Source organism: Rothia sp. 88186D007BW, from assembly GCF_053544215.1.
The window spans coordinates 1-57,671 of the sequence record NZ_JBPPTR010000011.1 but is presented as its reverse complement, the minus strand read 5'-3'; the positions used below and the strand labels follow the sequence as shown (position 1 = coordinate 57,671).

51 protein-coding genes and 1 tRNA gene (1 of these 52 running past the window's edge) are annotated in these 57,671 nt (G+C 56.8%); 13 read left to right on the top strand and 39 right to left on the bottom strand.

Annotation, left to right across the window (positions count from 1 at the left end):
- Positions 1-1,548, top strand: the 3' portion of a protein-coding gene (locus tag ACEE09_RS07565) for an AMP-dependent synthetase/ligase (RefSeq protein WP_449083500.1). It extends 555 nt beyond the left edge of the window; only the last 1,548 of its 2,103 coding nucleotides appear in the window; its start codon lies beyond the left edge, outside the window; it ends in the stop codon at positions 1,546-1,548.
- A gap of 93 nt (positions 1,549-1,641) precedes the next feature.
- Positions 1,642-2,283, top strand: coding sequence for an NINE protein (locus ACEE09_RS07560; RefSeq protein WP_449083498.1), 642 nt, complete (start codon positions 1,642-1,644; stop codon positions 2,281-2,283).
- 95 nt (positions 2,284-2,378) lie between these two features.
- Here ACEE09_RS07560 and ACEE09_RS07555 read toward each other — a convergent pair whose 3' ends face one another.
- The 3 genes from ACEE09_RS07555 to ACEE09_RS07545 form a co-directional block, all read right to left on the bottom strand.
- Entirely contained in the window at positions 2,379-3,785 is a 1,407-nt protein-coding gene (locus tag ACEE09_RS07555) for a mycothione reductase (RefSeq protein WP_449083496.1), read from the bottom strand.
- 33 nt (positions 3,786-3,818) lie between these two features.
- Positions 3,819-4,025: a hypothetical protein gene (locus tag ACEE09_RS07550; RefSeq protein WP_449083494.1), complete on the bottom strand. Its 207-nt coding sequence runs from the start codon at positions 4,023-4,025 to the stop codon at positions 3,819-3,821.
- Between the two features lie 188 nt (positions 4,026-4,213).
- Positions 4,214-7,663, bottom strand: a complete 3,450-nt coding sequence (locus ACEE09_RS07545; RefSeq protein ID WP_449083492.1) for a pyruvate carboxylase — start codon at positions 7,661-7,663, stop codon at positions 4,214-4,216.
- Positions 7,664-7,954: 291 nt separating this feature from the next.
- On the opposite strand from ACEE09_RS07545, the gene ACEE09_RS07540 reads away from it, so the two are divergent.
- Complete coding sequence (locus tag ACEE09_RS07540; RefSeq protein ID WP_449083491.1) at positions 7,955-8,788, top strand: ParA family protein; 834 nt, start codon at positions 7,955-7,957, stop codon at positions 8,786-8,788.
- 79 nt (positions 8,789-8,867) lie between these two features.
- On the opposite strand, the gene ACEE09_RS07535 is transcribed toward ACEE09_RS07540, so the two are convergent.
- The 5 genes from ACEE09_RS07535 to ACEE09_RS07515 all read right to left on the bottom strand — a co-directional run bounded on the left by ACEE09_RS07535 (position 8,868) and on the right by ACEE09_RS07515 (position 15,118).
- Positions 8,868-9,461, bottom strand: coding sequence for a MerR family transcriptional regulator (locus tag ACEE09_RS07535; RefSeq protein ID WP_449083563.1), 594 nt, complete (start codon positions 9,459-9,461; stop codon positions 8,868-8,870).
- A 227-nt stretch (positions 9,462-9,688) separates the two neighbouring features.
- Positions 9,689-10,444: a transcriptional regulator FtsR gene (gene ftsR / locus ACEE09_RS07530; protein ID WP_449083490.1), complete on the bottom strand. Its 756-nt coding sequence runs from the start codon at positions 10,442-10,444 to the stop codon at positions 9,689-9,691.
- Between the two features lie 5 nt (positions 10,445-10,449).
- The gene (locus ACEE09_RS07525; RefSeq protein WP_449083488.1) at positions 10,450-10,887 is read right to left on the bottom strand and encodes an FHA domain-containing protein; all 438 of its coding nucleotides are present in this window, start codon (positions 10,885-10,887) and stop codon (positions 10,450-10,452) included.
- 254 nt (positions 10,888-11,141) lie between these two features.
- Positions 11,142-11,528 carry a glycine cleavage system protein GcvH gene (gene gcvH, locus ACEE09_RS07520; protein ID WP_449083486.1) on the bottom strand — a complete coding sequence of 129 codons (387 nt, stop codon included), beginning with the start codon at positions 11,526-11,528 and terminating at the stop codon, positions 11,142-11,144.
- 104 nt (positions 11,529-11,632) lie between these two features.
- A complete protein-coding gene (locus ACEE09_RS07515; RefSeq protein ID WP_449083484.1) occupies positions 11,633-15,118 on the bottom strand; it encodes a bifunctional proline dehydrogenase/L-glutamate gamma-semialdehyde dehydrogenase in 3,486 nt (1,161 codons plus the stop codon).
- A gap of 177 nt (positions 15,119-15,295) precedes the next feature.
- Here ACEE09_RS07515 and ACEE09_RS07510 point away from each other — a divergent pair, with 177 nt between their 5' ends.
- The 4 genes from ACEE09_RS07510 (at position 15,296) to ACEE09_RS07495 (ending at position 19,167) form a co-directional block, all read left to right on the top strand.
- On the top strand, positions 15,296-15,961 hold the full coding sequence (locus ACEE09_RS07510; protein WP_449083482.1) for a LysR family transcriptional regulator: 666 nt from the start codon (positions 15,296-15,298) through the stop codon (positions 15,959-15,961).
- Between the two features lie 8 nt (positions 15,962-15,969).
- Positions 15,970-16,200: a hypothetical protein gene (locus ACEE09_RS07505; protein WP_449083480.1), complete on the top strand. Its 231-nt coding sequence runs from the start codon at positions 15,970-15,972 to the stop codon at positions 16,198-16,200.
- A 103-nt stretch (positions 16,201-16,303) separates the two neighbouring features.
- Positions 16,304-18,073, top strand: coding sequence for an AAA family ATPase (locus tag ACEE09_RS07500; protein ID WP_449083478.1), 1,770 nt, complete (start codon positions 16,304-16,306; stop codon positions 18,071-18,073).
- 11 nt (positions 18,074-18,084) lie between these two features.
- Positions 18,085-19,167 (top strand): HNH endonuclease, encoded by a 1,083-nt coding sequence (locus ACEE09_RS07495; RefSeq protein ID WP_449083476.1) that lies wholly within the window; start codon positions 18,085-18,087, stop codon positions 19,165-19,167.
- A gap of 403 nt (positions 19,168-19,570) precedes the next feature.
- Here the strand turns inward: ACEE09_RS07495 and ACEE09_RS07490 are convergent, their stop codons facing one another.
- A complete protein-coding gene (locus tag ACEE09_RS07490; RefSeq protein ID WP_449083474.1) occupies positions 19,571-20,515 on the bottom strand; it encodes a sugar-binding transcriptional regulator in 945 nt (314 codons plus the stop codon).
- Positions 20,516-20,624: 109 nt separating this feature from the next.
- On the opposite strand from ACEE09_RS07490, the gene ACEE09_RS07485 reads away from it, so the two are divergent.
- From ACEE09_RS07485 to ACEE09_RS07470, 4 genes are all read left to right on the top strand, one after another.
- Entirely contained in the window at positions 20,625-22,388 is a 1,764-nt protein-coding gene (locus ACEE09_RS07485; protein ID WP_449083472.1) for an FAD-dependent oxidoreductase, read from the top strand.
- Between the two features lie 92 nt (positions 22,389-22,480).
- Positions 22,481-23,278, top strand: coding sequence for an MIP/aquaporin family protein (locus tag ACEE09_RS07480; protein WP_449083471.1), 798 nt, complete (start codon positions 22,481-22,483; stop codon positions 23,276-23,278).
- A gap of 89 nt (positions 23,279-23,367) precedes the next feature.
- Complete coding sequence (glpK, locus tag ACEE09_RS07475) at positions 23,368-24,921, top strand: glycerol kinase GlpK (protein ID WP_449083469.1); 1,554 nt, start codon at positions 23,368-23,370, stop codon at positions 24,919-24,921.
- Between the two features lie 2 nt (positions 24,922-24,923).
- Positions 24,924-25,436, top strand: coding sequence for a methylated-DNA--[protein]-cysteine S-methyltransferase (locus tag ACEE09_RS07470; protein WP_449083467.1), 513 nt, complete (start codon positions 24,924-24,926; stop codon positions 25,434-25,436).
- 8 nt (positions 25,437-25,444) lie between these two features.
- On the opposite strand, the gene ACEE09_RS07465 is transcribed toward ACEE09_RS07470, so the two are convergent.
- From ACEE09_RS07465 to ACEE09_RS07415, 11 genes are all read right to left on the bottom strand, one after another.
- Positions 25,445-26,203, bottom strand: a complete 759-nt coding sequence (locus tag ACEE09_RS07465) for a heme ABC transporter ATP-binding protein (RefSeq protein WP_449083465.1) — start codon at positions 26,201-26,203, stop codon at positions 25,445-25,447.
- The gene (locus ACEE09_RS07460) at positions 26,200-27,207 is read right to left on the bottom strand and encodes an ABC transporter substrate-binding protein (protein ID WP_449083464.1); all 1,008 of its coding nucleotides are present in this window, start codon (positions 27,205-27,207) and stop codon (positions 26,200-26,202) included. The genes ACEE09_RS07465 and ACEE09_RS07460 overlap by 4 nt, the downstream gene beginning before the upstream one ends.
- A gap of 46 nt (positions 27,208-27,253) precedes the next feature.
- The gene (locus ACEE09_RS07455; RefSeq protein ID WP_449083463.1) at positions 27,254-28,381 is read right to left on the bottom strand and encodes a FecCD family ABC transporter permease; all 1,128 of its coding nucleotides are present in this window, start codon (positions 28,379-28,381) and stop codon (positions 27,254-27,256) included.
- The gene (locus tag ACEE09_RS07450; RefSeq protein WP_449083462.1) at positions 28,382-29,296 is read right to left on the bottom strand and encodes an urea transporter; all 915 of its coding nucleotides are present in this window, start codon (positions 29,294-29,296) and stop codon (positions 28,382-28,384) included.
- Between the two features lie 12 nt (positions 29,297-29,308).
- Positions 29,309-30,229 (bottom strand): urease accessory protein UreD, encoded by a 921-nt coding sequence (locus ACEE09_RS07445; protein ID WP_449083460.1) that lies wholly within the window; start codon positions 30,227-30,229, stop codon positions 29,309-29,311.
- 34 nt (positions 30,230-30,263) lie between these two features.
- Positions 30,264-30,881, bottom strand: coding sequence for an urease accessory protein UreG (ureG, locus tag ACEE09_RS07440; protein ID WP_449083458.1), 618 nt, complete (start codon positions 30,879-30,881; stop codon positions 30,264-30,266).
- A 33-nt stretch (positions 30,882-30,914) separates the two neighbouring features.
- Positions 30,915-31,580 (bottom strand): urease accessory protein UreF, encoded by a 666-nt coding sequence (locus tag ACEE09_RS07435; RefSeq protein WP_449083561.1) that lies wholly within the window; start codon positions 31,578-31,580, stop codon positions 30,915-30,917.
- A gap of 24 nt (positions 31,581-31,604) precedes the next feature.
- On the bottom strand, positions 31,605-32,096 hold the full coding sequence (gene ureE, locus ACEE09_RS07430; protein WP_449083456.1) for an urease accessory protein UreE: 492 nt from the start codon (positions 32,094-32,096) through the stop codon (positions 31,605-31,607).
- Positions 32,097-32,123: 27 nt separating this feature from the next.
- Entirely contained in the window at positions 32,124-33,839 is a 1,716-nt protein-coding gene (gene ureC / locus ACEE09_RS07425; protein WP_449083455.1) for an urease subunit alpha, read from the bottom strand.
- An 84-nt stretch (positions 33,840-33,923) separates the two neighbouring features.
- On the bottom strand, positions 33,924-34,298 hold the full coding sequence (locus ACEE09_RS07420; RefSeq protein ID WP_449083454.1) for an urease subunit beta: 375 nt from the start codon (positions 34,296-34,298) through the stop codon (positions 33,924-33,926).
- Between the two features lie 14 nt (positions 34,299-34,312).
- Positions 34,313-34,615 carry an urease subunit gamma gene (locus ACEE09_RS07415; protein WP_449083452.1) on the bottom strand — a complete coding sequence of 101 codons (303 nt, stop codon included), beginning with the start codon at positions 34,613-34,615 and terminating at the stop codon, positions 34,313-34,315.
- A gap of 166 nt (positions 34,616-34,781) precedes the next feature.
- On the opposite strand from ACEE09_RS07415, the gene ACEE09_RS07410 reads away from it, so the two are divergent.
- Both ACEE09_RS07410 and ACEE09_RS07405 read left to right on the top strand, forming a co-directional pair.
- Positions 34,782-35,996 carry an Mbeg1-like protein gene (locus ACEE09_RS07410; RefSeq protein ID WP_449083451.1) on the top strand — a complete coding sequence of 405 codons (1,215 nt, stop codon included), beginning with the start codon at positions 34,782-34,784 and terminating at the stop codon, positions 35,994-35,996.
- Positions 35,997-36,125: 129 nt separating this feature from the next.
- A complete protein-coding gene (locus tag ACEE09_RS07405; protein WP_449083450.1) occupies positions 36,126-37,049 on the top strand; it encodes a hypothetical protein in 924 nt (307 codons plus the stop codon).
- A gap of 105 nt (positions 37,050-37,154) precedes the next feature.
- On the opposite strand, the gene ACEE09_RS07400 is transcribed toward ACEE09_RS07405, so the two are convergent.
- The 19 genes from ACEE09_RS07400 to ACEE09_RS07310 form a co-directional block, all read right to left on the bottom strand.
- Positions 37,155-38,810: an L-lactate permease gene (locus tag ACEE09_RS07400; RefSeq protein ID WP_449083449.1), complete on the bottom strand. Its 1,656-nt coding sequence runs from the start codon at positions 38,808-38,810 to the stop codon at positions 37,155-37,157.
- A 417-nt stretch (positions 38,811-39,227) separates the two neighbouring features.
- A complete protein-coding gene (locus ACEE09_RS07395; protein WP_449083447.1) occupies positions 39,228-39,689 on the bottom strand; it encodes a hypothetical protein in 462 nt (153 codons plus the stop codon).
- 301 nt (positions 39,690-39,990) lie between these two features.
- Positions 39,991-40,064 (bottom strand) — tRNA-Pro (locus ACEE09_RS07390).
- A 137-nt stretch (positions 40,065-40,201) separates the two neighbouring features.
- Positions 40,202-41,779, bottom strand: a complete 1,578-nt coding sequence (gene der / locus ACEE09_RS07385; protein WP_449083446.1) for a ribosome biogenesis GTPase Der — start codon at positions 41,777-41,779, stop codon at positions 40,202-40,204.
- A gap of 95 nt (positions 41,780-41,874) precedes the next feature.
- Entirely contained in the window at positions 41,875-42,546 is a 672-nt protein-coding gene (gene cmk / locus ACEE09_RS07380) for a (d)CMP kinase (RefSeq protein ID WP_449083444.1), read from the bottom strand.
- Positions 42,547-42,557: 11 nt separating this feature from the next.
- The gene (locus ACEE09_RS07375) at positions 42,558-43,712 is read right to left on the bottom strand and encodes a prephenate dehydrogenase (RefSeq protein ID WP_449083442.1); all 1,155 of its coding nucleotides are present in this window, start codon (positions 43,710-43,712) and stop codon (positions 42,558-42,560) included.
- On the bottom strand, positions 43,712-44,791 hold the full coding sequence (locus ACEE09_RS07370; protein WP_449083440.1) for a pseudouridine synthase: 1,080 nt from the start codon (positions 44,789-44,791) through the stop codon (positions 43,712-43,714). The genes ACEE09_RS07375 and ACEE09_RS07370 overlap by 1 nt, the downstream gene beginning before the upstream one ends.
- An 88-nt stretch (positions 44,792-44,879) precedes the next feature.
- Positions 44,880-45,623, bottom strand: a complete 744-nt coding sequence (gene scpB / locus ACEE09_RS07365) for an SMC-Scp complex subunit ScpB (protein WP_449083438.1) — start codon at positions 45,621-45,623, stop codon at positions 44,880-44,882.
- Complete coding sequence (locus ACEE09_RS07360; protein ID WP_449083560.1) at positions 45,620-46,459, bottom strand: segregation and condensation protein A; 840 nt, start codon at positions 46,457-46,459, stop codon at positions 45,620-45,622. Before ACEE09_RS07360 ends, scpB begins: the two co-directional genes overlap by 4 nt.
- A gap of 157 nt (positions 46,460-46,616) precedes the next feature.
- Positions 46,617-47,477, bottom strand: a complete 861-nt coding sequence (locus ACEE09_RS07355; protein WP_449083436.1) for a ParA family protein — start codon at positions 47,475-47,477, stop codon at positions 46,617-46,619.
- Between the two features lie 84 nt (positions 47,478-47,561).
- The gene (locus tag ACEE09_RS07350) at positions 47,562-48,533 is read right to left on the bottom strand and encodes a site-specific tyrosine recombinase XerD (protein WP_449083434.1); all 972 of its coding nucleotides are present in this window, start codon (positions 48,531-48,533) and stop codon (positions 47,562-47,564) included.
- Position 48,534: 1 nt separating this feature from the next.
- Complete coding sequence (locus tag ACEE09_RS07345; RefSeq protein ID WP_449083432.1) at positions 48,535-49,278, bottom strand: NUDIX domain-containing protein; 744 nt, start codon at positions 49,276-49,278, stop codon at positions 48,535-48,537.
- Positions 49,279-49,292: 14 nt separating this feature from the next.
- Positions 49,293-50,975 (bottom strand): CTP synthase, encoded by a 1,683-nt coding sequence (locus ACEE09_RS07340; RefSeq protein ID WP_449083431.1) that lies wholly within the window; start codon positions 50,973-50,975, stop codon positions 49,293-49,295.
- A 103-nt stretch (positions 50,976-51,078) separates the two neighbouring features.
- On the bottom strand, positions 51,079-52,785 hold the full coding sequence (gene recN, locus ACEE09_RS07335) for a DNA repair protein RecN (RefSeq protein WP_449083429.1): 1,707 nt from the start codon (positions 52,783-52,785) through the stop codon (positions 51,079-51,081).
- 15 nt (positions 52,786-52,800) lie between these two features.
- Positions 52,801-53,805, bottom strand: a complete 1,005-nt coding sequence (locus tag ACEE09_RS07330) for an NAD kinase (RefSeq protein ID WP_449083427.1) — start codon at positions 53,803-53,805, stop codon at positions 52,801-52,803.
- Between the two features lie 81 nt (positions 53,806-53,886).
- Positions 53,887-54,657, bottom strand: a complete 771-nt coding sequence (locus ACEE09_RS07325; protein WP_449083425.1) for a TlyA family RNA methyltransferase — start codon at positions 54,655-54,657, stop codon at positions 53,887-53,889.
- Positions 54,658-54,686: 29 nt separating this feature from the next.
- A complete protein-coding gene (locus tag ACEE09_RS07320) occupies positions 54,687-54,887 on the bottom strand; it encodes a hypothetical protein (RefSeq protein ID WP_449083423.1) in 201 nt (66 codons plus the stop codon).
- Positions 54,880-55,869, bottom strand: coding sequence for an HAD-IIA family hydrolase (locus ACEE09_RS07315; RefSeq protein ID WP_449083421.1), 990 nt, complete (start codon positions 55,867-55,869; stop codon positions 54,880-54,882). Before ACEE09_RS07315 ends, ACEE09_RS07320 begins: the two co-directional genes overlap by 8 nt.
- On the bottom strand, positions 55,869-57,296 hold the full coding sequence (locus ACEE09_RS07310; RefSeq protein ID WP_449083419.1) for a hypothetical protein: 1,428 nt from the start codon (positions 57,294-57,296) through the stop codon (positions 55,869-55,871). The genes ACEE09_RS07315 and ACEE09_RS07310 overlap by 1 nt, the downstream gene beginning before the upstream one ends.
- Positions 57,297-57,671: the final 375 nt, after the last annotated feature.

Here is a 57,671-nt window from a genome sequence, read left to right as displayed (position 1 = left end):
ACGGTGGCCACCATCGTCTACACTTCCGGCACCACCGGTCGCCCCAAGGCCTGCCCCATTACCCACGGTAACTTCGTGCGCCTGTCCGCCAATGCCAAGCTGACCATTCCTGAAATTGCCAACGAAACCAACTCAACCCTGCTCTTTCTTCCCCTGGCCCATGTGCTAGGGCGCCTGGTTCAGGTGCTGGCTTTTGATGCTGGCCTGACGGTGGGGCATGCCCCGGACATCAAGAACCTCTCCACCGACTTAGCTTCTTTCCAGCCCACCATGCTCCTGGTGGTGCCCCGTGTCTTTGAAAAGGTCTACGAGGGAGCTATCAAGAAGGCCGAGAAGGGCGGTAAGGTCAACGCTAAGCTCTTCCACCGTTCGGTAGATGTTGCTATTAAATGGTCCCAGGCTAAAATCGCTGGCACCATGACTCCTACCCTCACCCTCCAGCACAAGTTCTACGACAAACTGGTCTACTCCAAGCTCCGCAAGGCCATGGGTGGCAAGGTGCGGTTTGCGGTATCTGGTGGCGGGCGCCTGGCCCCGCACTACGGCCACTTCTACCATGCGGTAGGCATCCAGGTTGTTGAAGGCTACGGCCTGACCGAAACCACCGCTCCCCTTGCTGTGGGGCGCATCCGCAACTTCGACATCGGTAACGTAGGCACCCTCATCCCCGGTGGTTCAGCCCGTATCACTCAGGACGGCGAACTAGAGTTCAAGGGCGTCGGCCTGATCTCTGGCTACCTGGATAACCCCGAAGAGAACGCGGCAGCTTTCACCGAGGACGGCTGGTTCCGCACCGGCGATCTGGCCCGCATTGATAATGAGGGCAAAATCTACATCACCGGCCGCAAGAAAGAAATCATTGTGACTGCTGGCGGTAAGAACGTCATGCCGGTCCCTGCCGAAGACCGTCTGCGTCAGTCTCCCTTTGTCTCCCAGGCCATGCTCGTAGGCGATGAAAAGCCCTTCATCTCAGCGCTCATTACCCTGGACCCGGACGTCCTGCCCGATGAGCTAGAGCGTATCGGTCTGCCCCGCACTCTTTCCCTCAAAGAGGCCTCTACCAATCCCCGCGTGCGCGAGGCTATCCAGAAGTTCATTGATGACGCTAACGCCCTGGTCTCTAAGGCTGAGTCTATCCGCGAGTTCCGTATTCTCGATAAGGACTTCACCGAGGCTGAAGGGCACCTCACCCCCTCCATGAAGGTACGCCGTAAGCAGGTGCTAGCTGACTTCAACTCTTACATTGAAGATATCTACAACCGCACCAAGACCACCATGGCTGAGACCGCTGAGCGAGTACAGGAGCTTCGCGCAGAACAGACCGAGAAGTGGGACCAGTTCAAGGCTGTCCAGGCTGAGAAGATTCAAGAGTTCACCGAGACCCAGGGGCAGAAGCTCCACGAGCTGGCAGAGAAGATTCAGCAGGTCGCGCCCCTCCCCGGCCACAAGGGTAAGGACGCTGCTACCGGCTCTAGCTCCGATGAGCAGGTTGAAAAGGCCGCCAGTGACTGGGTTGATGTCAGAGAGACCGAGGACGACACCAAGTAAGAATGTACCAGCCTTTTCCCACATTTCTCTTAAGATATGACTAGTTAGGAGCTTTCTCCTAACCCCACACATGCACCTGAAAAGAGAGAACCCTTGTCTGAGAACCTATCCCCTACCCCAGCATTCAAGAACAAAGATGCGCAAGCCAGCTCACCTGCCCAGGGTACTGCAAGCGTAGATGAAACCGCCAACGATACTCTAGCTACTCTCAACTCACCGGCAGAGCAGCCAGCAAACACCGTAGAAGAAACAAGGCCCTCTGCTGAGCAGCCAACAACGGAGCTCGTTAGCTCTTTCTCAGCAGAGAATCACCCCGACCAGGGCTACCAGCAGCCCCAGTTTGACCAGGGCGCACCCCAGCAGCCCCAATTTGCCCAGGGCTACCAGCAGCCTCAGTTCGCACAGGGTGTACCGCAGCAGCAGGGCATGCCCACTGTTAACGTCAATATGGTTGCCCCACCCATGATTGTTGCTGCAAAATCAACTGCTGTAGCTTACCTGCTCTGGTTCTTCCTCGGCGGCTTGGGTGCCCACAAGTTCTACCTTAAGCAGTCAGGGATGGGGGCAGCCTACCTTGTGACCTGGCTTCTTGGCCTTGCAACCGCCGTCATTATTATTGGCTGGTTCCTCCTGGGTATTGTATTTATTCTGCTCATCGTTGATGCCTTCCTCATTCCTGGCCAGGTACGAGATGTCAACAGCCAGATGGCCCGATCTGCTTACCGTCAGTATTAAGAGATTATCTCCTGCAAAAAGGGGCCTTCCTCACTTCAGCGAGGAAGGCCCCTTTTTTCTACGCTATCACCTAGAGACCAGCAGGAAAGAGACAGTTAATCCAGGTCAAGGCCCAGCAGGGCATTCTCGACTACCTCGGTCAGAGCCGGGTGAATCCAATACTGGCCACGGGCCATATCACCAGCTGAAAGCCCAAAACTCATAGCCTGAATCAGAGGCTGAATCAGGTTAGGGGAATCCTCACCAATGAGATGAGCCCCCAGCAGCTCACCGGTATCTTTACGGGCAATGAGCTTGCAGACACCTTCGCTATCGCCCATAGCCCAGCCGTAAGCTACATCGCCAAACTTCTGCTCCTTGACCGTTACCTCATAGCCTTCAGCCTCAGCCTGCTCCCTCGCCTGGGTTTCAGTCAAGCCAACCGCAGCGATAGGCGGGTGAGTGAAAACTGCCGCGGGCACATAACGGTGATCAGTAGCCCGCAACTGCTCAGGGTGCACAATGTTCCACTGAACAGTGCGCATCTCAGCATTGGCCACATGCTTGAGCTGGTAGGGTGAACTCACATCACCCAAAGCCCAGACGCCCTTAACCGGCTGACCACCAGAGAGCACCCGCTGATAGTCATCCACCTGTATTAGGCCCCGCTCATCCACATCAAAGTAGGTGGCAGCCTCAAGGGTGTCGGAATTAGGGGTGCGACCGGTCGCCACTAAAACCAGATCTGCTGGCACCTTCACCTGCTCACCGGCGTCCTCAAACACCACAGTCACCGTACCATCGTCAGCAGGCTCAATGGACTTCAAACCGTGGTTAATACGTAAATCCCACTGACGGGCAGCCTCACGGGTAAAAATCTCGGCAATAGTATCATCGTGGCTACGCAAGAGACGGTCTGAACGGACCGCCTGAGTGACCTGGGAACCTAGACCAGAGAAAACATGGGCAAATTCGCTAGCAATAAAACCGCCACCAATGACCACCACACGCTCAGGCAGCTCATCAATGCGCATCACCGTATCAGAGGTGTGCACCTGGGGCAGGTCAATACCGGGTACCTCTGGTAAGGTCACACGGGAACCAGCAGCCAGAACCAGCTGGTCGGCAGTTAGCTCAATACCCGATACGGTCACCAGGCTATGAGTTCCAGTGAGCTTAGCGTACTCCTGGTAAACATCCACCGCCTCTAAAGACTTGCGCCACTCTAAACCACCCTCGCTGATGGAGTCGATACGGCCGAAGATTCGGTCGCGAATCTGCCGCCAGGCGGTGTGTTGGTGCTCAAGTTCGACCCCTAGGCTGGCAGCCTCCTTGGCCCGGGCAACAACAGAGGCCGGGTAGACGTACATCTTGGTAGGAATACAGCCCACGTTAAGGCAGGTACCGCCAAAGCGGCCGCCGTCAATCAGGGCAATTTTCTTGCCCTCGTAGTCCTCGTTGGGTAAGGAGTTACCGGACCCGGATCCGATAATAATGAGGTCGTAGTGGCGGGGTGAGCTCATGGGGCTTACCTTTCGTCTATGGGTCAGTCTGTCTTAACGGTGCGCAGGTGCCTGTACTGTAGGCTCTGCCTTAGCGCGGAAGTTTTTCTGCATCTGGCGAAAAACCAGCAGGTTACCGACCACGATATGTAAGAAGCCAAGAGCCATCACATAGATGTTCCAGCCACCTTGCGGGGCCAGCACGCCCAGCAGCAAGAGAATCGCGCCAAAACCAATGATTAACAGGTGAGTTACGTTCATGCTTCCTAGCCTACAGGTAGGGACCAGATTCCTCCCGTAGTCCTTGTAGCCCACACCTACAATCGTCATTTTTCTGGTCCCTTCACCTCTCTATTGAGTCTATTAAGATAAAAAGAGAGGCGGACGCCCGCCCCAGCTTCTATAAGCCGGGTGCGAGCGTCCGCCCCTTGTCTAGCCCTGATAGAGGGTTACTTGACGTTGACCACAATCAGTAGGTCACCACCAGCTACCTGAGCAACATCGTTGTAAACGATGCGCTCAACAGTACCTGAGACGGTTGAGGTGATGGAGGCTTCCATCTTCATAGCCTCAATGGTGGCCACCTGGTCACCTGCTGAAATCTCATCACCAGGCTTGACGGAGATAGAGACGCCACCAGCGAAGGGCGCTGCAATGTGACCGGGGTTAGAAGCGTCTGCCTTCTCAGCTTCCTTGACATTGGACTCTACAGAGTTGTCACGAACCTTCACGGTACGCGACTGGCCGTTGAGGGTGCAGATAACCTCACGCATACCCTTTTCGTCCGGCTCAGAGATAGCCTTCAAGGTAGCAATGAGACGAACACCCTTACCCAGGGAAATCACGTGCTCACGCTTGAGGACCATACCGTAGAGGAAGTCACGGGTGTGCAGGATGGAGAGGTCACCGTACTCCTCGCAAGCCTTCTCGAAGTCGCGGGTGGGGCCAGCGAAGAGGAGGCGGTTCAGTGCGGAGCGACGGGTTGCTGAGTCGCTGTTGAGCTCCTTCAGATCCTCGTCTGACAGGTCGTTGACGCTGGGCTTAGCAAGCTTGCGACCTTCCAGTGCACGAGTACGGAAAGGCTCAGGCCAGCCAGCAGGCGGGGTGCCAAGCTCACCGTTGAGGAAGCCAATAACGGAGTCAGGAATATCGAAGTTCTGGGGATCCTTCTCGAAGTCCTCAGGTGAAACACCCATACCGACCAGCTGCAGGGCCAGGTCGCCAACCACCTTAGATGAGGGGGTTACCTTGACGATGTGGCCGAGCATACGGTCAGCGGCTGCGTACATGTCTTCGATGTCTTCAAAGCGCTCACCCAGGCCCAGGGCAGTTGCCTGAGCACGCAGGTTGGAGAGCTGACCGCCAGGAATCTCGTGTGAGTAGACGCGACCGGTCGGTGAAGAAAGACCCATCTCAAAGGGCTTGTAGATGCTACGGACGGCCTCCCAGTAGGGTTCCATTGCGCAAGCAGCTTCCAGTGAGATAGAAGGTGCACGGTCAGTGTACTGCAGGGCACCAACAAGAGCTGAGAATGAAGGCTGTGAGGTGGTACCTGCCATGGAAGCAGAAGCCACGTCAACAACGTCCACGCCAGCTTCAACAGCAGCGAGCAAGGTACCGACCTGGCCGCCTGCGGTGTCGTGGGTGTGCAGGTGCACCGGCAGATCGAATCGCTCGCGCAGGGCGGTGATCAGACGGCGTGCAGCCTCAGGACGCAGCAGACCAGCCATGTCCTTAATAGCCAGGATGTGGGCACCGGCCTCTACCACCTGGTCAGCCAGGTTCAGGTAGTAATCCAGGGTGTAGGTCTGCTCGTTGGGGTCTAGCATGTCGCCGGTGTAGCAGATAGCTACTTCAGCAACAGCTGTACCGGTGGCACAAACAGCCTTAATAGCCGGGGTCATCTGGGAAACGTCGTTGAGGGAGTCGAAGATACGGAAGATATCAACGCCGGTTTCAGCAGCTTCCTTCACGAATGCATCGGTAACCTCGGTGGGGTACGGGGTGTAGCCCACGGTGTTACGGCCGCGCAGAAGCATCTGGATAGGCAGGTTGGGCATGGCTGCACGCAGGTGAGCCAGGCGCTCCCAGGGGTCTTCGCTCAAGAAGCGGAGGGCAACGTCGTAGGTTGCACCACCCCATGCCTCAACAGAGAAAAGCTCGGGGGTAACGTAAGCTACTGCCGGTGCTGCCGCGAGCAGGTCGCGGGTACGCACACGGGTTGCCAGCAGTGACTGGTGGGCGTCACGGAAGGTGGTATCGGTAATCAATACTTCCTTGGTGTCGCGTACAGCCTTGGCAAAACCTTCAGGGCCTAGCTCCAGTAGGCGCTGACGCCAGCCTGAGGGGAATTCGTGATCTGAAGGGTCAAAGGGTGAGCGGAAGGGCTCTTCGGTCTTATCGCCAGGGAAGTGCGGCAGCTTGGTGCGGGGGTCGATACCCTCGATGCGCTCACCGTTAGGCTTGTTCACGGTGACGTTAGCCAGGTACTGCAGGGCCTTGGTGCCGCGGTCTGCACCGGGCTTCTTGGTCAGCAGTTCGGGGTGCTCATCGATGAAGGGGGTTGAGACGTCACCGGCGCGGAAGGTCGGGTCCTCAAGAACAGCCTTGACGAAGGGGATGTTGGTGGCAACACCGCGAATACGGAATTCAGCCAGTGCACGGGAGGCACGCTGTACGGCGTCCTCGAAGGTGCGGCCGCGGCAGGTGAGCTTGACCAGCATGGAGTCAAAGTGAGGTGAAATCTGTGCACCGCTGTAGACGGTACCGCCATCTAGACGGATGCCTGAACCACCGGCTGAACGGTAGTAGGTAACCTTTCCAACGTCGGGGCGGAAGCCGTTTGCAGGATCCTCAGTGGTGATACGGGACTGCAGAGCGAAGCCGCGTACACGCAGCTCGTCCTGGCGGATGCCTAGGTCCTCTAGGGTCTCACCGGCAGCAATGCGCATCTGTGCCTGTACCAGGTCAATATCGGTGACTTCTTCAGTCACGGTGTGCTCAACCTGGATACGGGGGTTCATTTCGATGAAGACGTGCTGACCTGCGCGCTCACCGGCGGTGTCGACCAAGAATTCGACGGTACCGGCGTTAACGTAGCCCAGTTCCTTAGCGAACTTGACTGCGTCGCGGAAGAGAGCCTGACGGATCTCTTCGTCGAGGTTGGGGGCAGGAGCAATTTCGACGACCTTCTGGTGACGACGCTGCAAGGAGCAGTCACGCTCGAAGAGGTGCACAATGTTGCCTTCATTGTCGGCCAGAATCTGGACCTCAATGTGGCGGGGGCGCAGTACAGCCTGCTCCAGGAATACGGTGGGGTCACCGAAAGCGGTGTCGGCCTCACGCATTGCAGCTTCCATAGCTGAACGTAGGTCTTCGCGCTTTTCGACGCGGCGCATACCGCGGCCACCACCACCGGCGACAGCCTTGACAAAGATGGGGAAGCCAATTTCTTCGGCTTCAGCAAGGAGCTTATCGACATCCGCACTGGGTTCGGTGGACTTGAGCACCGGGATACCTGCACGGCGGGCAGCCTTAAGAGCCTCAACCTTGTTGCCGGCTAGGTCCAGAACCTCCGGCGGGGGGCCGATGAAGGTGATGCCAGCGTCCGCAGCGGCGCGGGCTAGGCCGGAGTTCTCCGAGAGGAAGCCGTAGCCCGGGTAGATAGCATCGGCGCCGGCATCTTTGGCGACGCGAATGATTTCCTCAACATCGAGGTAGGCGCGGACGGGATGGCCCTCTTCACCAATCGGGTAGGCCTCATCAGCCTGCTGACGGTGAATGGAGTGGCGGTCTTCGTAGGGGAAGACACCAACGGTCTTAGCACCGAGCTCGTAGGCCGCGCGGTAGGCGCGGATTGCGATTTCGCCGCGGTTAGCGACCAGAATCTTTGAAAACATTTTCTTCCGTTCTGCCCCACCCAACACTTGAGGGTGCGATGAGGCTAAGCCACAATTCGTGTGTGAACACATCATAATATATCTTTAGATGCCCTCACGCGCTTGGTTTTGCTTCATTTTTTCTAGTGGGGTCGTAATGAAAAGATTTTATTGTGAGCATCATCACAAATACTTGGGTTGGTAAGTGTGAGCTTGCCCGACTTTTCCCACCACCAAGAGCTAGGCACCCACCCTCTTCGGTAGCATAGAAAGTCAGTGTGTACCCACAAAATTCGAGAGGCTTCCCTAGCAATGAGCAGCGTGGTAAGTATTAGCAGCCTAAAGGGCGGCGTCGGCAAAACATCAGTCGTACTCGGGCTAGCATCAGCAGCTCAAGCCAGCGGCCTACGAACCCTCATCATCGACCTAGACCCTCACGGAGATGCCTCCACCGGCCTAGGTGTGACCCCCACCGAAGGCACCGACATGGGCACACTCCTCCTGGCACCATCTGACTACTCCCTAGCAGAGGAAATCGTCCCCGCCTCCTGGGCCACCCTAGGCAGCCTAGGCAACGCCTCACGCACCGGCCTGGACGCTGGCACCTGGGTAGGGCGCGCATCCGCCCGCCTCACAGCCCTAGAAGGCCTCGATTCAGCCACCCTACTCCCCCGCCTCTCAGAGCTCCTTGAACCCGTACAGGAAAGCTTCGACCTCATTCTCATCGACTGCCCGCCCATTCTGGGCCGACTCACCGAAATGGCCTGGGCAGCCTCTGGCCGCGTCCTTTCCGTTGCAGAACCCTCGCTCTTCTCCGTTGCTGGCTCCGAACGCACCCTACGCGCCATTGCCCGCTTTGAAGCTAACACCCAGTACGCCGTCGAATCAGCCTCCGTCGTCATCAACAAGGTGCGCCCAGGGGACCCCGAACACGACTACCGCATCGAAGAAATGAAAGTGCTCTTCGGCGATCTCGTCGCAGACACCATGCTGCCGGAAACCCACCTGCTACAACAGATTCAAGGCTCAGCCTACCCTGTGCACTACTGGCCCGAAGAAGAAGCCCAAGACCTTGCCCACCTCTTCTCCACCCTCTTAGCGGGACTCCTAGAATCAGTTGACCAGGAAGCAGCAGACAACAACTAAAAACCCCACACACCTCGACCTGCACACAAGAAACCCCCGCCCTCGCATCCTGCGAAGGCGGGGTACATTCTATAGCTCTTTAGGCGCCAGCCTTACGGGCTCGGCGGGCTGAAAGCTCATCATGAACCTCAGCCTCTTGCTGCACCTCCTGGGCAGTATTCTCGCCGGGCAGCTCGCTCAAAGACACCTCAAGTTCACGCCAAACCCGGCCGATAGCGATACCAAAGACACCCTGACCGGCCTGCACCAAATCAATCACCTCAGAGGCCGAAGTGCACTCATAGACCGAGGCACCATCAGACATGAGGGTAATACCAGCCAAATCTTCAACACCACGAGAACGCAGGTGATTAACCGATGTACGAATCTGCTGCAAAGAAACACCAGTATCGAGCAGGCTCTTGACAATCTTGAGCACTAGAACATCGCGAAAAGAATAAAGACGCTGAGACCCAGAACCCTTGGCAGAGCGGACGGTCGGCTCCACCAGGTGCGTGCGCGCCCAGTAGTCCAACTGGCGGTAGGTAATCCCCGCAGCCTTACAAGCGGTAGGGCCGCGGTAGCCCAGGTTCTCATCAACCAGAGAAACCGGGTCATCAAACAATACGCCCTGCTCACCCACCGGAGAGGTGCGGGGCATGACATCTTCAATACCCAGCAGGGGCTGATCCATGGGGGCAGGTACGCCTCGAAGCGCAGCGGGGGCGCTAGGGTCACCGTTATGCTGTGTCACGGTTTGAGGTTCCTTCCCTTGAACTGATCATGGACTCTCTTATCCTACCCGCCCAACACCCCTTTTGCCGGTTAATCGGCAGGCAGGAGCACCGGCGTTTTAACATGGCTCTAGTCATTAAGACAGGGCACATTCACCCAGCGCCCCTCACCTGAAAGCACACAGAGCTAGTCGAAACTCGGCATGCTACCAGCGACCAGGGCCATATGTAGACGCAACAAAAGCTGGGCGATATCACCGGCAAGCTCTGCAGCGCGCGCCTGGGACTCATCATCCTTACGCAAAGCCAAGGGGCCCACCGCAGTTTCTACCAGATCAACTTCACGGTCAGCAGCAGCACGGAAAGCCCGCAAATGGCGGGGGTGCAGGCCGTGGGCAGTGAGCTGGTTACTCACCTTCGTGACAGCCACATCGTACTGGTCATAGGCTTCTTTATTCTCAGCCAGTAAGCCGTAATTCATCAGCTCACGCAGCAGGGGCATATCCACCCCAGCCTCCTGGCCCAACTCACGCAAAGTATAGGTGCGTGCCTGCTCTACAGGCGATGCTGGGCGGGCACTGCCCAGCTCATCAGCACCCGGCCGCGCGGACGCGTCCGCACCACTACCCTGCTCACTGGCAAGTTCGGCACCGGGGGCAGGGGCCACCCCCGCATCAATATCAGCTAGACGCTGACGAATCACCTTCAGCGGCAGGTACTGGTCCCGTTGTAGCTGCAACACAAAGCGCAGACGCTCAATATCTTCTTCCGAATACTTACGGTAACCAGTATTGGTACGCTGCGGGCTCACCAGACCTTTATCTTCAAGAAAGCGAATTTTTGAGGCACTAATACCCTCAAATTCGCCCTCCAAGGCGCTGAGCACCTGGCCGATGGTCTTATTCTTTACCCCAGCAGTTTCAGCAGAGGGAGCCTGAGCCATAGCTGCTACCCCTGGCCCTGGTAGAAGGCAAAATGGAATTTGCCAATGTAAATCTCATCGCCATTACGCAGGTAGGCCTCATCAACGCGGTCCTTATTCACGTAGGTGCCGTTGAGGGAATCAGCGTCGGTGAGGATAAAGCTTCCAGCATTGGGAATGAAGAGGGCGTGGCGGCGGGAGACGGTCACGTCATCCAGGTAAATGTCTGAGTCAGCGCTACGGCCTGCGATGATGGGCAAATCTGCCCCATTTTCATCAGTTCTGGGGCTCAGCAGGAAGCGGGCGCCCTTGAACTGGCCTTCTAGCCCAATGAGGACGGCAGAACCGGCGGGCAGGGTTGCCAACAGGTCACGTTCTTCGGCAGTGGGGTTATGGGACTGAGATACGCCCAGGGCTGCCATGGCGATAGTAGTTGTGGGTGGGTGGGCTTCGTGCTGGGCCATAGAGTCTCGTCCTTCTGTCCTTGGGCGGCTGGGTTCTCGCCCTGGTGTATGTGTGATGTGTAGAGTAACAGTTCAAGGTCACGAAATGGTAAACAGTGAACCGTTCGTTTAATCTTAGCCACTCACCCTCTATTCTGCCCGGTTCCTACCGTGTTCTCCCACCAATTTCTCCTGTTTTTACCCAAAGCTAAAGGGCTGTCTTTTTGGGTAAAAAGACAGCCCTGAGCATCTAGCAGCTCTGACGTTACCGGGGTTTAGGCAATTTCTGCCTCGTAGTCAGCTGCTGACAGTAGACCCTCAAGATCTGCGGTATCGCTGGGGCGAACTTCAATCAGCCAGCCCGCACCGTAGGGGTCAGAGTTCACAATTTCAGGGGAATTCTCTAGGTCTTCATTGACGGCAACAATCTCACCAGCAAGAGGGGCAAAGAGGTCTGAGACGCTCTTGGTGGATTCAATTTCGCCGAAGGTGGTCTCTGCGGCGATAGTTTCACCGACCTCAGGCAAATCAACGTAGACGACATCGCCCAGTTCGTTTTGTGCATGGTCGGTGACACCGATACGGACGGTGCCATCAGCAGTGAGCTCGCCGACCCACTCGTGTTCTTTGGTGTACTTGAGTTCTGCAGGAACATTGCTCATCGGAGGTGTCCTTTTCTCTTATGGGACTTGTGGGGCAGTGCCATCGAGGCGCGTGAAACTCGACGAGAGAGCACCAACGAGGGAGAAGGGCTCTTACCTAATAATTATATGACACCCTCAGAGAACCTGTAAGGGTTACCAAACCGGTGGGCAGTGATAGAAACAGCCTGTTCACGTAGGAAAGGTAGCATTTCAATGCGACCTGCTTCGGTCACAGGCTGGAAGTAGACCGCAATATCGGGGCGACCATCAAGCGCCTCATAAACGCTAGCGGCATCATTACCGATGTAACGTATGCGGGCACCTTCCAGTGCGGTCCCCTCAAGCTGCTGGGAGGGGGTCTTGGCGATTTTGGCCAGCGATGCCCGGTAGGCGGCGTCGCTCTGTTCAAGCAGGGTGATGCCTGCCCCGCGTAGGGCACCGGCGATAGCTACCGGCATGCTCTGGCCTGTGGAGAACTCAATACTTGCACCGGCTGCCACCCCTGCAAGGAGTACGCGCAGGGCCCGGTTACGGTCACCATTCTCGTCCAGGCGTACCTGAACAGTGATGGGTAGGTAGCGCAGGATGTTGCGTTCAACGCCCAGCTGGCTGGGGTCATGCCCCACACCAAACTCGGTGGCCCAGGCCTCAGCGTCGGAGCTTGCCGCGCGGGCCAGCATATCGAGAGAGCCATCATGAGCGGCGGTGGGTTCGCCCAGGGCAGCAAGAATGGAGCGGACGCCCGCCTGTGAGGGGGCGGTGGTGGCGGTGGATTCTGCGGTCTCCCAGTCAGAAAGGGCGACCAGGTAGTTAGGCCCACCAGCCTTAGCACCAGAACCCACAGTTGATTTCTTCCAGCCACCAAAGGGCTGGCGCTGCACGATAGCGCCGGTGATGCCACGGTTGATATAAAGGTTACCGGCCTGAACCTTAGAGAGCCAGAGTTCCAGCTCCCCGGCGTCCAGAGAATGCAGACCAGCCGTTAGACCGTAGTCGGTGGCGTTCTGCAGCTCGATAGCTTCCTCCAAACTGGCCGCCTTCATAACACCCAGAATGGGGCCAAAGTATTCGGTCAGGTGGTATTCACTGCCGGGTTTGACGCCTGCCCGCACGCCGGGCGACCAGAGCCGACCAGTCTCATCCAGCTGCTCGGGTTTGATAACCCAGGTTTCACTCTCGCCCAGGGTAGTCAGACCGCGCTTGAGTTTGCCCTCTGGCTCCTCAATCAGAGGGCCCATCTCAGATTCGATATCATGAGGGTAGGCAACGTGCAGGGACTTTACGGCATCAACCAGCTGGTTGTAGAAGCGCTTAGACTCCCCTACTGAACCCACCAAAATCACGGTGGAAGCCGCTGAGCATTTCTGGCCTGCATGGCCGAAAGCCGAAGAGACGACGTCCTTGACCGCCAAGTCGAGATCAGCGTTAGGGGTGACGATAATAGAGTTCTTACCTGAGGTCTCGCCGAAGAGGGGCAAATCTTTCCGCCAGGATCGGAAGAGCTCAGCGGTCTCGTAGCCACCAGTCAGAATCAGGCGGTCAACGACCGGGTGGGCAATGAACTGCCGACCAGCCTCGCGGTCCGTGACCTTAACCAGGCGCAAAACCTCACGGGGAACACCTGCGCCCCAGAGTATCTCAGCAAGCAAGGCACCAGTACGGGCAGTATTGGAGGCAGGTTTGAAGATGACGGCTGAACCTGCCGCCAGGGCAGCAATAACACCACCGACAGGAATTGCAGTCGGAAAATTCCAGGGAGGAATCACCAGAGTAAGCTTAACCGGCTGGTGGCGGGCACCGTCTACCGAATCCAGGCGCTCTGCCAGCATGGCGTAGTAGTAGGCGAAGTCAACGGCTTCTGAAACTTCAACGTCACCCTGGTCCAGGGTCTTACCGGCCTCATAAGCCATAATTTCTAGCAAATCCCCGCGGCTCATAGCCAAAGCTACCGCTACCTTACGCAGAATCTCAGCACGCTCTGAGGCAGGGCGGGCACCCCATGCCTCGCTAGCTACTCTGGTCTCAGCAAGCAGGGTTTGGGCGTCCTCACCAGAACCCAGCTCGTGGGCAGCCAGGGTTTCGATACCAAGCTGGGTGGTCTTTGAACGCTCTAAGATGGCGCGGCCCCACTTACGGTTAGCAGCCAGAGCTGGGTCAGTATCGGGAGTATTTTCAAAGGTTCCCTGAGCGGGCTTAAAAACCGTCTCTTCTGTTTCTTCTAGACGATTCTGGGCACGTTGTGGCGTTAGCACCTGGTCGGTGACCTCGCTGAGAGAGGACAAGAAGCGGGTTTTTTCACGCTCAAAAAGGGCAGGAGAAGAACCCAGATCGAAGACCGCGCTCATGAAGTTCTCACTCGAAGCGTTTTTTTCCAGGCGGCGCACCAGGTAAGAGATAGCCACATCGAACTCTTCGGGGCGCACCACAGGAGTGTAGAGCAGCAGGTGGCCGACCCGGCGGCGAATCACCTCAGCTTGCTGGGAGGCCATACCGATGAGCATCTCAAACTCGACATCCTTCTCCACACCGCGATCTTCAGCCAGCAGCAGGGCAAAAGCAACATCAAAAAGGTTATGCCCGGCAATACCCAGACGGACGTTCTTAGTGCGCTCAGGATGCAAGGCGTAGTTGAGGATGCACTTGTAGTTAGTATCTGTCTCCTGTTTGGAGTGGCAGGTGGTTAGGGGCCAGCCGTGCAGGGCAGCTTCGACCTTCTCCATAGAGAGATTAGCGCCCTTAACCAGGCGCACCTTGATGCGGGCCCCACCAGCCTCCCGGCGCTGAGCGGCCCACTCTTGGAGGCGCTGCATAGCTGCCAGGGTGTCAGGCAGGTAGGCCTGGAGCACGATACCAGCTTCAAGGTTTTTCAGGTGGGGTTGGTCAAGGATCTTGGTGAAGACCTCGATAGTCATATCCAGGTCTTTGTATTCTTCCATGTCCAGGTTGATGAACTTCTGGGCAGGAGAGCTGGCAGCCAGCTCATACAGCGGGGTGAGGCGCCGGACAGCCTCGTCCACTACTTCCTCAAAAGCCCAGTGGGAGTGCGGGCCTGATACTGAGGAAACCTTGATGGAGACATAGTCGACATCATCGCGGGCCAGCAGACGCTTGGTTTCGCTCAGGCGGCGCTCCGCTTCGCAGTCCCCCAGCACGGCTTCACCTAGCAGGTTGATGTTGAGCTTATTACCGGTTGAGGTCAGGTGCTTGATAGCAGGGCCCAGCTTTTCATCGCGGGCATCAACGATCAGGTGGCCGACCATCTGACGCAGAACTGCGCGGGCCACAGGCACCGTGGGCCAGCTAGCTTGAGCCGCCAGCGTGCCACCTAGCCCTACCGCACTCTTCATATACCAGGGCAGAAAGGAGGGGACGATAGGGGCAATACGGCCCAGGTTTTTACCGGCAACGGCCTGGTCTTCGGGGCGTACTACGCCATCGACGAAACCTACGGTGAAGTCAAGTCCTTTCGGGTCTTTAAGGACGCCAGCTAGCTTCTGCGCTGCAGGGTCGGCCGGGACATTCTGCGCTTCTTCAACCCAATCAGCAACGAGCTGGATAGCTTGATGAGCTAACTGCTGGTGGTGGGTATCGTTTAAAGGCTGTGCCATGGGTGGTACCTCCTGCTAGCCCGCGCGGGGGCGGGGTGAACTTTGTGTCTTGTTATCCATTTCACCATCTTTGGGTGCAAGTTACACTATTAGAAAAATGAATATTATTTAGGCAGTATGTTTAGTTCTGCTAACCTGTATTCGTGACGCTTTCCACCCCGCAGCCAGGAGTGCACCATGTACGATTTGCGCCGGCTGGCCATGTTGCTTGAGATTCATGAGCGCGGCACACTGGCCGCAACAGCCAAGGCCCTGCATCTGACATCCTCCGCTATTTCCCAGCAAATTACGACGTTGGAAAAAGAGGTGGGCACTCCCCTGTTGCGCAAGGTGGGGCGCCAAGTGGAGCTGACCACCGAGGCCCTGATTTTAGTGGAAAGCACCCGCAATATTTTGAAGGAACTAGACGCCGCCCGCACCCGCATCACCCTCTTGGAGGGGGTGCCTGCCGGGCAGGTGCGGCTGGCAATCTTCCAGTCAGCCGCCAAGGCTCTGCTGCCGGGCGCGCTGGCCCATCTTGCGGAGCATGCCCCGCAGGTACAGCTGCATGTGGTTCAGATTGACCCGAAGACCGGCCTGTCCCTGACTCGCAGCAGGGAGTTCGACCTGGTAATTGCAGAGTCTTACCCCCACCACTACATTCCCGAGTACCCCGAGCTTACTTCTGAGCTCCTCACCGAGGACGCCCTCGACCTGGTGGTTGCCGCCGATGCTGAGGTTGAGAGCTTGGACGACGCAGCCCGCCTACCCTGGGTTTTTGAGGGTGAGCATAATACGTCACGCACCTGGGGGGTATCAACCAGTGCAGGGCGGCGGGGTTCGAGCCGCAGGTGCGCTACGTGATTGATGATTTGAACACACATTTGCAGCTGGCAGCGGGCGGGGCGGCGGCTATTATGCCGTCCTTTGCCCTGCCCGCTGCCGGCAACGAACTGAGCCGGGCACACGGGGTGAAGGCTATTCCGTTGCCCGGCGCCCCCTACCGCGAGATTTATGTGGCCACCCGCACCGAAAGCACAGGCCAGCCCGCCATCAGAGCGGTGAAGGACGCGCTGAAGGCGGCGGTAGGACAACTACCCTAGCTGCGGAGGTTTTCCATATTCAGCTCAGGTCTTCTGGTTTATAGTCTTTGATAAGATTTCTTGCAGGAGGTTATCTGACGAGTAGTTCACTGAGATTACTCTATTGTTTGCTGTTTTTGAAACTGCAATGGCAAGCACTCTAAAGTTTTTGGATGTGACAAAAAATTATCAATATATCCCATATATAAACAATACATGCAAAGCAGGTGAATTGTTGACAATTTTTATTAGAAAAGATTTTGACACCATAAGCAGGGCAGGGCTTAAAGAAGCCAAGGACGATTTTAATTCTCAAACCACTGATGGTGTTTACATATATTATGGTTCATGGAATGACTATGGATACTACACACACTGCACACTATTTATCCTTAATAACGAATTCAGAAGTGAATCATTTAGTATAAAAATTGCCTCAAAACAAACGCAACGTATTACCGGCAGTGATTTACCACTCAAGAGGAGCGCACTAGAAGAAGCATCCGAACAACATGGCCCAACTCTCGACCAGTTGCCTGATGGCTTCTATTCAATAGGGAATGAATTTTATTATAGAAATCTGCACGAATACCACAATTCAGATTCATTAGATAAAGAGTTCATTCTAGAAATATTGAATGATATATCGCTAGATTTAAATTTACTAGATGAAATTAAAACCCAGAATCCTGGTGTGTTTGAATTTTCTTTTATGCGTGACGTCCCGTCTGAGAACCTAATTCGGGGATATTACCACAGACTATGCACGCTCCGGAAAGGAGCATCGGCAAAAGAGGCACAAACAACACTAGATTTTAAAATTCATTTTGATTCTGAAAAATCACCTTATGTCGGAGATATATCTTTTAAGACGACAGAATCAAATATAAAAAAGTATACAAACGCAAACATTATATCCCTCATAGGAGCAAACGGTTCCGGGAAAACCCGGCTTTTGGAAGATATCTTCCTAGGGGAATTTTCAGAACTATCATTCCCCAATGAAAGCACAAAAACTTCAAGATTAAGTAACTATTTCTATATTTCGTTCTCGCCATTTCAGAACAAAGAAATTATATCAAGAATTTCAACCAACGATAGCTCCAGTTCAGAAGTTATAAATAATCTCTATTTGGGAATTTACTCAATCCCTAAGGCTGATTTAGAGTACGGCGAACACGAAAAATATACAAATGATCCTGATATCCGAAAAAATATCTCTGAATTCATTTCCCCACATTTGCAACTCCTCTTATGGATGAAGGACGATAGATTCAAGCTCTGGATAGAATCTATCGAGAATATTACACCAGATTTTTTTGAAAATTTGAATATTTTAGACAGTATCGATGATTCAGATCTTACGTTTGATAAAATTCTGCAACCGCTTGAAAAAAATCTAAGCATTCAGAGTTCTGGGAACCTCACATGTATTGCAACGTTAACCGGGTTAATAAGCATGATGTCTGATAGTAGTTTATTACTATTTGATGAGCCAGAGAACTATCTACATCCCCCATTGCTAGCAAAGTTTATTGAATCTATAGGGAAAATCTGTACTGTAAAAAATTCAGTAGCAATCCTAGCTACACATTCTCCTGTGGTACTCCAAGAAACGTTATCACAAAATGTCTGGTTACTTGAAAGATTAGATTCTGGAAAAGTTTCCGTGTCAAACCCATCGTTAAAGACGTATGGGGAAAATACAGGTAAAATTAACCGGGAAATTTTTAGATTAGAATCTATAAACTCAGGATTCTATAAAAGGATTAAGGAATTTATCAAAGATAAAAATTCATATGACGGACTAGAGTACATTCGAATAAGAGACGAACTCATCCAAGAGCTCGGCGTCGAAGGTCAAATGATTTTTGCGAGTTTAGAAATTGAATAGGAAAACTTTTTATGTATCCAGATTCATACGATATTCCAAAGTTAAGCTATGAAGATTTCTTTAAACTACATCGATATGATTGCGCCCAAAAAGAACTTCCAACCGATGCTCAGTCATTACGCCAAAGAAGATCGGATAATAAATATCTCATTGATCCACATGCAGCCATTCTGCTTTATTATTTCCTTGAAATGCTAAATAGGGATTATGTTGAGTCAGCACAATGCAACAACTTTTCGATTTTAATAAATAAGATTATAGACTTCACAGACTGGTTCGAAAACAACTATCCTATCACCACCCCGGAAGGCAGCAGAATTCTCTTCAAAGACTATATGAAAGATGCTTACGAAAGATATCGTGACTCTTACGTGAGTCATCCGAGGAGCTACTCCAACTATGGCTTATGTAGTTACTGTAAATTAAGCTTAGCTAATACATGGGATCATTTTATCCCTAAAGATAAGTACCCAATTTTAGCAACATCTCAAATCAACTTAATTCCCTGCTGCTCCGAGTGCAACTCGAATATCGGTGAACAAGATTTTGGCGATATAGGTTCCACACTGTTACATCCATACTTCTTAAATGTAGACTTGCTGGAAAAAATCGCTTTTGAAATAGATACACTGCATGATGTATTAGCAATAAAATCATATCCGCCTGACTCCTCAACTAATAATATAGATAGTGCGAATAACCATTATAGGAAGCTTAAACTTAATGAGAAATACCGAGCATTCCTTCCTAGCCTTGTGATGGAGTTTTGTGAACATATTCATTCATTAGAAACTCTCCCAAATTTTTCAATTGATAATAGTATAGAAGACTTAAAGAGAATATATACCAATAATAGAATTAAACATAAACTATTGATGGACATTTCGGAAGAAATAGGGAAATTTAAAACTTTTTACTATAAAAATTTTGGTGAAGGTGGCCAAATCAATGTTAGCCTCACAGACATATCCGGCTTCGTATCAATTCCGCAGAAGGTAATAGATTTTACGTTAAAATCTGAAGAGTTAAGAACTTATTTTGATGGTTCTTCACACGGTGTGATATCAGCGCTATCTCCACCAAGAGACAACTAACCTATAAGTACCACACATGGCGTTAAATCTCTACAGGTACCTTCAGCCCATACATGGAAGACCGTTACCACGCCAGACCGGCCTACAACTCGCCGTTTGCAGCGCACAATTCATCACTCTGTTCACAGCCCTCTCAAGGGAGAGATTAGAGGTGTTCTCAGAAGGAGCTTCACCTTCACAAGTCTAGGTGACGAAGGTTCACTGCCAAGCTGCTGACTTGGGGCTGGTGTGAATCGCCTTGTGAGCGTCGGCGAACCAGGTGAGAAGGATCAGCTACGAGCGTGAGCCTGTAGAACCTTTTGAAAAAGCCTCATACCTGTTCTAGTTCAAGCTCATCCGTTATCAGCAGTTATTCGTTCCATGCCCGGTACGGTGTGGGTATGCATACTAGTATAAAAGGCCCCTACAAAAGCCTCTCCGCCAGGTCCGCATCCACCACCAGGTCGGTGATTGCGCCGGTGACTAGGGCGGCGCGCAGGGCAACAGCGCGGTGGCGGCCAGCAGCCGCGCACACGCGTCGTCCTATCTTCACCAGCTCCGCAGGGGTGGGACCCGTCGCCCGCTGGTTCACCGCCAAATCAGCCCAGGTACCATCCTCCCGTAGCAGCACCGTGCACATATCCCCCACAATACCCTGCCCCTGTAGTTCCCGCATCTGCTCCGCATTGAAATAGTCTCCGCTATAAACGTGCGACTTGAGCTCACCACCAAAAGCACCCACACCAAACAGGGCAATATCGGCGCTACGCTGCACTGCCAGCACACCGCGAATCGACCGCTCCCGCCACATGGCCGCCTTGGTGTCGGCAAAATCAAAGAAGGCAGGTACCGGGAAATGCACCATCTGCGCCCTGTAAGCAGAAGACACCTGCCCCAGAATCGCACCCGAGTAGGGAATCCCCGTCTGCACAGCGTTGCCTGCCCCGTTGAGCTGAACCACCGTCACCTCGGTCAGCGGGCGCTTGGGCAGGAACTGGGCCACTTCGGTTACGGTTGAGCCCCAGGCAACACCAAGTGTCGTACCGGGCACCATGAGGGAGTCCACAAGGTTTGCTGTGGCTATTGCCACCCTCCTCATACGAGCTTGTTCTGTAGCGTGTTCGGGGGCGCGCACCACCGTCACCCGCACCCGGTAGAGGTCAGACAGGCGCTTTTCGAGCGGGTCAGAATTATAGGCCTTTTCATTGAGATGAATCGCCACAACCCCGGTTTCACGTGCAGTTTTGAGCAGGCGAGAGACGGTGGGGCGGGAGACCCCCAAGCGTGCAGCGATAGTTGACATCGTCAAATGCTCCCCGTAATAAAGCTGGGCAGCCTCAACAACCTGATTCTGACTTCTGTTCATCATAGTGCGATTCTAACTGAACATTTGTTCACAGAGCTGGCAGTTATTTGTTCGCACGGTTGAAATAGTTAGCAAGACATTAGCCAGGCAACCCGTCGCAAGGAAGATCCCCATGACTGCCACCTTCACCACCCAGTCCCACCTCTCAGCAGAAACCCGCGCCCAGGCACTGACCACCATGACCGATGAAGCCGGTGTAGACGTCCTCGTTATTGGTGGCGGTGTCACCGGGGCAGGCATAGCCCTGGACGCAGCCACCCGCGGCCTGCGCACCGCCATTGTCGAGGCAGGCGACTGGGCAGCGGGCACCAGCGCCTGGTCCTCCAAGCTCGTGCACGGTGGCCTACGCTACCTCTACAACCTAGACTTCAAACTAGTTGCCGAAGCCCTCAAAGAACGCGGCCTGCTCCTTGAACACACCGCCCCGCACCTCGTCAAAGCCCAGCCCTTCCTCTGGCCCCTCAAAACACCCCTCATTGAGCGCGCCTACTCCGCTGTGGGCATCGGCATGTACGACACCATGGCCTTCGCCGGGGCCGGTGGCCACCGCACCGTACCCGCCCAGCGTCACTTCACCAAAGAAGGCACCAAAAAAGTCTTCCCCGGCATCAAAGATTCCGCCTTCACCGGCGCCATCCAGTTCTACGATGCTCGCGTGGATGACGCCCGCCTAGTCATCGACCTGGTCCGCACCGCCGCAGGCTACGGCGCCCTAGCAGCCTCCCGCACCCAAGTCACCGCTATCAACAAGGACGCCGCCGGGCGAGTTATCGGCGCCCAGATTGTTGACCTAGAAACCGGCGACGAAAAGACCGTCAAGGCCGCGCGCATCATCAACGCAACCGGCGTGTGGACCGAAGAATCAGAGTCCATGGCCACTAAGGACCAGGGCCTGAAGGTGCTGGCTTCCAAGGGTGTGCACATCACCGTGCCCCGCGACCGTATCAAGGCCACCAGCGGTATCTTCACCAAGACCGAGAAGTCGGTTCTCTTCATTATTCCTTGGCAGCGGTACTGGATTATTGGCACCACTGACACCCCCTACACCGAGGACCGTGAGCGCCCCGTCGCCACCAAGGCAGATATTCGCTATGTGCTCGACCAGGCTAATAAGCTGATTGCCGATGAGCTGACCGAGGCCGATATTATCAGCTCCTACGCTGGCTTGCGCCCCCTGCTGCAGCCGGTAGTGAAGAAGGGTGAGAATGCTGCATCTACTAAGGTCTCGCGTGAGCATACTGTCATGGAGATTGCCCCCGGCATGAGCGCTATCGCCGGTGGTAAGCTCACCACCTACCGCGTGATGGCCGAGGACGCCGTGGACTTCGCCCTGGGCGACCGCGCCAAGGATCTGCCCTCTGTTACCGAGAACATCAAGCTGGTCGGTGCTGAGGGGTATGAGGTGTTGGCAGCCCGTGCCGGCGCGCTGGCTGCTGAGAAGGGCTGGGATGAGGACGGTGTGGAGCACCTGCTAGAACGCTACGGCGCTGAGCTGGCTGATGTGCTCACCCTCATCGAGGAAGACCCGTCCCTGGGTGCTCCGCTGGCGCAGGCATCCCAGTTTTTGCGGGCCGATGTGGCTATGGCGGTGCGGGCTGAAGGGGCTCTGCACCTTGAAGATGTGCTGGTGCGCCGCGTCCGCCTAGATCTTGAGGCTACTGATCGTGGCCTGGCAGCCGCCGATGAGGTTCTTGAGATCATGGCCGCTGAACTTGGCTGGGGCCAGGCCACCGTGACCCGTGAAAAGGACATGTACGCTGCGCGGGTTAAAGCTATCGCTGCGGCTGAAACTCGCACTGAGGACGCGGACGCCGCCGCTGAAGTTCTTGGGGCGCCTCAGGTGGCGCCCCGCCGCCCGGTGCGTGCGCTCCAGTAAAGGGCCCTGGCCTGGGGTAAAGAATTGAATACTACTAGCTGCCAGGTGCCTACCGCAGGCGCCTGGCTTTCACAGAAAATATGAGGTCGACGATGAGCTCACTACTGGCCGCTGGCGCTGAAGCCAGCTTCCAGGCAAGCGCCCTAGTTACCGCAGAGGGCACCGCAACCGTCCTGGGTGCTTTCGTGTCTGAAGTTATTGGAACCGGAATCCTGATCCTGTTAGGTGCTGGGGTCTGCGCTGCAGTTACCCTGCCCAAGTCAGCTGCTAAGAACACTGACTGGCTCACTATCGCCTTTGGGTGGGGCCTGGCAGTTTTTGCTGCCGTCTACATGTCTGCCCCATCCGGTGCCCACCTCAACCCCGCTGTCACCTTGGGACTGCTCCTTTCTGGTGGTGACTTCGCCCCTGGTATCTCCCCCACCACCGGCCACTTCTTCATATATGTGGCAGCCCAGATGGTAGGTGCCTTCCTGGGTGCCTGGGGTGCCTTCTTGGTCTATAAGAAGCACTTTGATCAGGCAGAGCCGGGCACCACCAAGGGTATCTTCTCCACCGGCCCAGCCATTCGCTCCTACGGGTGGAACACCCTCACCGAAGCCTTCGGCACCTTCGTGCTCGTTGGCTTCGTCCTGGCCTCTGGCAGCACCCCCTCAGGGCTAGGACCCCTAGCTGTAGCCTTCATCGTTGTTGCTATCGGCCTATCCTTGGGCACCCCCACCGGTTACGCTATCAACCCTGCCCGCGACCTAGCACCCCGCCTAGCCCACGCCCTCATGCCCATCAAAGGCAAGGGCTCATCTGACTGGGCTTATGCCTGGGTGCCAGTCATTGGGCCCCTCATCGGCGCAGCGGCAGCCGCGCTCCTTGTACCGGCCCTCCTGGGATAAGCCGGTCGCCGGCGTCCGCACCATATACTAAAAACAAGTAAGCCTCACCACCGCGCCAAAGGCGGCGCACCCACGAAAAGAGGAAAACCATGTCACAGCTCCCCGAACGTAAGAAGTACGTCCTGTCCATCGACCAGGGCACCACCAGCTCCCGCGCCATTCTCTTCACCAAAGACGGTCACCTCAAAAGCGTGGGCCAGCACGAACACGAACAAATCTTCCCCAAAGCTGGCTGGGTCGAACACGACCCCATGGAAATCTGGGAGAACGTGCGAAAATCAGTCGGTGAAGCCCTTACCAAGGCCGAAGTAAACCACCACGAAATCGCCGCTGTAGGCATCACCAACCAGCGTGAAACCACCGTCGTCTGGGACAAAAACACCGGCAAACCCATCTACAACGCCATCGTCTGGCAAGATACCCGCACCCAAAAAATCTGCGACGAACTCGGCGGCGACGAAGGCCCCGGCAAGTACCGGGATATTGTGGGCCTGAACCTAGCCACCTACTTCTCAGGGCCCAAAATCAAGTGGATCCTCGACAACGTTGAAGGAGCCCGCGACAAAGCAGAAGCAGGCGACCTACTCTTTGGTACCACCGATACCTGGCTGCTGTGGAACCTCACCGGCGGCGTTGAAGACGGGGTGCACATCACCGACGTCACCAACGCCTCCCGCACCCTGCTCATGAACATCAAAACTCTAGAATGGGACGAAAACATCGCAGCCGATATGGGTATCCCCATGAGCATGCTGCCCGAGATTAAGTCATCTTCCGAAGTCTACGGGCACGGCCGCCCCAAGGGTCTGCTGCACGGAACCCCCATCTCAGGTATCCTCGGTGACCAGCAGGCAGCCACCTTCGGCCAGGCTTGCTTCGAAAAAGGTATGGCCAAGAACACCTACGGCACCGGTAACTTTATGCTCATGAACACCGGCAACGAACCCGTCATCTCAGAAAACGGTCTGCTCACCACCGTTGCCTACAAGCTCGGCGAGAAGGCCCCCGTCTACGCCCTGGAAGGCTCCGTCGCCGTCTCAGGCTCCCTCATCCAGTGGCTGCGCGACAACCTCAGAATGATTGATGATGCCAGCGAATCAGAAGAACTAGCCACCAGCGTCGAAAACTCCGGTGGAGCCTACGTGGTACCTGCTTTCTCCGGGCTCTTCGCACCCCACTGGAAATCAGATGCCCGCGGCGTCATTGTAGGCCTCACCCGCTACGTCAACCGGGCCCACATCGTCCGCGCAGCCCTTGAAGCTACCGCCTTCCAAACCCGCGAAGTACTCGACGCTATGAACGCTGACGCCGAAGCCGCTGGCACTAATGTAGAACTTGAAGAGCTACGCGTTGATGGTGGTATGACCGCTAACGAGTTCCTCATGCAGTTCCAGGCAGACCTGCTAGGGGTGCCCGTCATCCGCCCCAAGGTCATCGAAACCACCGCCCTAGGTGCCGCCTACGCAGCCGGTATCGCCGTTGGCTTCTGGGAAGGTGAACAGGACGTTATCGACAACTGGTCCGAAGACAAACGCTGGGAACCCCAGATGGAAAAGGACGAAGTCGAACGCCAGTACCGCCTGTGGAAGAAAGCTGTCTCAAAGACCCTGGACTGGGTCGATGAGGACGTCGAACAAGACTAAGTATGACGAGCCACCACGCCCACACCCTCACCCCGCTCGGGGAAATGATTCTGGCCTCTAATGGGCAGGTGCTCACCGGCGCCTGGTTCACCGGCCAGGCTCATTTCCCCACCAGCGATGCCCTGGGGCGCCGCATCGAAATCAGCGATTGCGATGTGCTCACCGACGCCCAAGCCCAGCTCCTGGAATATTTTGCTGGCCAGCGCACCGTCTTTGAGCTGCCTATCGCCCCTGAAGGCACAGATTTTCAGTTAGCTGTCTGGGCGGCCCTGCAAGATATCCCCTACGGTTACACCACCACCTACGGGGCTATCTCTAAGATTGTGGGCCCAGGCGCACCAGCCCAGGCAGTAGGGCAGGCGGTAGGGCGCAACAAGGTCTCCATATTCATTCCCTGCCACCGGGTTCTAGCCGCTGACGGTAAACTCACCGGCTACGCTGGAGGGTTAGAACGCAAAGAATACCTACTGGCCCTCGAAGAACCTAGCGCCGAGGCTGAAGGGCGGCTCTTCTAAAAGAGTTCTTACGGCTTAAGTTCGAAGAAGAGCTGACGGGTGCCGCGCACGTCTGTGGGGTGCACACGTACACCATAGACCGGCTCTAATACTTCAGGAACCAGTACATCTTGTGGTTGCCCTTGGCTAACGATGTGCCCCTGGTGGAGTATAGCAATACGGTCACAGTATTGGGCAGCTAGGTTTAAGTCGTGCAAGACCACGATAACCTGTCGCTGGCTGGCCCGAATCAGTTGCATCAGCTCGTGCTGATGGCGGACATCAAGGTGATTCGTCGGCTCATCTAATAAGAGGTAGTTAGTTTTCTGGGCAAGAGCTCGCGCTACCAGTACCCGTTGCTTTTCTCCACCTGATAGCTGAGAAAAGGACCGATGGGCCAGTTTGAGAGCATCTACCTGTTCTAGGGCTAGGGCTACTTCCTGTTCGTCCTCTGCCCCAGCATGTTGAAAAATCCCTAGATGGGGTGTGCGCCCCAGCATCACCATCTCAGCGACGCTCAGGCCGGGCTCTGCGTCCCGCTCTTGAACGACAACCGCGATCCGCTGGGAGCGGGCTTTGGCGCTGAGGTGGTTGAGGGGTTCACCGTCGATGGTGATGGTTCCGCTGTTGGGGCTCATGATGCCGCTGAGCAGACGAATCAGGGTAGATTTTCCGCTCCCGTTAGGCCCCACCAGACCGGTTATTTGGCCTGGGGCTGTGGAGAAGGAAACATCGGCGATGACCTGGTGTGTGCCGTAGGAGTAGCTCAGGTTTTGGGCTGAGATCATGAATAGAACCGATCGACAATGTTCTCAAGGCCGGTAACAGACAGGGGCGTGGCTGGCTCAGTGAAGTTCATCAGGTGAACCATAATATTGTCATCTTTCACCGCGGTGATGGATGATGCACCGGGCATGGAACGTAGGGCATCTTCGACAGGCTGGGCTTGGCCGTCAGTGTGCAGCAGAATCAGCACATCGGGGTTGCGGGCGATGAGCTCTTCGGGGGTCACTTCAAAGACGCGCTGGTCGGTGTCTGCAAAAACGTTGATAAACCCTGCTGCTGTAAGTTGGGGGTCTGCCATGGAGCGGGTGCCGTAGGCATAGATAGTGCCGCCACCAACGGTTGGGTAGAGTACTGCGGCGGTGCGGCCTTGGCGCCCTGATTGTTCGACGGTCTCTTCAGCAGCTTTAACTCGCTGGGCAAGTTCGCTGTTGATTTGTTCTGCCTTATCTTCAACACCAAAAATTTTCCCGTACATGCTCACCTGGTCATAGACGCTCTGGTAGCTTTGAGATTCCGGTGCCCCGGTGCGGCACATGGCAGGTTCCTGGATAACGGGGATGTTCATCTCAACAAGGGATTCAGGGGTGATGTTTTCAACTTCTCCCAGGAAGACGCTATCGGGCTGGTCAGAGAGAATCTTATCGATGGAGATTTGCACGTGACCGGTGGGGTCCAGGTCTTGGGTGTAGTTAGGGATCTCAGCAATCTGGGAGCGCACCTGGGGGCTGTAGTACTCATCCGGGTAGGCTCCTGCACGGGCAACAACCCGATCGAGAACACCTAGCTGGGCTAGAGCTGTTGCTGAGGCAGGTTCAAGAAGGGCAACACGCTCAAGTTTGTGGTCGATGGTAATGGAGGTTGAGCAGTTTTCTATGGTGAGGGGGAAACCTGGCTCGCTGCTGGCATTCTGTGTGCTGGTAGAGCTGGTGCTAGCGCAGGAGCACAGGATCAGGGCGGACGCTAGAGTCAGGCAGGCGGTACGCAGGCGGGGTGTGGGAAGGCTCATGGGGGATCTCCGTTTCTTGAATAGGCTGTATTACCTTGTGTAGTTTTTAGGCTCTTTGGGCTCTGATAAGCATGATGAGCAGGGGTGTACCCAGTAGGGCGGTAAGGATGCCGATGGGAAGTTCTTGCGGTGCGATGAGTGTACGCGAGAGGATGTCAGCTAGCGTCATGATCCCTGCGCCCATGACGGCTGCTACGGGCAGGGCTAGACGGTGGGTGGCACCGACGAGTTTGCGGGTGAGGTGGGGAACGATGAGGCCGATGAAGCCGATACTGCCTGAGGCTGCGACCGCTGTTCCTACTCCTAAGGAGACCACTAGCAGAAGGACGATACGGATTTTCTCTGGGGACAGGCCCATGGTGTGTGCTGACTCGTCGCCAACGGAGAGCACATCTAGATAGTGGCTCATCAGGTAGAAAATAAGGCCAGTGAGTACAGTGACCGCTACGACTACGGTCAGGCTAATCCCCCAGCTTGCCAGTGCGAGTGACCCTAGTAGCCAGAACATGACTGATCGGGTGCCTTCTGCGTTGCCGCTCATGACGATGAGGAAGCTGGTGAGGGCGGTGAGGGCGTAGCCTACTGCCACGCCGGAGAGGAGGAGGCGATGGGAGGTGAAGCGGCCGCCGGTGGTGGCCAGCAGGTAGACCATGGCTGAGGCGATGAGGGCGCCGAGGAAGGCCGTGATAGGTAGAGCTTGGGAGCCGAGGGCCCCTGCTCCTAGGCCGAAGAGGATGGCGAGGGCTGCCCCTGCTGAGGCCCCAGAGTTGATGCCGAGGAGGTGAGGTTCGGCCAGAGGGTTGCGCACCATGGCTTGGAGGACCATACCGCTTAGGGCCAGGAGGGTGCCTACTGCCAGGGCGAGGATGATGCGTGGGAGTCGGACCTGCCAGATGATGGCGTCTGTGGCTGGGCCTAGGTTCTCGGGTAGGGCTAGGCCCAGGGTGTGGTGGCCGATGACAGTGAGAGCTTGCCCTAGGTTGAGGGGTACTGAGCCTACTAGTAGGCCTAGGGTGGCAGCGGCCAGGGTGGCTATGGTGAGCGTTAGGAGCCAGAAGGACGCCACGCGGCGGCGGCCTTGTAGACCTAGCTGGTGGGTCTTGTCTGGGTTGGGCGGGATTGTAGCCGGTTCTTGGGGGTGTGAGAGTGAGCCGGTTGAGGCTATCAGCGACATTTAGGCAGTGGCTTCCTGCTGGGCTTCGGTGAGGTTTTTGTGTTGCTTGGCGGTGGTTGCTGCGCGGGCTGCTAGCACGATCCATAGTGAGAGCAGGAAGGGCCAGGTGTAGACCGGTAGAGGGGTTAAGGCTAGCAGTGGTTGGATGGCGGTGGTGAGAGCGACCCCGGCTGTTGCTCCGATGATTCGGGTGGTAAGTGATGCTTCTGGCCAGAAGATTGCGCCTACTGCGATGGAGACAAGGACTGCGCTGTAGCCGTAGAGTCCGGTAGAGCTTTCAAGGAGCCCGCCGTGGGTGAGCGTGGCGATGATGAGTGCTAGGGCAGCGCCGTAGAGGGCGAAGGCTCCTAGTTCTAGTGGGGCTATCACTAGGCCTAGGGCGATGAGGACGCCGGTGAAGGGCCCGTCAGCTAGAATCACTTCGGCGATGCTGTTTGCTATGCCGGTACCTGCCCCGGCGAGTCCTTCACCTGTGGTGAGAGGGCCTGTGACGCTGAGGCTGGCAACTGCTGTTATGAGAAGACCTGTTACGGTGCAAAAGGGTGCAGTTGATACGGGTAGTTTGGCCCAGTTCAGGGCGGGGCTGGCAAAGAGACGTTCAAAGAATACGCCAACGGGGGTGCAGGTAGCAGCCCCTACCAGGGTGAGGGTGATTCCCAGCGTCCAGTCTTGAAGTTGTACACCGGTAGCTGCTCCTACCAGGGCGCCGTTGAATCCGAAGAGGCCAGCCTGTACTTGGTCTTTGTGGCCGCTTGCAAGGCCGGTGGCCCCTTGTACTGCTGACCCTAGGAGCATGAGCGCAGCAGCTCTGAGGTCGAAGAGGGCCATGCCTGCAAGGACTAGGAGCCCTGTTGCCGCGTTCTGCGCAAAAAATATTTGAGAGATTCCTCGGAGCGCACTGAGAATATAAAACATAACCCTGTTTCCCTAGTATTTTCGTAAATCGAGTGGGCCTTGGCCACGCCACAGGGCCCTTATCTCATCAATAATGGAGTGTTGCAAAGACATAATTTCGCCGGTCGATTGAGCTAGGCTACGCACGATGAGGGCTTTGACTCCGTAGGTGTTGTCGCCACCTATTCGGCTGACCCCGCTACGGGTGGGAGATTCTTCAGCCACGGTGGCAATGCGCTCATAGAGGGCCTGGTCGATGCGGGCATCAGCGATGAGTAGCTGCCCGGTGTGAGAATAGCCTTCCATCAGACCGATCCCTTGAATGTCGGTGTAGTCTGAGGGGCGGAGTCGGAGCTGGTCTACGGCAAGGCGTTTGGGGCCTGCGGGCCCAGTAACCCGCACCTCGGTGCGCATCCATAGCTCTTCATAGCCGAAGCTGCTGCCATCTGGTGCCCAACCGGGGGTAATTATTTCGGCGAGCGCCAGACTGGCGGTAGGGTCCATGTCGATGGAAGAGGACTGACGGTAGGCTCCTTGGCGGTAGAGAATGAGCTGGTCTGGAACATATTCCAGTACTGCTCCCTCCCCTAGCTTGGCTGTAAGCTGCTGGTAGGCAGGGCCCTGTGGGGTCTTATAGATTTTGGTTGCAGACTGGGTGGTCAGCACTAAGGATGCTTGGTCCTGGATAGTAAGGTCTAGCAGGTAGCGGTCAGCACCGAAGTAAGCCCCACCTGGGTTAATGATGGTGTAATTAACCTGCCCGCTCTTATCGAGGTAGTGCGGGCGCAAAATGCGGAGAGCTCCCTCATGATACTGGGAGGCAGCGTAGGAGGTACCCTGCCGTTGGGCAATGTTCAGACGTAGCTGACCGGCCCAGTTCTCAGGTTGCGGTTTGGTCCCCTCTTTGCATTCGGGCTGGTGATGGCGCCCAGTATCATGTGTTGAGGTGGGCATACTCTCTTCTTTCTTCTTCACCGGCACCTTAAGGCTAGGAATCAGCTAAATCGAGCATGAGCACGTCCTTGCGGATCCAGTTCAGCACGTTTTCTAGGCCTTCATCGGTCACCAGGTTGGTAAAGGCAAAAGGCTTGTCTTTACGGAAGACCTGTGAATCTGCTTCCATCACCGTTAGGTCAGCACCAACGTAGGGGGCCAGATCGGTCTTATTGATGATGAAGAGGTCAGATTTAATCATGCCCTGGCCCGCTTTGCGGGGGATTTTCTCTCCCTGCGCTACGTCAATGATGTACATAGAAAAATCTACGAGTTCAGGTGAGAAAGTGGCGGAGAGGTTATCGCCACCTGATTCAACGAAAATCAGTTGCAAATCGTCAAATCGTTTCTTTAGTTCTTCGATGGCTGCCTCGTTCATGGAGGTGTCTTCACGGATAGCGGTGTGGGGGCAGCCGCCGGTTTCGATGCCGATAATGCGTGATTCGGGGAGCACTGAGTTACGGGCTAGAATTTTTGCATCTTCAATGGTGTAAATATCGTTGGTGATCGCAGCCATCGATACTTCATCGCTCATTGCGCGAGAGATACGCTCGATGAGCTGAGTTTTACCAGCGCCAACGGGGCCGCCGATTCCGATAATAATAGGGTCCATCGTTCTTTCTTCTTTCAATGTTTGACTCGGTGATTAGCTCATGAACATGCGGGCACGTTGCCGCTCGTGGTTCATCTGGGCAATTTCAAGCCCCGGAGCAATCGCGCCAAGATCATCAGGGCTTAGCTGGGCAGAAACAGAGGTAGCGTGTTTTACCCACCCCTGGGCTGCCCTGATAATCCGTTGGCCGGTATTCTGCCCCAGGGGTATTGCGCGCACTGCGTTCTGCGTCAATGAAATTACCGTGGCATAAAGGTGGGATGCTACGGCTTCATCCTCAGCTATTTTTAGCTCTCTAGCTAGCATTCCCCAGACGAGGGCGGGGTGGCTACTTGCTTGCCCGGTAGCTACTCGTTCGGAGTAGTCCTGGATGCCCGCGCTGGGGTAGCTCATCGAGGCTAAGGCCAGCAGACGCCGCCCCATGGTGGCAGTTCCCTCCCGCACCTGTTGCGGTAAGGTAGCTGCGGTCAGCAGCTCATCTAAATCTGCTAGTTCCTCACCGGAGGCGCAGGAATAAGCTAACCGGATAGCTAGTGCATCGGTGTAGCACAGTTGCTCTTTAATAAACATCTCAAGCCAGGCTGAGAAACTTGCTTCATCCACCAGAATTTCTCGGTGCATGTAGGTTTCAAAGCCCAGTGAGTGGCTAAAAGCGCCGGTCGGCACCGCAGAGTCGGTGAGCTGCATCATGGCAAACATGGGGTCGAGTTTCACAGCCAACCCCTAGTGCGTATGCTCAGTATGACGGAAAGGAACCGGCATAACCCGCTCCATCCGCTCAAAAGGAACCTCATGGTGCAGCAAGAAACTTTCCACAGTGTGGTCATACTGCACCACCATCACCTCAGCACCATATTCACTGGTTTCATCGAAGAACTGGGCCTGTAAGTGGCGGTTGCCTAAAGAATGAGCTACAAAACCCATCTGCAGGATGGTCGGCGGAGCTATCACCAGAACATCTGTCGGCAAGACTGCAACAACCACAGCGTTACCATGCTCACCGGTATCTTCTAGCAACAAGATATCGCCGTCCTGCAAATCCGGTGATTTGGCGGGCAGACGCAGACCCAGCTCACGATGATGGTCAGTAGTAAGACGCTGAATCCGTTTCACCAAATCAGCACTAGGCAAGGTGACTTTCTCAATATGCCGGCCAGCGAGAAGCTGCTGCCCTTGATCTGTCGAAGCGTTTCCGAGGATCTCGGTAATAATCATAGAGATTTTGTCCTTATCTACTGTGGTTTAGAAGAGGAAGTAACGCTGGGCCATGGGCAGCTCGTCTTGAGCCTGGCAGGTGATAGCTTCACCGTCGACCTTCACCTCGTAGGTCTCTGGGTCAACACTCAGTTCAGGGGTTTCACCGTTAAACTTCAAATCTGATTTTTGAAGAGTGCGAATACCGTGGACGGGGCGGATCACCTTCTGCAAGCCCAGCTTGCCGGGAACATCATTGCTAATGGCCACCTGAGACATGAAGGTAATAGAGCTGTCGTAGACGGCGCTGCCATAGGAGCCGAATGCCTTTCGGTACCAGCGCGGCTGGGGAGTTGGGATAGACGCATTGGCATCTCCCATCACGCCGTGAGCCATCTGCCCTCCCTTGATAATAAGGTCAGGCTTAACACCAAAGAACTTAGGTTCCCACAGCACCAGGTCAGCGAACTTACCGGGTTCGATGGAACCTACTACGTGAGAAATACCGTGGGCAAGAGCAGGGTTGATGGTGTACTTAGAGATATAGCGTTTGATACGGAAGTTATCACCGGTAATTGATTCATCTTCTGGGAGGGTGCCGCGCTGCTTTTTCATAGAGTCAGCAACCTGCCAGGTACGCAGGATTACTTCCCCCACACGCCCCATAGCTTGGGAGTCTGATGATGTCATGGAGAAAACGCCCATATCGTGCAGAACGTCTTCAGCTGCGATGGTTTCTTTACGGATTCGTGAATCAGCGAAGGCCACGTCCTCTGGGATGGAGGGGTTAAGGTGGTGGCAGACCATGAGCATATCAAGGTGCTCTTCAAGGGTGTTGCGGGTAAAGGGCAGGGTGGGGTTGGTTGATGCAGGTAGGACGTTGGGGTCACCGGCAAGTTCGATAATATCGGGGGCGTGCCCGCCACCTGCACCTTCAGTGTGGAAGGTGTGGATGACGCGTCCGGCAATTGCTGCGCGGGTATCTTCTACGAATCCTGCTTCGTTGAGGGTGTCGGTGTGGATTGCAACCTGCACATCATAGGCGTCTGCGACCTCAAGTGAGGTGTTGATGGATGAGGGGGTTGCGCCCCAGTCCTCGTGGATTTTGAGGCCAACTGCACCGGCCTGAATCTGTTCTGCGATGGGCGCTTGTGAGGAGCCGTGGCCCTTGCCCAGTAGGCCGAAGTTCATGGGGAACTCTTCAAAGCTCTTGAGCATATGGTGAATGTTGGCTTCACCTGGGGTGATGGTGGTGGCCTTGGTGGATTCGCTGGGGCCGGTGCCGCCACCAATCATGGTAGTGATACCTGAGACGAGGGCGGTTTCGATTTGGTCGGGGCTGATGAAGTGGATGTGGGTGTCGATACCACCGGCGGTAAGAATTTTTCCTTCACCGGCGATGACGTCGGTTGCAACGCCAATGACGATGTCTACACCGTCCATGGTGTCAGGGTTGCCTGCTTTACCAATTTTTTGGATATGGCCATCGCGCAGAGCAACATCTGCCTTATAGATACCGGTGTAGTCGATAATTACTACGTTAGTGATCACGGTATCGGGGACGTCTTGGTCACGTACCATCTGGCTATTTTGGCCCATGCCGTCACGGACGACCTTACCCCCGCCAAAGACTGCTTCTTCACCCGCTACGGTCAGATCTTTTTCGATAGTGGCTACTAGGTCTGTATCTGCTAGACGGATGGAGTCGCCGGTGGTGGGGCCGTAGAGGCTAGCGTAGCGTTCGCGGCTAAGTTCAAAACTCATGGAAAATCTTCCTCGTTCTACTGGGTGCTGTGTGAGGCGGCAGGCTACCTGGCGTGGGCCTCAGGCTGGGGTGAGAGGCTGCTATCAGCAGCTAGCTACTTCTTCTGTTTCTGCAGGTGTGCTGGTGGCGGTAAAGCTGGTGGCCGGGCGGGAGTCAAGGGGGCCGCTCACAAGGTCACGGAAGCCGAATACTGTCCGTTCACCGCCCAAAGGGATAAGGCGCACGGTGGTGGTATCGCCCGGTTCTAGACGGACAGCGGTACCAGCAGGGATATCAAGACGGTGCCCCAGTGCAGCATCGCGATCAAAGTCTAGGGCCTGGTTGGCCTCTGCAAAATGGTAATGGGAGCCAACCTGCACGGGGCGGTCGCCTGTATTGGTTACGTCAAGGGTGATAGCTTCACGGCCTGCGTTGCAGGTTACCGGTTCGTCAGCCAGGATGTATTCACCGGGAATCATGGGGTGCGCCTCTTCTATCGGATGGGGTTGTGGACGGTAACAAGCTTGGTGCCATCGGGGAAGGTCGCTTCGACCTGCACATCGTGAATCATTTCGGCAACTCCATCGAGGACGTCCTCACGGGTTAAGATGGTGCTACCCCAGCTCATCAGCTCTGCTACGCTACGGCCATCGCGGGCCCCTTCGAGCAGTTCGTAGGTGATAATGGCGATAGCTTCGGGGTAGTTGAGTTTGAGGCCGCGGGCCTGACGGCGGCGGGCGAGGTCGGCAGCGACAACGACCAGGAGTTTGTCGTGGTCCTTAGGTTGAAGGTGCATGGTTGCTCCGGTTCTCTAAATCGTATGAAGATCTTTTCAAGCTTAAGCCCGCAGCGAGAATAGTTTCACCAAAAATACCGGTTTTACATTCCCGTTACAGATTTGTTTACAGCTACGAAACATCTTTCTTATCCTGGAAGCAGTACCCCCAAGGAATGATGGACGAATGAACCTTCTGGCTTACGCCCAAAAGCACCTGCATGATACTCCCGCTGAGCGGGAACTGACCCATGTTGATGTGTGTCTGCTCAATGAGCTGGCTTATTTGCCGCTTGATGTTATTGCCGAGCATCACGGGGGTTTTGCTTATGGGGTGGGTGCAGCTCAGATTTATCAGGAATTTTCTAGTGATGGTACTTTGCGGGCGAACTGGTTTCTGGCGACTGCTCAGCGGTTGCAGCTGCTTAAGCTGGTTGCGGCTTCTGCCCGGTTTGCTGGGCTCAAGTTTTGCCGTTATGAGGCTAAGCAGGACGATGCTGAGCAGGTTCAGTTTGCGGCTCTGACCTTGGTGCTCCCTGGGGTGCTCAAGCAGGTTATTTTCCGTGGGACAGACGATACGCTCACCGGGTGGAAGGAGGACTTTCATCTAGCTGCCCGGCAGCGGATTCCTGCTCAGGCACTTGCCGCTGATTATCTTTCGGAGGCGCTGGCCTGTGATTCTAGGCTTCCGCTTTTCGTGACTGGTCATTCTAAGGGCGGGCACCTGGCGGTGTATGCGGCCAGTGTGCAGGGTGAGCAGGCTCAGGCCCGTATTGATGAGTTGGTTACTTTCGATTCGCCGGGTTTTGTGCCTGAGTTTCTGGGCCAGCCGGGCTACCAGGGTATCTGCGCTAAGACGGTGGACTATATACCGGTCGATAGTATTGTGGGACGTTTGATGTTTAAGCGGGGAACCCCGCAGGTGGTTGCTAGTAGCTTCTTCGGGCTGATGCAGCATTCTATTTTTAATTGGCATACCGACGCCAGGGGGCATTTTGCGCTGGTGGAGCGCCCCACTCCTGCTAGCGACCGGGTTAAGCTGGTCAGCCGGGCGTGGTTAGATCGCCACTCCCCTGAAGAGGTGCAAGAGGTAGTTGATGTTTGTTTTAGTTTAGCCATGGATGAGGGGTACACCAGTCTGCTAGGTATTGGCCAGAATATTGTTCCTTTTATTCAGCGGATGCGTGCTAAAGCTCAGGAGCTTGACCCTGAAACCTACCGGATGGTGCAGGGTGCGCTCGACGATTTTTTGGTTCTATGGCGGCGTACTCGCAGCCAGCAGCGTCAGGCGGGTGGGGGCGTCCTTAAACTGGCCAGGCCCCTGGCTTTTCCTGCCGTGCAGGTAGGTGGCCGGGGCCTGGTGAGTTTCTTGTCTGCTGAGCGCAGCGGACGCCTGCCTTAGCTGACGGTGACGCACACCCCGGCCCAATGGATGAGGTTGGTCTGGCCGTTACCGGCAGGCAAATATCTTTCCTGGGAGTTTGTTTCAGGTAAGCTGAACAGCACACCACGCTATTCTTCAGGAGCAACCATGTCTTTCTCATTAGGGCGGGCAGCATCAGCTACATCATTGTGCGCAGTTCTTCTCTTCTCCGCCTGCGGCTGGCAGGGAAATGTTGCAGCACCCACCGCCCCACCAACCAACCTTTCTCAGGCGGCCTCTTCCTCAGCTAGCCCCTCCCCATCAGAAACTAGCAGCACACCCAGTGCCCTACCTACCGCAACCCCCAGCACCCAGGCGGTGGAGAGTTCACCTGTGGCACCGTCACCGCTAGCTACGACCGAGCAGCCCGCCCCCTCCCCCACTAGCGCCCCGACTACCATTCGGGTAACGGCCCCCGCCGTAGTAGCAGGCACTGACTGCGGGCCCAGTAATACCGGCCGAACCACCCTCGTCCTTGCAGAAGGCTCAGCCTCATGCGCCGAGGTGCAAGAGACATTTGCAGACTTCAACGCGCAGTTCGCTGGTTCCACTGAGAAAGTAAACATCAACGGCTACCTCTGCCACTCCTATATGCCTCTTGAAACCAGGTACATGGGCCGCACGGTTTCATGCGAAGGTAAGGGAAATAGGCTTGAAGCCATGACCGATTATCGCCTAGGCGGCATCCCTATCGCCACCCCTGAGCCCTACATGGTCACGTCCCTCACCGGCCATTTCTCTATCGTTGCCGAGGCCCACGGGGTGAGCTGTAGCTTTGGTGAAGGCAACCACCTCGCCTGCGTCAGACCCAGCGGAGGGAACACCAACCAGGTCATTACCCTGGATGCACATGGGAACCTGGTGCAGAACGTCAGCAAAGAAAATACTGTCAGCAACAGAGTAACTGACCTACCGGTTGGCTACTCCATCAATACCGAGAAGGCTTCCTGCCTCAACGATGGCACCTATCTGGTGTGCAGCAGCGGGGCAGCAGCCTTCAAGATGAACGCCTCTGAATTCATTGAGTTGTAGACAAATCAGCTCACACATGTAAAGGACGCCCGCCCCACCTTCTGCCGCATACGGCAGGGAGGTGGGGCGGGCGTCCTTGATATTTCCTGTAGGTAGCCCTCAGGTTTAGGCAGGTAGTAGCATTGAAAGTACGTAGACCCAAACGCAGAGGATAACCAGCAGGGCCAGGGAGTACCTGATGGCTGCGTTAGTAATCTTTGATTCCTGGCCAGACATGTCTACGGAGGCCGCCGCAATCGCAATGGACTGGGGTGAAACAACCTTAGCCATGACACCACCGGCGGTGTTAGCTGCAACCAGCAGACCGGAGTTGGCCCCAATCTGGCTTGCGGTGGTGGCCTGCAGGCCAGCAAAGAGGGTGTTGTTGTTGACTACGGAGCCGGTCACAAATACACCTATCCAGCCGATGATGGAGGAGAAGAGGGGGAAGATGGAGCCAACTGCTGCCAGGGCCAGGGCCAGGGCAGAAGACATGCCACCGAAGTTCATGACGTTAGCAACTGCCATGACCAGGCAGATCAGCAGAATCGGCCGCCAGAGCTGCTTCCAGGCGCCACCCAGTTCTTCAAAGGCCGCGCCCCAGGTGATGTTAGAGATAGCGATAGTAATCAGGGCTGCGATGAGGATTGCTGTACCTGAGGCAGCAAAGAGGGTCCAGTTCCAGGTAGCCTTCATAGCGGTATCTTCAGCCACGATGGGAGCAACCTGAATGATCTGGTTATGCAGAGCGGGCATCTGAAGGGGGATGGTGGTCCAGTTCAGGGCACCTGCTGCGCTGGTGTCAGTTCCGGGCTTGACCAAGGCCTTAATAAACGGCGTTGACCAGAGCAGAATCATGATGGACAGAATGATGAAGGGGCTCCAGGCCTTAACCACACCAGAGAAGGTGAAACCGCTGGGGGTCTTGCCCAGCTCTTCAACAGAAGGGGCACCGGGTTCACGGTAGATGTGAGCCGGCTGCCACTTCATCATGATACCTGCCAACAGGATTAGGCCCAGTAGGAAGGGGACGATGTCTACAAGCTCAGGGCCGAGGAAGAGGATGACCCCTGACTGAGCGGCGGAGACAACAAGACCCAGTCCCAAGGCAACCAGGCCGGTTTCTTTAAGGCCGCGTACACCATCGAGCATCATCACCAGCAGAAGGGGGATGAAGATGGTGATGGTCTGCAGGACCCATACCATCATGGAGTTCAGTTCTGCCTGAGGAACACCTGAGACGGTTGCACCGGTCAGGACGGGAATACCAATAGCACCGTAGGCACCTGAGGCGACGTTAGAGACCAGGGCCAGCAAACATGCCTTGACAGGTTCGAAGCCCAGGGCAACGAGCAGGGCTGCACAGATAGCGATGGGGATGCCGAAGCCTGCGGCACCTTCCAGGAAGCCACCGAAGCAGAAGGCGATCAGGAGCACCTGGATGCGCTGGTCGGCGGAGATAGCGGAGATAGAGCCACGGATCACCTCAAAATTACCGGCACGCACGGTGATGCGGTAGAGCCAGACGGCCATGAGCACAATCCAGCCAATGGGCCACATACCGGCAAGGAAGCCGTAACCGATAGCTGAGAGTGATGAGGCGAAAGGCATGCCAAAGAGGAGCACGGCGAGCGCTACCGCTGAGGCAAGTGAGACGAGGGCTGCGTGGAGGCCCTTCATTTTTAGGACGGTGAGCCCTAGGAGGAAGATGAGAATCGGCACTGATGCTACGAGGGCTGAGAGCGCCTGGTTATTCAGTGGGTCATAGACCTGCTGCCACATGAGTATGGGTTCCTTCACTGCGGAGGCGTGTTCCGCGATTGTTTGTGTACGCTTGTTTGCGCTTTCCACCTCCTAAAATATCACCATGTCACACATAAAACTCATGGAAACCAACCCCGTATAAAGGCCTCTGTAAAGGTGGCAGGTGGTGCCGGTGGCTCTTTTGGTTTCACAGCCTGTCTGCTGGGGCGGAATATGGGCATATCACCTAGTCATACCTGTGCATACCCCTTTAACCTGCATACTCTATACCGGTTAGAAACAGATGCACCCTAACCCCGTGGACTTGCTTACACCTCCGCTAGATTACGCGTTGATGACCTCACAAGGTACCGCAAGCCCACAGAACCACACATAGTTGCGTGAAAGCCCCACCCCCTCAGCAGGCTCCTCCCCCACTGTGCAGTTGCAAGAATTTTAGAGTTTAATGCGGTAGCTCTGCCTACTGGGCTGTTCGGCCAGGTCAGCTAGGGTTCGTTCCAAGCTGGTGATGCGGATGCCTGGGGCAAGCACCGTGGTGTCGGTGGGTAGGTGCAACTCCCCGTGGTGCACGGTGTAGTCTTTAGCTCGCGTGCGGTGGTAGCAGTAGACATGCACAGTCTCAGGCAGGGTTTCTAGGGGTAGCCCCTGTAGCAGGGCTGCTGTCTGGTGGGAGAAAATTATGCCGGGGTAGGACGCTGCCAGTGCAAGCACCCGGGCCATATAGGCTTCTTGGGGGGTTAGTTTTTCCCAGTCGGTGCGGTGCAGGTAAAAGCCTCGAGTGACCCGCCGGTAGAAGCCTCTGGCTATGGCGGTATCTAGCTGATAGCGGTTGGGGTAACGGGCAGTCAGCTGCTGGCAGGTCAGTAGTTTCTGGTGGAGTTTTTCGAGCTGAGTCATGCCACCATGCTAGGAAGATTAGGCTCTTGGGCATATTTCAGGGGAACCTGTGGAAAACCTGGTGTTGCACCCTTTGCCCGCGGCTTCTAGGTATCAACTGGGGCGGGCGTCCTTATTAAACCTGCCGATGGTAAGTATGTGACGTGACTATGACGGCCCATTCACACAATCCACAGGGCAGTTTCACCAGCCCGTACCACTACAGCAGATAGACCAAAAGCTAGGCGGTTTGGTGGAACCGATATGGGTAGCAAAAAGCTCCGGCCACTAGGTTTTACCCTAGTGGCCGGAGCTTTATCTGTCGGGTTGACAGGATTTGAACCTGCGACCCCTTGACCCCCAGTCAAGTGCGCTACCAAGCTGCGCCACAACCCGATTGTCTCTCGTGAACTTTGCTGTTCCCTCGAGCACTCGTATAACTATACACACCTCTTTGAGAGAGTGCAAAATCGAAAACCGGGTTTTTTGGCCCTTTTTAGAGCGTTTTAGGTCACATTTCAAATGGGCCGGGGTTAGCGGCGTCCGCCCTTACCTGCCTTACCGCTCTGACGTTCCCCTAAACTACGGCGCTCACGCACACGCATGGTGATGTCAATCGGGGTGCCAGTAAAGTCGAAAGTCTCACGCAGACGGCGCATAATGAAACGGCGGTAGCCAGGGTCAAGGAAGCCGGTGGTGAAGAGAACGAACTTAGGCGGGCGGGAAGAAACCTGGGTGCCAAAGAGAATGCGCGGCTGCTTACCACCGCGCAAGGGGTGGGGGTGAGCAGCCACAATCTCACCCAAGAAGGCGTTGAGGCGGCCGGTAGGAATACGAGAATCCCAGGAATCCAAAGAGTGCTCTAGGGCAGGGACCAGCTTGTCCTTGTGCCAGCCAGTCTTCGCTGAAATGTTCACGCGCGGCGCCCACTTCACATGGGCTAGATCGCGCTCAATTTCGCGTTCGAGCATTTCACGGCGGTCTTCATCTAGGGTGTCCCACTTGTTGAAGGCCAGCACCATGGCGCGGCCAGCGTCCACGGCCATCTGCACGATACGCACATCCTGCTCACTGAGGGGCTCAGAAACATCCAGCAGCACCACAGCAACCTCGGCACGCTCAATAGCGGTCTGGGTGCGCAAGGAGGCGTAGAAGTCTGCGCCCTTGGCCATGTGCTGACGGCGGCGAATACCTGCGGTATCAACAAAACGCCAGGGGCGGCCACCCAGCTCCACAATCTCATCGACAGGGTCGCGGGTGGTACCTGCCAGGTCATTGACCACAGCACGCTCTTCACCAGCAAGCTTATTCAGCAGGGATGACTTACCCACATTGGGGCGACCAATCAGGGCAATACGGCGAGGCCCACCCAGGGCCTCAGGTTCAGCGTATTGGGAGTGCTCAGGCATGACCTCAAGCAGGGCATCCAGTAAGTCAGCCAGGCCGCGACCGTGCAGACCCGACACCGGGTAGGGCTGGCCCATACCCAAAGACCAGAGGGCGTGAACTTCAGGTTCCTGGTGGGTGTCGTCAATCTTGTTGGCAATTAGCAAGATGGGCTTGTCTATACGGCGTAACATACGCACAATGGCTTCGTCGGTTGCGGAGATACCCACGAGGGCATCAACAACCAGCAGCACAACGTCCGCGTGGGCAACAGCGATCTCAGCCTGGGCTGCTACCTGGGCGTCAATACCCTTAGCGTCTGCTTCCCAGCCGCCAGTGTCAACCAGGGTGAAGTCCTTACCAGCCCATTCAGCCTTGTAGGAGACACGGTCGCGGGTCACACCGGGCTTATCTTCAACCACGGCTTCACGGCGGCCCAAGATGCGGTTAATAATGGTGGATTTACCGACGTTGGGGCGGCCCACGATAGCAACCACGGGGTCAGCTTCGCGGTCTTCGTCCTCGCCGGTGTCGTAGCCCCACGAGGCTAGAAGAGCGCGGTCTTCTTCATCGAGCTCGTAGTCTTCCAGGCCAGCGAGGAGGGCTTCGGCGCGCTGGTCTGCGGTTTCGTCGTCAATTTCTGCCAGACGGTCCGATACGTCATCGTCGCCGCCGCCGAGGAATTTGACCTCGTAGTCGTCGTGGGGGGTGAGTTCGTCGCTCATGGGCGATACCTCCTGTGGTGAGTTCCGGCGGGTGCCGGTGCATTGGTAGATAAGTTTAGTTCACAGTGGACGGGCGCAGGTAAGCTACCTGCGTTTTACCGGGCTAGCTGGTCTTCGACAGCTTCAATAACTGCTGCAATGGTTTTTTCAAAGTTGAGTTCTGATGAATCGACCAGGGCCACACCTTCAGCTGCTTCAGTGAAACTGGTGACCTTAGAATCTTTGGCGTCACGGGCTGAGACCTGGGCGGCAAGCTGCTCAGAGTTCTGAGTGCCGCCCAGTTGCAGGCCACGGCGGGCCAGGCGTACTTCTTCACTGGCGGTCAGTAGGACGCGGGCATCAGCATCGGGGGCTACAACGGTGGTGATATCGCGGCCTTCTGCCACCATGCCAGCCTGAGACCGGGCGATAAAGCCCCGTTGCATATCAATGAGAATCTGGCGGACCTGCATATGAGAAGCAACCGCTGAGACTGCCTCAGAGATGCGGGGCTCACGGATAGCATCACGCACGTCCACTCCCCCAACCTCAATGACCTCTTCATCGGGGCTGGTGCCCTGAACATAGGGGAAGCTCTGGGCTGCAGCAACCAGGGCCGCGGCGTCGGCGGTATCAACCTGGGTGTCCAGGCAGTACCAGGTCAGGGCGCGGTACATGGCCCCGGTGTCTAGGTATTCGAGCCCATAGTGCTTAGCTACTGCCTTAGAAACCGAGGACTTGCCAGAGCCAGAAGGGCCGTCAATGGCGATCACGAGCTTGTCAGACATAGTTTTCTTCCTTACTTGACGACCTTCCAGCCGCGGCCGGTGAGGTCTTCGATGAGTTTTTCGTGTTCGTTAGGGTTGACCGAAATTTCGGCCATACCCACCTGGGCACCGGGTGAATGTTCCAGACGCAAATCCTCCAGGTTGACGCCCAGTTCACCAATTTCAGCTAGGAGGCGGGCCAGGGTGCCGGGGGTGTCATCGACCAGTACAGTGAGCTGGGCAAAAGCAGAGGGCGAACCACCGTGCTTACCGGGGATCCGGGCCACACCCGAGTTACCTTCGCTCATGAGCTGGGCAATATCGAGCCGGGCCCCAGAGGCAGCAGGAGCTTCTAGGGTGCTAATTAGACGCTCTAGATTCTCACGCACCCCGTAGAGGGTTTGGACCACAGGCTCAGCGTTAGCTGAGAGGATCTGCACCCACAGCCCCGGGTCTGAGGCGGCGATACGGGTGGTATCGCGTAGCCCCTGCCCGGCTAAACCAAGCGCATAGAGAGGGGTTTCCTGCAGGCGGGAGGCCAGCAGGGAACTCATCACCTGGGGCACATGAGAAATCAAGGCCACAGTGCGGTCGTGTTCCTGCACATCCATGTGAGTGATGGTCGAACCCAACTCGGTAGCCACCTGCTGGGCTAGCTTCACCAGTTCCGGGCGCACAGCCTCATGGTCGCAGAGCACCCAGGGGCGGGCTGAAAAAAGCTCGCCGCGGGCAGCTACCGGCCCTGACTTTTCACGCCCAGCCATAGGGTGGGTGCCCAGGTAGCGGCTCACATCAGCGCCCGATTCACGCACCGTATCCAAGATCCCTGACTTCACTGAAGCAATGTCAATCACCAAAGCGCCCGGGTAGTCGGTCAGTGCCTGCACCACCAGGTCGGCGGTAACATCCGGAGGCGCTGCCACCACTACCAGCTGGGGGGCAAGTTCTAGCCCGGCGGGGGCGTCCTGCCCTGCTGTGGCCTGCCATTGGCTGGTCAGGGCCCGCAGGGAGGTGCCAGCGCCAATGTCTTGGGCAACAGCTTCGGTGGTAGGTGAGATGTCGGAGATGTAGACGGTGTACCCCTGGTGGCTGAGCCCCAGCCCGATAGAGGCACCCAGCAGGCCCGCCCCAATGACTAGGACGGGGCCGTGCAGGTGGGAGTCAAAAACGGTGGGTGAACCGCTCATTAGAGCCCTACCGAGGCCAGCAGCTTACCGATTTCGACTTTGGAGAGGTTGCGCACGGTGCCCTGTTTCTGGGAGCCGATGTGGATGGGGCCCATCTCAACGCGCACCAGTTTCTCAACGGGGTAGCCTACGTGCTCGAACATGCGGCGGATAATACGATTCTTACCTGAGTGGATGGTGACCTCAACGAGGACGTGGCCGGGGGTGGAGTCCACCAGCTTGAATTCGTCCACGCGGGTGACGCCGTCCTCCAGGCGTAGACCCTTTTTCATGGCTGCGCCGATACCCGGTTCCATGGGGCCAGGCACCTGCACCAGGTAGGTCTTGGGCACCTCGTAGGAGGGGTGAGTCAGGCGGTTGGCTAGTTCACCGTCGTTGGTCAGCAGGAGCAGACCTTCGGTTTCAACATCCAAGCGGCCCACGTGGAAGACGCGTTCGTTCATGGAGGCGCGCAGGAAGTTAGAGATGTTGGGGCGACCATCGGGGTCGTCCATGGCTGAGACAACACCGGTGGGCTTGTTGAGCACCATGTAGACCAGCTTGTCGTTGGTTTGGATGGTCATACCATCAACCTGGATGGTGACCTTATCGGGGTTGACGCGCACACCCAGCTCGGTCACGAGGGTGTCATTGACCGTTACGCGGCCTTCTTCAATCATTTCTTCACAGACGCGGCGGGAGGCCACGCCAGCTTGGGCCATGATTTTTTGCAGGCGCACCCCATCGTGGTCGTAGAAGGGGTAGTGGTCTACAGGTGCGTTCTTGGGTCGGCGCGGACGGTGGGGGCCAAAGTTTTTGGAGCCACGGTTAGAGGGGCGGAACTCGCCCATCTCCTTGGCAAAGGGCTGGCCTGAACGGAATTTGGGGCCCTTGCCGGTGCCTGCCTTGCGGGGGCCACTGGGAGTACCAGGCTTAGCTCCCTGGTTGCCTTTAAAGCCGCCCTTACCGGAGCTGCTCTTACCGGCAAAGCCTTTGCCGCCGCTTCTGCCCTGGGATGCGCCACGGTATTCGTTGTTCTTGCCGAAGCCGCGGCCGGCGCCTCCGCGCCCGTGGTTGCCGCTGCGTCCTTGTGCTGCCATAGTATTTTCCTCTTTTCGTCGGTGGGGCGTCTGCGCGCCCCGGCTTGTCTGTAGGTGCCAGTGGTTGGGGCACCTGTGCTTAGGTGGTTTAGGGTCTGGGTTCGGTCAGTTCGGGGTCTTTGCCTGCACTGACTTCTGCCGGGTCTGGGAGGTAGGGTGCTAGGGGCGGGAGCTCATCAAGGGAGTTCAAGCCCAATTTTTCGAGCAGGGTATCGGTAGTGATGTACTGGGTGGCCCCATTTTCATCGGGTGCGGTTTCGGTAATCAACCCGCGTTGCAGCAGGTTGCGTACCGCTGCGTCGGCTGAGACTCCGCGCACCTGGGCGATGTAAGACCTGGTAGCTGGCTGCTGGTAGGCGATGACAGCTAGGGTCTCAAGGGCTGCCTTAGTGAGCTTGACGGTTTGGGCGCCGACCACAAAGCGGCTAACCCAGGGTGAGAAGTCGGCCCGGGCGTAGAGCCGCCAGCCGCCACCCACTTGGCGTAGCTCAAAGCCGCGCGGTTCGTGGGTGCCGGTGGCATCATCGTAACCATCGTAGTCACGCACCAGCTCATCGAGGGCTGCCTCAATAGCTCGTTCGGGCACAATGAGGGCCGCTGCGAATTCGCGTGCGCTTACCGGTACATCGGCTACGGCCAAAATCGCTTCGATAGCTGCTTTCACACCACCGGGTTGGAGTTCAACCCTGGCCGGTTCGTGGGCGGACGCTACAACCTCAGGCTCTACTGCCGGGCTACGTGGTGGGGCTATGGCGTCTTCTGGCTCTGCACCCCAGCTACCAGAAAGCAGAATCTTGAGGTCATCATCAGTGTAATCGGGGTTCTGACTCATGCTCTCTCTCCTTCTGCTGCCAGGGTGGGGGCATGGGCGCTAGTGGTTTCAAGTCTGAGGGTAATGGGCCCCAGGGTTGTCTCTTGATCTACTGCCAGCACCCCCTCTTTGTAGAGTTCTAGCACCGCAAGAAAGCGTACTGCTACGACTTCGCGGCTACCGGCGTCCGCGCAGGCCTCGGTGAAGCTCAGTTGCCCGCCGCTCTCCCCTAGTTTGGTTAGGAGTGTGGCTTCTTCGGCAGCGATAGTGGTGGCCGGGGTGTAGATGTGGCCGGTGTCAATCTGCGCAGGTTCTGGCTCTCTGCCGGGGTTCTCGTGCAGGCGCAGGGCACCGGCGGCTATCTGGGCGAAGGCCTGCGGGGTCAGGTCAAAGACCAGTTCGGGTAGGACCTTGGTGAAGGCTGGTTCTAGGGCGACGGTGCGGGAAAAACGCTGGTTTTCTGCGGCAAAGTGTTCTTCAAGGACGCTTGCTACCTCCCGGTAGGCCCGGTATTGGAGTAGGCGGGCAAAGAGTAGGTCGCGTGCTTCGAGCAGGTCGGGGTTGGAGGTGAGGGCCTTGTTCTTGCGCGGGAGCAGTCGCGCTGTTTTGAGTTCTAGCAGGGTTGCTGCGGTGATGAGAAAGTCGCTTGCGGTGTTGAGGGCGGCGTCGCTGCCGTCTTCTAGCAGGGGGCGAATGTAGGTGAGAAATTCGTCGGTGACTTCAGCCAGGGCGATATCAGTGATATCGAGTTTTCGGCGGGAGATGAGGGTGAGCAGCAGGTCGTAGGGGCCTTCGAAGTTGCTCAGAGTAAGTATGAAGGGCGCGGGGGCGCTAGGGGTTAGTGTGTTCGGTACCATCACGGCAGCGAGTCTCCTGTAGGTTTTTGAGCCAGGATTAAGCGGCATCTCGTGGGAGCCGCGTTCTTGTTTCTTTAACTATTGTGCCCGCCTCCCCCGGTATTCTTCAAGGGTAGGCGGGCAAAAGTAGTCTAGAGCATAGATGGGGTGGGTTCTTTTAGGGGGCACCACCGCGGGAGATTAACTCGCGCGCTAGCTGGCGGTAGGCCTCAGCACCGGGGTGGTTAGAGGCGTACGACAGAATAGGCTCTGCCGATACGGAGGCATCAGGGAATTTAACGGTGCGCTTGATGACAGTATCGAAGACCTTGTCACCGAAGGCGTCCACGATACGGGAAAGAACCTCTTTTGAGTGCAGGGTACGGGAGTCGAACATGGTAGCTAGAACCCCGTCAATTTCGAGTTTGGGGTTTAGCCGGTCCTGCACCTTTTCGATGGAATCCACCAGCAGGGCCACCGCGCGCAGGGCGAAGAACTCACAAATCAGCGGGATAATGACGCCGTGGCTGGCGGTCAGGGCGTTAACGGTCAGCAGTCCCAGGGAAGGCTGGCAGTCAATCAGGATAACATCGTAGTCGTTTTCAACCTTGCGTAGGGCACTGGCAAGTACCTGTTCGCGGGCAACCTCATTGACCAGTTGCACTTCAGCAGCAGAGAGGTCGATGTTAGCCGGTAGCAGGTCAATGTTCTCAAATTCGGTGCTTTGAATGACCTCACGGATTTCGACCTTGCGGTCCATCATCACGTTGTAGATGGTCAAATCTAGTTCGTGGGGGTTGGCGCCGAAACCGGCAGAGAGCGCACCTTGGGGGTCAAAGTCAACGAGGAGGACGCGGCGTCCGGCTTCTGCCAGGGCGGCACCAAGGTTGATGGTGGAGGTAGTTTTACCTACCCCGCCTTTTTGGTTGACCATGGAGATGATGCGGGCAGGCCCATGTGTGGAAAGGGGTGCGGGGTCGGGGTAGATGCGCAGGGGGCGGCCGGTGGGGCCAAGCTGCTCAGCGCCGGTTTCAGTCACTGTGTTTCACCTTTGGTTGGGTTCACGTCTTTTATCTACCAGTTTAGCCGGTGAGCGCAAACTCGGTTACTTATCGGCCTCTTCTTAGCGGGCCCGCGGGTGGCTAGCAGCAAAAACCTCCCGCAAGGTATCTGCTGTGACCTTGGTGTACACCTGGGTTGTGGTCACAGAGGCATGCCCCAGCAGCTCTTGCACCACACGAATATCAGCCCCACCTTCTAAGAGATGGGTTGCAAAAGAGTGACGCAGGGTATGCGGTGAAATCTCGGCCCGGATTTTAGCGCGTTCAGCATGATTCTTAAGAATCAGGTAGGCACCTTGCCGGGTGATACGCCCTCCCCTGGCGTTGAGAAAGAGCGCAGCGTTACCCTTGCCCTGGGAGGCGAGCGCTGGGCGTCCGCGCACCAGGTAGGTATCAATGGCCCGGGCGGCGTAGGAGCCAAGGGGCACTACTCGCTCCTTATTGCCCTTACCGAAGAGTCTGACAATGGCAGGTAGCTGGTGTGTGTTTTCTGGTTCTGGCCGGTCGATGACTAGATCGTCAATGTCGACGGTGATAGCTTCGCTAATGCGAGCCCCGGTGGAGTAGAGAAATTCCAGTAGGGCCCTATCGCGTAACCCGGTGGGTGTGGCCAGGTCGGGGCTTTCGAGCAGGCGGGTGATGTCAGTTAGGGGTAGGGCCTTGGGTAGACGGGCGGCTGGTGTGGGCGGGCGGACGGTTGCCGCCGGGTCGGTGGCTGTGGTGCCTTCGCGGTACCAGAAGGAGTGGGCCCCGCGCACCCCGCTGATGATGCGGGCAACTGAGCGGGCAGCGAGGGCTTCTCCCCCGTCTTTGCTGGGTGTGGAGCAGTGGGCGGCGAAGTCTCGCACATGTTTTTTGGTGATGGTGTTGGGGGTGATAACACCGTGGGCTGCCAGGTAGGTGCGGTAGCGGGTGAGGTCGCGGCGGTAGGCTGCTTGGGTATTGGCTGCTAGTCCGCGTTCGATGGCCAGGTGGTTGAGGTAGGCTTCCACGGCTTTATCGAGTGGTGTGGGTGCGGGGCCGCTGGCGGGCATGTTAGAGCCCTTCGGCAGGGCGAATTTCACCGCGGTAGTTAGTTTCGCGCAGGGCCGGGTGGGCGGTGAAGGGTGCTGAGACCGAGTAGAGGGTTTTGAAGTTGCGGCGGGCTGCGGCGTCGGCGGCAAGAATGGCGTTGGTGGCAGCCGCGTTGTGGATGCGCCCCGCTAGCACAGCCTGTACAGCTTCTTCTAGGGGAACCCAGCGTTGCACGATTTCTGATTCTTCGTGTTCTCTTTCCTGGCGCTCTTCGTCCGGGATCTCACTCAGGTCGCGGGCTAGGTAGATGCGGCAGGTCTCCCCCATTCCTCCGGGTGAATTGTAGAACTCCATGAGAGTATCCCAGCGGGCAGCTTGCAGGTCGGTTTCTTCTGCTAGTTCGCGGGCAGCGGCATCTACGGGGTTTTCACCGTCGATATCCAGTAGGCCTGCGGGGATTTCCCACAGGTTGGCTCTCACAGGGTGGCGGTACTGGTTAATGAGCAGTACCTCGTTTTTATTGTTCAGGGCCAGGACGGCAACCGCCCCAGGGTGCAACAGAAAATCTCGTTCAAAGGGTTCAGCGCCTTCCTCTAGGGCTATGCCTTCACGAACGACGTCCCAGACGTAGCCCTCAAATTTGGTGGTGCGGCTGGTGACGTAGCGGGGGTTGGCGATATCGGCGATGGTCTGCTGGGCAGCGGCAAGCGCCGGGGCCTTGAGGCGGGGGGCGTCCCCCACCTCATACGAGAGATTCTGTTGCATACCTTAGAACAGTACTAGCCGTTCTTACGGGCCTCAAGTGCCGCCTTAATGAGCCCTGCAAAGAGGGGGTGGGGGCGGGTGGGGCGGGATCGGTACTCAGGGTGGGCCTGGGTGGCGATGTAGTAGGGGTGCTCGTTAGCGGGCAGTTCTACGAATTCCACCAGGGATGAGTCCGGTGAGGTACCTGAGATGACCAGGCCGGCTTCTTCTAGCTGCTGGCGGTAGTCGTTGTTGACCTCGTAGCGGTGGCGGTGGCGCTCTGCTACTTCTTGTGCCCCGTAGACGCTTTCAGCGACTGACCCGGCTGCTAGTTTTGCCGGGTAGAGGCCCAGGCGCATGGTGCCACCCAAATCGCCTGCACCGTCTACGAAGGCCTTCTGTTCTTCGATGGTGGCAATGAGCGGGGATGCGGTCTCCGGGTCAAATTCGGTGGATGAGGCGTCCTTGATGCCCAGGACGTTGCGGGCGTATTCGAGCACCATGGACTGTAGCCCCAGGCAGATACCCAGGGTGGGGATTTTGTGCTCACGGGCGTGGCGCAGGGCGCCGATTTTGCCGTCTAGGCCACGGATGCCGAAACCACCGGGTACGAGGATGGCGTCCATACCGCGCAGCTGGTGGGCGGCGTCCTCGCTGCTAGCGCAGAGGTCTGCGGCAACCCATTTGATGTTGACCTTGGCGTTGTTAGCGAAGCCACCGGCGCGTAGGGCCTCAGTAACTGATAGGTAGGCGTCGGGTAGGTCAATGTATTTGCCGACCAGGGCCACGTTGACCTCGGTTTTGGGGGTGTGCACGGCAGCCAGTAGCTTATCCCACTGGGTGAAGTCTACGGGGTTAGCGTCAATGCCCAGGTAGTCCAGGATGTAGGTGTCAAGGTTCTGGCTGTGCAGGGTTTTAGGGATGTCGTAGATGCTGGGGGCATCGGCGCAGGAGATGACGGCCTCAGGTTCTACGTCGCAGGCGTTACCGATTTTGGTCTTGTGCGACTCAGGTACTTCGCGTTCGCAGCGCAGGATCAGGCCGTCGGGAATGATGCCCAGGCCGCGCAGGGCGGCAACGGAGTGCTGGGTGGGCTTGGTCTTCAGTTCACCGGAGGGGCCGATGAAGGGAACTAGGGAAACGTGGAGGAAGAAGACGTTGCGGCGGCCCACATCGCGGCGGACCTGGCGGGCAGCTTCGAGGAAGGGCAGGGATTCGATGTCGCCCACGGTGCCACCGATTTCGGTGATGATGATGTCGGGGGCCTTCTCACCTTCGGCGGGCAGGCGCATACGGCGCTTGATTTCGTCGGTGATATGGGGAATGACCTGTACGGTGTCGCCCAGGTATTCACCGCGGCGTTCTTTGGCGATGACGTGGGAGTAGACCTGGCCGGTGGTGACGTTTGCTGACTGGTCGAGGTTTTCGTCAAGGAAGCGTTCGTAGTGGCCGATGTCCAGGTCGGTTTCTGCCCCGTCGTCGGTGACAAAGACTTCACCGTGCTGGAAGGGGTTCATGGTGCCGGGGTCGACGTTAAGATAGGGGTCGAGCTTCTGCATGGTCACTGAAAGACCACGAGAGCGAAGAAGTCGGCCAAGAGATGAGGCTGAGAGGCCTTTGCCGAGAGATGATGCTACACCGCCGGTGACGAAAATCTGGCGGGTGACTTTACCGTTGTTTGATGCTTTAGTATCTACCACGGAATTCCAGCCTATCACTCTTTTTATTCCTTCTGTTTCGCCTATGTAAATATTTAGGAGCTACCCCGTGCGCGAGCGCCCTCCCCCTTCTTCCGATGCTTGAGCCAGAATAGGCAGATGGTTAGAGTTGGCCCGCGTCTACGAGGAGTTCTCGGGCGTGTTCTTGGGCTGCGGCTGACTGGTCGTGGCCAGAGAGCATGCGGGCTAGTTCTATCACCCGTTCTTCTGCTGTGAGAACCTGCACACGGGAGAGGGAGCCGTCCTCATTTTTGCGTACCAGAATATGCTGGTCAGCGAAGGCCGCCACCTGGGGCAGGTGGGTGACCACCAGTACCTGCACGTTCTTAGCGAGCATGGCCAGGCGGCGGCCGATTTCGATGGCTGCTTTACCGCCGACACCGGAGTCCACCTCGTCAAAGATGAAGGTGGGCACGGGGTCTACTTCTGAGAGCACCACTTCGAGGGCCAGCATCACGCGGGAGAGTTCACCGCCCGAGGCGCCCTTGCCCAGGGGGCGGGGGACGGCCTGGGTGTGGGGGGCCAGCATGAAGGTCACCGCGTCCTTACCGTAGCGGTGGAATTTCTCGGTTTCTTCTACCTCAACTACCAGTGAGGCGTTGGGCATGGCCAGGGCTGAGAGCTCCTCACTGACCGCAGCAGCTAGCTTACGGGCGGCCTTGGTGCGCAGGTCAGTTAGCGTCTTAGCCTGTTCACCTAGGGTTTCCCGTAGCTGACGCAGTTCAGCTTCAAGGGCTTCTTGGCGGGCTGGGTCGTCAGAGAGAGTTTCTAGCCTGGCCCGGGATTCTTTTGCCCAGGCCAGCACCTCTGCAATATCTGCCCCGTACTTGCGGGTCAGGCTCTTGAGCTGGGCCCGGCGGTGTTCCACTTCAGCCAGACGCTCGGGGCCTTCGGTATCAAGACCGGAGGTGTAGGCAGAAATTTCTTCGGCAATATCGGTCACATGAATCAGGGCTTCGTTCAGTCGCCCAGCTAGGGTAGCGAGTTCTGCGTCCGCATCTGCTTCTGCTTCGAGGGAGGTGCGGGCTGCATCGAGCAGGCCCAGTACGTTGGGTTCGTCGGCGTCCCCGTACTCGGTGCCTGAGAGAGCGGCGGACGCTGTTGCCGCAGCTAAGCGCAGAGATTCAACGTTTGCCAGTTTTTGGCTTTCTGCCCGCAGGGCTTCGTCTTCGCCGTCGGCAGGCTGTATCGAGTCAATCTCAGCTAAGGCACCCTGTAGGGTTTGGGCTTCTAGGGCACGGGCCCTGGTATTTTCTCGCACGTCCCGCAGTTCCCCGGCTGCTTGACGGTAGCGCTCGTAGTTGAGGGTGTAGGCAGCTAGGAGCTTTTCTAGTTTTTTCCCGGCGTAGGAGTCCAGGGCATGACGCTGTTCAGCGGCGTTTTTGAGGCGCAGCTGGTCAGACTGGCCGTGCACTGCCACTAGGGTGTGCCCAATATCAGCTAGCGTACCGATGGGGGCTAAGACCCCGCCCACGTGGGCGCGGGAGCGTCCAGCGGCGCTGACAGTACGCGCTAACAGTAGCTCAGCAGTACCTTCTTCAAGTTCTTCAACTGAGCCACCGGCGTCCTCTGCTAGTTCTAGGGCCCGGTGCCCTTGGGGTAGGCGGATGACGGCCTCTGCTAGGGCCTTCTTGGCCCCGGTGCGCACGTTTGAGGCGTCTGAGCGGGCGCCTAAGAGCATGCCGAGGGCGGTGACGACCATGGTTTTACCGGCGCCTGTCTCACCGGTGAGCACTGAGAAGCCAGGTTCAAGGGGCAGGCGGGCGTCGGTGATGACGCCCAAGTCGCGCAGGTGAATTTCTTCAATCACGAGGGGAAAACTTTCTTAGCGTTCTTTGTCGGTGCGGATGACGGTCAGGGCGCTGGTCGCGGGCCCAGGGTTGTGGGGCCCACGCCAGCCGGCGATGGGTAGTTCAAACTTTTTGACCAGGCGTTCGGAGAAGGGGGCCGGGTGCATTCGGGCTAGGCGCACTGGTTTGGATGAGCGGGTTACTTCTACGCGGGCTCCTGGGGGTAGGTCGCGGGTGCGGCGCCCGTCGCACCAGAGCACACCTTCTGCCCCGTTGGTTGAGATCAGTTCTACGGCCATCATGGAGGTTGGGGCGGTCACTAGGGGCCGGGCAAAGAGGGCGTGGGCGGAGAGGGGCACCATGAGCATGGCTTCTACGCTGGGCCAGACAACCGGCCCGCCGCCAGAAAAAGCGTAGGCTGTTGAGCCGGTGGGGGTTGCTAGCACTACCCCGTCGCAGCCGAAGGATGAGAGCGGGCGGCGGTCTACTTCGATTACGACCTCAATCATTTTTTCGCGGTTGCCTTTTTCGACGCTGGCTTCATTCAGCGCCCAGGTTTCAAGTATTTTCTGTCTGCCGTCCCAGACTTTCACGTCAATTGCCATGCGCTCTTCGACCGTGTAGTCACCTGAGACTACTCGCTCAACGGTTTCGGTGAGGTCAACTTCTTCGGCTTCTGCTAGGAAGCCGACGTGGCCCAGGTTGACGCCGATGAGGGGTATTTGGGTGTGGCGAATCATCTCGGCAGCTCGTAGGATTGACCCGTCACCGCCCAGGACTATGCCTAGTTCAATGTCTTTGAGGGCTACGGACTCGTGGGCGACTGCCACGGGGACGGGTTCTGCCCAGTTTTCGGTGAGGGTTTGAAGGTCTGCCCGGTTCATGACGGGAACTAGCCCGGCTTGGTGGAGTTGGGTGCAGGTGGCACGAGCTGCTTTCCGGGCTTCGGGGCGGCCGGTGTGGGCAAAGACGAGGATGTTACGGGCCTTTGGTGCCTGGGTCTGCTGGGGTGAGCGGGCGGTGTCAGGTGTTTCGTTCACCCCTTTAGGCTAGCTGACCTTGGAGGTTTTTGCTGTTTTTCTTGGCCTAACACACCAGGTTTTTCGAATATTTATTCGACTTTACTGGTGGTGAGAGACTTTTTCTGTCGTAGTGGTTTTGGCAGGTTTCTGGCACCAGAGGAAGAACTCTACGTTCCCATCCTGCCCTGGCAGGGGGCTTTCCTTCTCTCCTAGCACTAGCAGGCCTGCCTCTTGCGCAGCTGCGCGGACGGAGGCCACCGCTTCCGCCCGTGCCTGCGGGTCGGTCACTACCCCCCCCTTGCCGATTCTGGTTGGGCCTACCTCGAACTGGGGTTTGACCATGAGCAAGAGGTCCCCACCTGCGGCTGTTGCCTCAGCTAGCGGGCTAATAACTTTGGTGAGGGAGATAAAGCTCAAATCTGAGACGGTCAGGTCTACCTGCCCGCCAATGTCTTGGGGGCTCATGTGCCGCACGTTCATGCCCTCATAAACATCTACGGCAGGGTGGTTGCGGATCTGTTCAACCAGCTGGTCATGGCCCACGTCAACTGCTGCGACCCGGTGGGCTCCCCGGCGTAGTAAGACGTCGGTGAAGCCCCCGGTGGAGGCACCGGCGTCCAGGCAGAATTTGCCGGCAATAGTAATCTGGGGGAAGGCGTCCAGTGCCCCGGCGAGCTTGTGCCCGGCGCGGCTGACGTACTCGGTGAGCTCGCTGCGGCGCACACGGACTTTGTCGCCTTCTTTGAGTTTCTGAGCCGGTTTGGTGATGGTTCGGCCGTTGATGCTGATGTGCCCGCCTTCGACCATTTTGGCGGCCAGGGTGCGGGAGCGGGCAATCTTTGCCTGCACCATGTACTGGTCCAGTCTCATTGTTTTCCTTCCCGCACCGCACTGGGTATTTAGCGGCTTGAATCTAGGTCTTTTTTCAGGGCGGACGCCAGCTCGCTCAGCTTCTCGATGCGTTCGGTAGCGTCCAGGGCTAGGGCCGCGGTAAGAGCTGCCTCAAATTCGGGGTCTAGGCTCTCCTCTTCCCCCTCTGGGGGTAGGGGTAGTACTTGCCTCAGGGTGCCCTTATCGGCTTCGTCTTCCGTGTTAGCCACGGTGTACCTTGGTGGGGGCAAGCGGCGCGGAGGCTTCAGGGTGGGCTGCCCACCAGGCTGCGCAGGCCACGCGCCAGCTATCTAGCTCGCTGCCTTCACCGTGTATGCTCAGCTCAGTTTCTGTTGCTTCAGCGGCCCAGCCTGCCCCGCTGGCCCAAGCGCCGGTCGCTGTTACCTGGGTTTGGATTTCTGGGTAGTCCTGTAAGAAGTTGTGCAGGTTTTCCAGGATGTAGGTGGGACGCTCTAGCGGGATAGCTGCCATGATGCTCTGGTAGGTTTCTACCCCGGTCAAAACGATGGCTGTTGCCATGCCTGCCTGGTTGCCGCCTCGAACGTCGGTATCAAGCCGGTCCCCTACCACAACAGGGCGCTGGGCCCCGAGTTTGTGGGCTGCGGTTTCAAAGATGGGGGCTGCAGGTTTACCGGCGACCAGTGGGGTGCGGCCGGTGGCTGTGGCCACTGCCCCTACTAGGGTGCCGTTACCTGGTGCTAGGCCTCGCTCTTTGGGGATAGTGAAGTCGGTGTTGGTGGCAACCCAGAGCACTTTTTCATCGGCAAGAGTGTAGGAGGCTTCAGCCAGGTTTTCCCAGCCCAGGGTGGGGTCAAAGCCCTGTACGACCGCGACAGGTTCTTCAGCCTGGCTGGTGACGGGGGTGAGCCCGGCAGCAGTGACGCAGTCAGCAAGAGCCTGAGAGCCGACGATGAGCACCTTGGAGGCAGCAGGGAGCTGCTCTTTGAGCAGTTCAGCAGCGGCCTGTGCTGAGCTGACCACGTGCTCGGCATCGGTGTTAACGCCAAGCTCTACCAGATGGTTGGCCACGCCTTGGACGCTGCGGGAGGCATTGTTGGTCACGAAGACTACCGGCACCCCGGCTTCCTGCGCCTTGTTCAGGGCTTGAGGGGCACCGTCAATGGCGAAAGGCCCAGCGTAAACCACACCGTCCAGGTCAGAGAGGATAGCGTCGTGAGCTGCTAATAGCATTAGTGGCCTTCTTCCTCAGCAGACTCAGTGGAGATTTCAAAGAGAGCTTCTTCTTCAGCCTGTTCTTCGCTCACGCAGTTTTCAGAGCTTGGGAGGGTTTCGTCAATGTCAAAGAGCGCGCCGTCTTCTTCGCTGGTGTCAGTCTCTTCACCGGCGTCAATGCTCTCAGTGGTTCCCGTGCTCTCGACAGTTTCGAGGCTTTCAGCGGTTTCAGGGCCCTCTGCGGTTTCAGGGTCTTGGCTGGGTGCAGCTTCAGTAGCCGCAGCCTCGGTCTTTGCTGTGTTGTCTTCCTGGCCGGTAGCGTTCTCAGGTGCGGTGGCTGAGGCTTGAGCTTCAGCAGCTTCAAGGTCGATGGAGGGCTCTTCGGGTTCTAGCAGGTCTTGTTCGGTGAAGATATCGAAGATTTCAGGTTCCACAAAGTCACCTTGGCCGAGGGCTGCCTCGGTCATCAGGGCAAGACGGGCCCAGCGGGCAGCTTCCTTGACCCGGCCGTCCTGTGTGAGCAGTTCAGCGTAGGTGTTGAAGAGGCGAGGTGAGTAGTCAAAACCGCGCTTGGGGTTAAGTTCAGGGATTTCAAGAGCTTTAAGGGCTTTCTTCAGATCGCCTTGGTCGCTGTAGATGCCGGAGACTACGATAGCTACCTCTGAGCGGACGGCGGCAGGCACGTCTTCGCTCTTGGCTTCTTCGGCCAGAGTGAGGGCTTTTTCGATACGGCCGAGGGCACGCTCGCAGTCTACGAGCAGGGCCAGGTGCTCGTTGGAGCCTGAGATACGGCGGTGGGTGCGTAGTTCACGCAGGGCCAGTTCGAAGTCTTCAGCCGCGTATGCGGCAATACCTACGACTTCGCGGACGACGCCGATTCGCCCTGCTCGTTTTGAGGCGGCAACGGCGTGTTCTAGGGCGAAGTCAGGGTCGATGTCTAGGTATCGGCCGACCATGACTAGGTGTTTAGCTACGGTGTCTGCGTTCTGGGCTTCTAGCTGGCGTAGGGCGCGCAGGGTCCAGTTTTCTAGTTCTTTACCGGTGACGTCGGTGTCAATCTCGGGCGCGTTCTTTGAGGGGCGGTAGTCACCGCTGGGGTTCTTGGTCTCAGCAGTAAAGTTCCGGTCTTTGCGGTCCCCTTGGTAGCCGCGCTTGTTGTGGTCGCGGTCAAAGTTTTTGCGGGGGCCGTTGCCTTTACGGTCGAAGGTGCGTTCGCCTCGGCCGTTACCGTTGTTTTTGCGATCGTCAAAGCGCTTACCGCCGCCACGGTTTTTGTCGAAGGGCTTCTTTTTGTCATTGTAGGGGCGGTCGCCGTCACGCTTGGTGTAGCCTGATTCGGTGCGGTCTGAGCGGTCGCTACGGTAGGGGCGTGAGGAGTTACGGTCTTTGTTCTTCTTGTAGCCACCACGGTTATTATCTGAGTGGTTACGTGAGTATTCAGCCAAGTGAGCTCCTCTATGATGTTGGGGGGGTAGGGCTCTTATTGGCCCTGTTCTACTGCTAGGTTCTAGTCTATCTGGCTTGAGTTACCTTGCGTAGGGGCTTACCTGCTCTTGCTGGTGCGTTTTCAGGCACACAGCACCCTATAGGTAGGGTGTTCCACGGTTGTCTCTTCCAAAAGAAGAGGTTCTCTTTAAAAAGAAAAGGGCTGAGGCAGATGCTGCCTCAGCCCACAGTGCGGGGGCTATCTACCCCGGTATGTAGCTTAAAACAAGAAAAGCTCAGAGCATGAGCTCTGAGCTTTTCCTTGTATCCCACTATAAAAACCGGCGGTGACCTACTCTCCCACACCGTCACCAGTGCAGTACCATCGGCGCAAA

What these genes read in the sequence shown, in the direction of transcription:
- ACEE09_RS07375 (WP_449083442.1), bottom strand. Translation starts at nt 43,712, where the DNA reads ATGAGCGGTTCACCCACCGTTTTTGACTCCCACCTGCACGGCCCCGTC.
- ACEE09_RS07395 (WP_449083447.1), bottom strand. Translation starts at nt 39,689, where the DNA reads ATGACTCAGCTCGAAAAACTCCACCAGAAACTACTGACCTGCCAGCAG.
- ACEE09_RS07370 (WP_449083440.1), bottom strand. Translation starts at nt 44,791, where the DNA reads ATGGCAGCACAAGGACGCAGCGGCAACCACGGGCGCGGAGGCGCCGGC.
- ACEE09_RS07360 (WP_449083560.1), bottom strand. Translation starts at nt 46,459, where the DNA reads ATGGTACCGAACACACTAACCCCTAGCGCCCCCGCGCCCTTCATACTT.
- ACEE09_RS07510 (WP_449083482.1), top strand. Translation starts at nt 15,296, where the DNA reads ATGTACGATTTGCGCCGGCTGGCCATGTTGCTTGAGATTCATGAGCGC.
- ACEE09_RS07445 (WP_449083460.1), bottom strand. Translation starts at nt 30,229, where the DNA reads ATGCCCACCTCAACACATGATACTGGGCGCCATCACCAGCCCGAATGC.
- der (WP_449083446.1), bottom strand. Translation starts at nt 41,779, where the DNA reads ATGAGCGACGAACTCACCCCCCACGACGACTACGAGGTCAAATTCCTC.
- ACEE09_RS07490 (WP_449083474.1), bottom strand. Translation starts at nt 20,515, where the DNA reads ATGATGAACAGAAGTCAGAATCAGGTTGTTGAGGCTGCCCAGCTTTAT.
- ACEE09_RS07515 (WP_449083484.1), bottom strand. Translation starts at nt 15,118, where the DNA reads ATGGCACAGCCTTTAAACGATACCCACCACCAGCAGTTAGCTCATCAA.
- ACEE09_RS07480 (WP_449083471.1), top strand. Translation starts at nt 22,481, where the DNA reads ATGAGCTCACTACTGGCCGCTGGCGCTGAAGCCAGCTTCCAGGCAAGC.
- ACEE09_RS07350 (WP_449083434.1), bottom strand. Translation starts at nt 48,533, where the DNA reads ATGCCCGCCAGCGGCCCCGCACCCACACCACTCGATAAAGCCGTGGAA.
- cmk (WP_449083444.1), bottom strand. Translation starts at nt 42,546, where the DNA reads ATGTCTGACAAGCTCGTGATCGCCATTGACGGCCCTTCTGGCTCTGGC.
- ACEE09_RS07315 (WP_449083421.1), bottom strand. Translation starts at nt 55,869, where the DNA reads ATGCTATTAGCAGCTCACGACGCTATCCTCTCTGACCTGGACGGTGTG.
- ACEE09_RS07345 (WP_449083432.1), bottom strand. Translation starts at nt 49,278, where the DNA reads ATGCAACAGAATCTCTCGTATGAGGTGGGGGACGCCCCCCGCCTCAAG.
- ACEE09_RS07420 (WP_449083454.1), bottom strand. Translation starts at nt 34,298, where the DNA reads ATGATTCCCGGTGAATACATCCTGGCTGACGAACCGGTAACCTGCAAC.
- ACEE09_RS07540 (WP_449083491.1), top strand. Translation starts at nt 7,955, where the DNA reads ATGAGCAGCGTGGTAAGTATTAGCAGCCTAAAGGGCGGCGTCGGCAAA.
- ACEE09_RS07465 (WP_449083465.1), bottom strand. Translation starts at nt 26,203, where the DNA reads ATGATCTCAGCCCAAAACCTGAGCTACTCCTACGGCACACACCAGGTC.
- ACEE09_RS07325 (WP_449083425.1), bottom strand. Translation starts at nt 54,657, where the DNA reads ATGAGACTGGACCAGTACATGGTGCAGGCAAAGATTGCCCGCTCCCGC.
- scpB (WP_449083438.1), bottom strand. Translation starts at nt 45,623, where the DNA reads ATGAGTCAGAACCCCGATTACACTGATGATGACCTCAAGATTCTGCTT.
- ACEE09_RS07435 (WP_449083561.1), bottom strand. Translation starts at nt 31,580, where the DNA reads ATGTTTGCCATGATGCAGCTCACCGACTCTGCGGTGCCGACCGGCGCT.
- ACEE09_RS07550 (WP_449083494.1), bottom strand. Translation starts at nt 4,025, where the DNA reads ATGAACGTAACTCACCTGTTAATCATTGGTTTTGGCGCGATTCTCTTG.
- ACEE09_RS07545 (WP_449083492.1), bottom strand. Translation starts at nt 7,663, where the DNA reads ATGTTTTCAAAGATTCTGGTCGCTAACCGCGGCGAAATCGCAATCCGC.
- ACEE09_RS07450 (WP_449083462.1), bottom strand. Translation starts at nt 29,296, where the DNA reads ATGTTTTATATTCTCAGTGCGCTCCGAGGAATCTCTCAAATATTTTTT.
- ureG (WP_449083458.1), bottom strand. Translation starts at nt 30,881, where the DNA reads ATGGACCCTATTATTATCGGAATCGGCGGCCCCGTTGGCGCTGGTAAA.
- ACEE09_RS07415 (WP_449083452.1), bottom strand. Translation starts at nt 34,615, where the DNA reads ATGCACCTTCAACCTAAGGACCACGACAAACTCCTGGTCGTTGTCGCT.
- ureE (WP_449083456.1), bottom strand. Translation starts at nt 32,096, where the DNA reads ATGATTATTACCGAGATCCTCGGAAACGCTTCGACAGATCAAGGGCAG.
- ACEE09_RS07470 (WP_449083467.1), top strand. Translation starts at nt 24,924, where the DNA reads ATGACGAGCCACCACGCCCACACCCTCACCCCGCTCGGGGAAATGATT.
- ACEE09_RS07495 (WP_449083476.1), top strand. Translation starts at nt 18,085, where the DNA reads ATGTATCCAGATTCATACGATATTCCAAAGTTAAGCTATGAAGATTTC.
- ACEE09_RS07485 (WP_449083472.1), top strand. Translation starts at nt 20,625, where the DNA reads ATGACTGCCACCTTCACCACCCAGTCCCACCTCTCAGCAGAAACCCGC.
- ACEE09_RS07460 (WP_449083464.1), bottom strand. Translation starts at nt 27,207, where the DNA reads ATGAGCCTTCCCACACCCCGCCTGCGTACCGCCTGCCTGACTCTAGCG.
- ACEE09_RS07525 (WP_449083488.1), bottom strand. Translation starts at nt 10,887, where the DNA reads ATGGCCCAGCACGAAGCCCACCCACCCACAACTACTATCGCCATGGCA.
- gcvH (WP_449083486.1), bottom strand. Translation starts at nt 11,528, where the DNA reads ATGAGCAATGTTCCTGCAGAACTCAAGTACACCAAAGAACACGAGTGG.
- ACEE09_RS07410 (WP_449083451.1), top strand. Translation starts at nt 34,782, where the DNA reads ATGAACCTTCTGGCTTACGCCCAAAAGCACCTGCATGATACTCCCGCT.
- glpK (WP_449083469.1), top strand. Translation starts at nt 23,368, where the DNA reads ATGTCACAGCTCCCCGAACGTAAGAAGTACGTCCTGTCCATCGACCAG.
- ACEE09_RS07535 (WP_449083563.1), bottom strand. Translation starts at nt 9,461, where the DNA reads ATGGATCAGCCCCTGCTGGGTATTGAAGATGTCATGCCCCGCACCTCT.
- ftsR (WP_449083490.1), bottom strand. Translation starts at nt 10,444, where the DNA reads ATGGCTCAGGCTCCCTCTGCTGAAACTGCTGGGGTAAAGAATAAGACC.
- ACEE09_RS07555 (WP_449083496.1), bottom strand. Translation starts at nt 3,785, where the DNA reads ATGAGCTCACCCCGCCACTACGACCTCATTATTATCGGATCCGGGTCC.
- ACEE09_RS07405 (WP_449083450.1), top strand. Translation starts at nt 36,126, where the DNA reads ATGTCTTTCTCATTAGGGCGGGCAGCATCAGCTACATCATTGTGCGCA.
- ureC (WP_449083455.1), bottom strand. Translation starts at nt 33,839, where the DNA reads ATGAGTTTTGAACTTAGCCGCGAACGCTACGCTAGCCTCTACGGCCCC.
- ACEE09_RS07455 (WP_449083463.1), bottom strand. Translation starts at nt 28,381, where the DNA reads ATGTCGCTGATAGCCTCAACCGGCTCACTCTCACACCCCCAAGAACCG.
- ACEE09_RS07400 (WP_449083449.1), bottom strand. Translation starts at nt 38,810, where the DNA reads ATGTGGCAGCAGGTCTATGACCCACTGAATAACCAGGCGCTCTCAGCC.